The 57,194-nt window shown below is 62.5% G+C and carries 51 protein-coding genes and 1 pseudogene (1 of these 52 only partly in view); 36 read left to right on the top strand and 16 right to left on the bottom strand.

Translation table 11 applies throughout. The features are described 5' to 3' along the window. Both ACFWO3_RS18900 and ACFWO3_RS18895 read right to left on the bottom strand, forming a co-directional pair. Positions 1 to 2,422, bottom strand: partial view of an ATP-binding cassette domain-containing protein gene (locus ACFWO3_RS18900; RefSeq protein WP_378580558.1) — the 5' portion only. 410 nt of this gene lie to the left of the window's left edge; 2,422 of the gene's 2,832 nt are visible here — the first part of the coding sequence; its start codon is at positions 2,420 to 2,422; its stop codon lies beyond the left edge, outside the window. A 38-nt stretch (positions 2,423 to 2,460) separates the two neighbouring features. Next, entirely contained in the window at positions 2,461 to 3,702 is a 1,242-nt protein-coding gene (locus ACFWO3_RS18895) for an ABC transporter substrate-binding protein (protein ID WP_378580556.1), read from the bottom strand. A gap of 323 nt (positions 3,703 to 4,025) precedes the next feature. Between ACFWO3_RS18895 and ACFWO3_RS18890 the strand changes: the two genes are divergently transcribed. The 4 genes from ACFWO3_RS18890 to ACFWO3_RS18875 all read left to right on the top strand — a co-directional run bounded on the left by ACFWO3_RS18890 (position 4,026) and on the right by ACFWO3_RS18875 (position 7,966). Continuing rightward, positions 4,026 to 4,334: a hypothetical protein gene (locus ACFWO3_RS18890; protein WP_378580554.1), complete on the top strand. Its 309-nt coding sequence runs from the start codon at positions 4,026 to 4,028 to the stop codon at positions 4,332 to 4,334. 37 nt (positions 4,335 to 4,371) lie between these two features. After that, the gene (locus ACFWO3_RS18885; RefSeq protein WP_378580552.1) at positions 4,372 to 5,883 is read left to right on the top strand and encodes a class I adenylate-forming enzyme family protein; all 1,512 of its coding nucleotides are present in this window, start codon (positions 4,372 to 4,374) and stop codon (positions 5,881 to 5,883) included. A 16-nt stretch (positions 5,884 to 5,899) separates the two neighbouring features. Then, a complete protein-coding gene (locus ACFWO3_RS18880; RefSeq protein ID WP_378580550.1) occupies positions 5,900 to 7,009 on the top strand; it encodes a CaiB/BaiF CoA transferase family protein in 1,110 nt (369 codons plus the stop codon). A 105-nt stretch (positions 7,010 to 7,114) separates the two neighbouring features. After that, positions 7,115 to 7,966 (top strand): mycofactocin-coupled SDR family oxidoreductase, encoded by an 852-nt coding sequence (locus ACFWO3_RS18875; protein ID WP_378580578.1) that lies wholly within the window; start codon positions 7,115 to 7,117, stop codon positions 7,964 to 7,966. A 13-nt stretch (positions 7,967 to 7,979) separates the two neighbouring features. On the opposite strand, the gene ACFWO3_RS18870 is transcribed toward ACFWO3_RS18875, so the two are convergent. Further along, positions 7,980 to 8,774 carry a FadR/GntR family transcriptional regulator gene (locus ACFWO3_RS18870; RefSeq protein ID WP_378580576.1) on the bottom strand — a complete coding sequence of 265 codons (795 nt, stop codon included), beginning with the start codon at positions 8,772 to 8,774 and terminating at the stop codon, positions 7,980 to 7,982. A gap of 259 nt (positions 8,775 to 9,033) precedes the next feature. Between ACFWO3_RS18870 and ACFWO3_RS18865 the strand changes: the two genes are divergently transcribed. Genes ACFWO3_RS18865 through ACFWO3_RS18850 form a run of 4 tightly spaced genes read left to right on the top strand, consistent with a single transcriptional unit; the run spans position 9,034 to position 13,994 of the window. Beyond that, positions 9,034 to 10,032 carry an NAD(P)H-dependent flavin oxidoreductase gene (locus ACFWO3_RS18865; RefSeq protein ID WP_378580548.1) on the top strand — a complete coding sequence of 333 codons (999 nt, stop codon included), beginning with the start codon at positions 9,034 to 9,036 and terminating at the stop codon, positions 10,030 to 10,032. Between the two features lie 7 nt (positions 10,033 to 10,039). Beyond that, positions 10,040 to 10,846, top strand: coding sequence for an enoyl-CoA hydratase-related protein (locus ACFWO3_RS18860; protein WP_378580546.1), 807 nt, complete (start codon positions 10,040 to 10,042; stop codon positions 10,844 to 10,846). A gap of 34 nt (positions 10,847 to 10,880) precedes the next feature. Further along, positions 10,881 to 13,214, top strand: coding sequence for an acyl-CoA dehydrogenase family protein (locus ACFWO3_RS18855; protein WP_378580544.1), 2,334 nt, complete (start codon positions 10,881 to 10,883; stop codon positions 13,212 to 13,214). Beyond that, positions 13,215 to 13,994, top strand: a complete 780-nt coding sequence (locus ACFWO3_RS18850) for an SDR family NAD(P)-dependent oxidoreductase (protein WP_378580542.1) — start codon at positions 13,215 to 13,217, stop codon at positions 13,992 to 13,994. A 9-nt stretch (positions 13,995 to 14,003) separates the two neighbouring features. Here ACFWO3_RS18850 and ACFWO3_RS18845 read toward each other — a convergent pair whose 3' ends face one another. The 5 genes and pseudogenes from ACFWO3_RS18845 to fdxA all read right to left on the bottom strand — a co-directional run bounded on the left by ACFWO3_RS18845 (position 14,004) and on the right by fdxA (position 17,308). Continuing rightward, positions 14,004 to 14,525, bottom strand: a complete 522-nt coding sequence (locus ACFWO3_RS18845; protein WP_378580540.1) for a DoxX family protein — start codon at positions 14,523 to 14,525, stop codon at positions 14,004 to 14,006. A 74-nt stretch (positions 14,526 to 14,599) separates the two neighbouring features. Beyond that, positions 14,600 to 15,919: an FAD-dependent oxidoreductase gene (locus ACFWO3_RS18840; protein WP_378580537.1), complete on the bottom strand. Its 1,320-nt coding sequence runs from the start codon at positions 15,917 to 15,919 to the stop codon at positions 14,600 to 14,602. Positions 15,920 to 15,958: 39 nt separating this feature from the next. Further along, positions 15,959 to 16,147 (bottom strand): ferredoxin, encoded by a 189-nt coding sequence (locus ACFWO3_RS18835; protein WP_378580535.1) that lies wholly within the window; start codon positions 16,145 to 16,147, stop codon positions 15,959 to 15,961. A gap of 40 nt (positions 16,148 to 16,187) precedes the next feature. Then, a pseudogene (locus ACFWO3_RS18830) lies at positions 16,188 to 17,030 on the bottom strand (NAD(P)-dependent oxidoreductase); the annotation flags it as partial. Continuing rightward, complete coding sequence (gene fdxA, locus ACFWO3_RS18825) at positions 17,018 to 17,308, bottom strand: ferredoxin (protein ID WP_378580533.1); 291 nt, start codon at positions 17,306 to 17,308, stop codon at positions 17,018 to 17,020. The pseudogene ACFWO3_RS18830 and the gene fdxA, both read right to left, overlap by 13 nt. A 166-nt stretch (positions 17,309 to 17,474) precedes the next feature. Here fdxA and ACFWO3_RS18820 point away from each other — a divergent pair, with 166 nt between their 5' ends. The 10 genes from ACFWO3_RS18820 to ACFWO3_RS18775 all read left to right on the top strand — a co-directional run bounded on the left by ACFWO3_RS18820 (position 17,475) and on the right by ACFWO3_RS18775 (position 29,207). Next, on the top strand, positions 17,475 to 18,296 hold the full coding sequence (locus tag ACFWO3_RS18820) for a FadR/GntR family transcriptional regulator (protein WP_378580531.1): 822 nt from the start codon (positions 17,475 to 17,477) through the stop codon (positions 18,294 to 18,296). Between the two features lie 158 nt (positions 18,297 to 18,454). Further along, positions 18,455 to 19,639, top strand: coding sequence for an amidohydrolase family protein (locus tag ACFWO3_RS18815; RefSeq protein ID WP_378580529.1), 1,185 nt, complete (start codon positions 18,455 to 18,457; stop codon positions 19,637 to 19,639). A gap of 42 nt (positions 19,640 to 19,681) precedes the next feature. Continuing rightward, positions 19,682 to 19,930 carry a hypothetical protein gene (locus tag ACFWO3_RS18810; RefSeq protein ID WP_378580527.1) on the top strand — a complete coding sequence of 83 codons (249 nt, stop codon included), beginning with the start codon at positions 19,682 to 19,684 and terminating at the stop codon, positions 19,928 to 19,930. An 18-nt stretch (positions 19,931 to 19,948) separates the two neighbouring features. Then, positions 19,949 to 21,649, top strand: a complete 1,701-nt coding sequence (locus ACFWO3_RS18805) for an OB-fold domain-containing protein (protein WP_378580525.1) — start codon at positions 19,949 to 19,951, stop codon at positions 21,647 to 21,649. Positions 21,650 to 21,677: 28 nt separating this feature from the next. Continuing rightward, entirely contained in the window at positions 21,678 to 22,910 is a 1,233-nt protein-coding gene (locus ACFWO3_RS18800) for a CaiB/BaiF CoA transferase family protein (RefSeq protein ID WP_378580523.1), read from the top strand. A gap of 129 nt (positions 22,911 to 23,039) precedes the next feature. Continuing rightward, entirely contained in the window at positions 23,040 to 24,332 is a 1,293-nt protein-coding gene (locus ACFWO3_RS18795; RefSeq protein WP_378580521.1) for a MaoC family dehydratase N-terminal domain-containing protein, read from the top strand. Between the two features lie 42 nt (positions 24,333 to 24,374). Continuing rightward, a complete protein-coding gene (locus tag ACFWO3_RS18790; RefSeq protein WP_378580519.1) occupies positions 24,375 to 25,175 on the top strand; it encodes an enoyl-CoA hydratase/isomerase family protein in 801 nt (266 codons plus the stop codon). A gap of 51 nt (positions 25,176 to 25,226) precedes the next feature. Further along, on the top strand, positions 25,227 to 26,414 hold the full coding sequence (locus tag ACFWO3_RS18785) for an acyl-CoA dehydrogenase family protein (protein ID WP_378580514.1): 1,188 nt from the start codon (positions 25,227 to 25,229) through the stop codon (positions 26,412 to 26,414). A 91-nt stretch (positions 26,415 to 26,505) separates the two neighbouring features. Beyond that, entirely contained in the window at positions 26,506 to 28,020 is a 1,515-nt protein-coding gene (locus tag ACFWO3_RS18780) for a class I adenylate-forming enzyme family protein (protein WP_378580512.1), read from the top strand. Between the two features lie 35 nt (positions 28,021 to 28,055). Next, the gene (locus tag ACFWO3_RS18775) at positions 28,056 to 29,207 is read left to right on the top strand and encodes a thiolase family protein (protein WP_378580510.1); all 1,152 of its coding nucleotides are present in this window, start codon (positions 28,056 to 28,058) and stop codon (positions 29,205 to 29,207) included. A gap of 19 nt (positions 29,208 to 29,226) precedes the next feature. Here the strand turns inward: ACFWO3_RS18775 and ACFWO3_RS18770 are convergent, their stop codons facing one another. Further along, entirely contained in the window at positions 29,227 to 30,279 is a 1,053-nt protein-coding gene (locus ACFWO3_RS18770; protein ID WP_378580508.1) for an acyl-CoA dehydrogenase family protein, read from the bottom strand. Positions 30,280 to 30,396: 117 nt separating this feature from the next. Here ACFWO3_RS18770 and ACFWO3_RS18765 point away from each other — a divergent pair, with 117 nt between their 5' ends. Genes ACFWO3_RS18765 through ACFWO3_RS18750 form a run of 4 tightly spaced genes read left to right on the top strand, consistent with a single transcriptional unit; the run spans position 30,397 to position 34,322 of the window. Next, complete coding sequence (locus tag ACFWO3_RS18765) at positions 30,397 to 31,548, top strand: thiolase family protein (RefSeq protein WP_378580506.1); 1,152 nt, start codon at positions 30,397 to 30,399, stop codon at positions 31,546 to 31,548. 45 nt (positions 31,549 to 31,593) lie between these two features. Then, complete coding sequence (locus ACFWO3_RS18760; protein ID WP_378580504.1) at positions 31,594 to 32,754, top strand: acyl-CoA dehydrogenase family protein; 1,161 nt, start codon at positions 31,594 to 31,596, stop codon at positions 32,752 to 32,754. A 27-nt stretch (positions 32,755 to 32,781) separates the two neighbouring features. Continuing rightward, the gene (locus tag ACFWO3_RS18755) at positions 32,782 to 33,549 is read left to right on the top strand and encodes an SDR family oxidoreductase (protein WP_378580502.1); all 768 of its coding nucleotides are present in this window, start codon (positions 32,782 to 32,784) and stop codon (positions 33,547 to 33,549) included. Further along, entirely contained in the window at positions 33,546 to 34,322 is a 777-nt protein-coding gene (locus ACFWO3_RS18750; protein WP_378580500.1) for a crotonase/enoyl-CoA hydratase family protein, read from the top strand. Before ACFWO3_RS18755 ends, ACFWO3_RS18750 begins: the two co-directional genes overlap by 4 nt. Positions 34,323 to 34,389: 67 nt before the next feature. On the opposite strand, the gene ACFWO3_RS18745 is transcribed toward ACFWO3_RS18750, so the two are convergent. From ACFWO3_RS18745 to ACFWO3_RS18735, 3 genes are all read right to left on the bottom strand, one after another. Then, a complete protein-coding gene (locus ACFWO3_RS18745) occupies positions 34,390 to 34,920 on the bottom strand; it encodes a flavin reductase family protein (protein ID WP_378580498.1) in 531 nt (176 codons plus the stop codon). A gap of 29 nt (positions 34,921 to 34,949) precedes the next feature. Next, the gene (locus ACFWO3_RS18740; protein ID WP_378580496.1) at positions 34,950 to 36,134 is read right to left on the bottom strand and encodes a hydroxylase; all 1,185 of its coding nucleotides are present in this window, start codon (positions 36,132 to 36,134) and stop codon (positions 34,950 to 34,952) included. 154 nt (positions 36,135 to 36,288) lie between these two features. Next, a complete protein-coding gene (locus tag ACFWO3_RS18735; protein ID WP_378580494.1) occupies positions 36,289 to 37,164 on the bottom strand; it encodes an alpha/beta fold hydrolase in 876 nt (291 codons plus the stop codon). Positions 37,165 to 37,501: 337 nt separating this feature from the next. Here ACFWO3_RS18735 and ACFWO3_RS18730 point away from each other — a divergent pair, with 337 nt between their 5' ends. The 5 genes from ACFWO3_RS18730 (at position 37,502) to ACFWO3_RS18710 (ending at position 42,057) form a co-directional block, all read left to right on the top strand. Further along, positions 37,502 to 38,110, top strand: coding sequence for a cytochrome c oxidase subunit 3 (locus ACFWO3_RS18730; protein WP_378580492.1), 609 nt, complete (start codon positions 37,502 to 37,504; stop codon positions 38,108 to 38,110). A gap of 3 nt (positions 38,111 to 38,113) precedes the next feature. After that, complete coding sequence (locus ACFWO3_RS18725) at positions 38,114 to 38,383, top strand: cytochrome C oxidase subunit IV family protein (RefSeq protein WP_378580490.1); 270 nt, start codon at positions 38,114 to 38,116, stop codon at positions 38,381 to 38,383. Positions 38,384 to 38,446: 63 nt separating this feature from the next. Further along, positions 38,447 to 40,045 (top strand): FAD-binding protein, encoded by a 1,599-nt coding sequence (locus ACFWO3_RS18720; RefSeq protein WP_378580488.1) that lies wholly within the window; start codon positions 38,447 to 38,449, stop codon positions 40,043 to 40,045. Positions 40,046 to 40,240: 195 nt separating this feature from the next. Continuing rightward, positions 40,241 to 40,975 carry a hypothetical protein gene (locus tag ACFWO3_RS18715; RefSeq protein ID WP_378580486.1) on the top strand — a complete coding sequence of 245 codons (735 nt, stop codon included), beginning with the start codon at positions 40,241 to 40,243 and terminating at the stop codon, positions 40,973 to 40,975. 32 nt (positions 40,976 to 41,007) lie between these two features. Next, positions 41,008 to 42,057, top strand: a complete 1,050-nt coding sequence (locus tag ACFWO3_RS18710; protein ID WP_378580484.1) for an enoyl-CoA hydratase/isomerase family protein — start codon at positions 41,008 to 41,010, stop codon at positions 42,055 to 42,057. Here ACFWO3_RS18710 and ACFWO3_RS18705 read toward each other — a convergent pair. Continuing rightward, entirely contained in the window at positions 42,033 to 43,439 is a 1,407-nt protein-coding gene (locus ACFWO3_RS18705) for an amidohydrolase family protein (RefSeq protein WP_378580482.1), read from the bottom strand. The genes ACFWO3_RS18710 and ACFWO3_RS18705 overlap by 25 nt on opposite strands. Then, positions 43,436 to 44,656 (bottom strand): CoA transferase, encoded by a 1,221-nt coding sequence (locus tag ACFWO3_RS18700; RefSeq protein ID WP_378580480.1) that lies wholly within the window; start codon positions 44,654 to 44,656, stop codon positions 43,436 to 43,438. The genes ACFWO3_RS18705 and ACFWO3_RS18700 overlap by 4 nt, the downstream gene beginning before the upstream one ends. A 333-nt stretch (positions 44,657 to 44,989) precedes the next feature. Between ACFWO3_RS18700 and ACFWO3_RS18695 the strand changes: the two genes are divergently transcribed. From ACFWO3_RS18695 to ACFWO3_RS18660, 8 genes are all read left to right on the top strand, one after another. Next, entirely contained in the window at positions 44,990 to 45,811 is an 822-nt protein-coding gene (locus tag ACFWO3_RS18695; protein WP_378580478.1) for an MlaE family ABC transporter permease, read from the top strand. 114 nt (positions 45,812 to 45,925) lie between these two features. Then, positions 45,926 to 46,702, top strand: a complete 777-nt coding sequence (locus ACFWO3_RS18690) for an ABC transporter permease (RefSeq protein WP_378580476.1) — start codon at positions 45,926 to 45,928, stop codon at positions 46,700 to 46,702. Between the two features lie 9 nt (positions 46,703 to 46,711). Then, entirely contained in the window at positions 46,712 to 47,872 is a 1,161-nt protein-coding gene (locus tag ACFWO3_RS18685; protein ID WP_378580474.1) for an MCE family protein, read from the top strand. Continuing rightward, a complete protein-coding gene (locus ACFWO3_RS18680) occupies positions 47,869 to 48,891 on the top strand; it encodes an MCE family protein (RefSeq protein ID WP_378580472.1) in 1,023 nt (340 codons plus the stop codon). The genes ACFWO3_RS18685 and ACFWO3_RS18680 overlap by 4 nt, the downstream gene beginning before the upstream one ends. Then, entirely contained in the window at positions 48,892 to 49,926 is a 1,035-nt protein-coding gene (locus ACFWO3_RS18675; RefSeq protein ID WP_378580470.1) for an MCE family protein, read from the top strand. After that, positions 49,923 to 51,161, top strand: coding sequence for an MCE family protein (locus tag ACFWO3_RS18670; protein WP_378580468.1), 1,239 nt, complete (start codon positions 49,923 to 49,925; stop codon positions 51,159 to 51,161). The genes ACFWO3_RS18675 and ACFWO3_RS18670 overlap by 4 nt, the downstream gene beginning before the upstream one ends. Continuing rightward, complete coding sequence (locus ACFWO3_RS18665; protein ID WP_378580466.1) at positions 51,158 to 52,291, top strand: MCE family protein; 1,134 nt, start codon at positions 51,158 to 51,160, stop codon at positions 52,289 to 52,291. The genes ACFWO3_RS18670 and ACFWO3_RS18665 overlap by 4 nt, the downstream gene beginning before the upstream one ends. Beyond that, on the top strand, positions 52,288 to 53,706 hold the full coding sequence (locus tag ACFWO3_RS18660) for an MlaD family protein (RefSeq protein ID WP_378580464.1): 1,419 nt from the start codon (positions 52,288 to 52,290) through the stop codon (positions 53,704 to 53,706). The genes ACFWO3_RS18665 and ACFWO3_RS18660 overlap by 4 nt, the downstream gene beginning before the upstream one ends. Positions 53,707 to 53,782: 76 nt before the next feature. Here ACFWO3_RS18660 and ACFWO3_RS18655 read toward each other — a convergent pair whose 3' ends face one another. Then, the gene (locus ACFWO3_RS18655) at positions 53,783 to 54,382 is read right to left on the bottom strand and encodes a hypothetical protein (RefSeq protein WP_378580463.1); all 600 of its coding nucleotides are present in this window, start codon (positions 54,380 to 54,382) and stop codon (positions 53,783 to 53,785) included. Then, positions 54,379 to 55,263 (bottom strand): hypothetical protein, encoded by an 885-nt coding sequence (locus ACFWO3_RS18650; protein ID WP_378580461.1) that lies wholly within the window; start codon positions 55,261 to 55,263, stop codon positions 54,379 to 54,381. The genes ACFWO3_RS18655 and ACFWO3_RS18650 overlap by 4 nt, the downstream gene beginning before the upstream one ends. Before the next feature lie 326 nt (positions 55,264 to 55,589). On the opposite strand from ACFWO3_RS18650, the gene ACFWO3_RS18645 reads away from it, so the two are divergent. Then, entirely contained in the window at positions 55,590 to 57,047 is a 1,458-nt protein-coding gene (locus ACFWO3_RS18645) for an aldehyde dehydrogenase family protein (protein ID WP_378580459.1), read from the top strand. The last annotated feature ends 147 nt before the right edge of the window (positions 57,048 to 57,194 follow it).

Genomic DNA, 57,194 nt, shown 5'->3' with positions numbered 1-57,194 from the left:
CGACCACTGTACTGAGGTGGAGGATGTCGAAGAGCTCGCCGAGTCCCTCGTCGCCCAGTGGAGAGTCGTCCGAGCTGCGAGTCAGCGCAGCGGTGGTTCCCACGGATACGTTCTCCTCGACCGACAGGTCGTCGTAGAGTTCGATGCCTTGGAAGGTCCGCCCGAGTCCGTTCCGCGCCCGCCTGTACGGTCGCTGACCGTCGAGGCACTCGCCCGCGACCGAAACGCTGCCGCTGGCATCGGCGAATCCGCTGATGGCGTCGATGAACGTGGTCTTACCTGCGCCGTTCGGGCCTATGAGTCCGACGATCTCGCCGTGACGGACATCGAACGACACGTTTTCCAGTGCGACGACTCCGCCGTATCGGACCCCGATACCCGTCGTGGCGAGCACTACATCACCGAAGGGACGCGCTTCGTTGCGGTCGGGACTCACATCACCCACCGAGACGGAGAGTTCGGGAACGGCGCCGTTGCGGTGCGCGCCCACGAGCCTGTCGCGGAGCCATGCAACCTGCTTGTGGATCTCGGAGACGATGCCTTCCGGGTTGGCGATGATGGTGACGACCAACAGAAGTCCGGTGAATACGGCGTAGTAGTCACCGACGTGTGCGACGCGATCGAGCAGGATGAACAGAATGCCACCGGCGCCCATGGCGCCGGCAAGTATCCCGCCGGAGACGCACGTGATACCGGCGAGGTAGACGACCGCGAACATTGCGATCCCACCGATCGCGGAGAACGATTCGGGAACGGCCAGAGTTTGTGCGTAGGCCATGAGGGATCCACCGAGTCCCGCAATGAAGGCGCCGATCGCGAATGCGATGAGTTTGGTGCGTGAGACGTCGATACCCGAAGCCGCGGCAGAGCGTTCGTTTGCTCGTACGGCGAGCATCGAGGCACCGAGTCGACTGGTTCGCAAGGCGGCCACGGCCAAGCCGACGATGACGAGTACGAGCAGGCACAGGATGCCGAACGATATTCTGGGATAGGAATTTCCGGAACCGATACCGAGGTCTACTCCCAGAAGGGACGGGACCTCTACCTTGGCGCCGTCGATGCCTCCGTTGAGATTGTTGTTACGGAACCAGAACGTTTCGAGGAAGACCGCCAAACTCAAGGTCACGACAGCCACCGGCAAGCCGCGGATCCTGAGTGCCGGGAGACCCACGACGACGCCGACCACGGTCGCACACAGGGCGGCAAGCAGCGGTGCAATCGGGAATGGAACGCCCCAATCGGTGGTCAATCGGCTGAGCATGAAGGCGCCGACTCCGGCAAGAGTCAACTGGGCCAGCGAGATCTGGCCGGCGAACCCCGTGACGACCACTTGGGACAGAGCGATGATGGCAAGCGTGAAACTCACGATGATCGCACCGCGATAGCTGCCGTCGGTGAGAAGCAGGAAACCCAGTGCTATCCCGACGCCTATCAGTGTGGGGGCCAGGATGCGCTTCGGTCTGGGCGCGGAACCCAGCGTGTTCTGAATGATGGCGCCCCGCGACGGGAGCGGTTTACCGCGGAACACGAGGAAAATCAGAATCAGCACCAGCGGAATGAGTTCGGCCATGCCTGCCTGGGGCATCCAGCTGACGGTGGACTGGAGATGCGTCATTTCCGACTGTAGGACACCTATTCCCAAGCCCGCCGCCACGGCGGGCCCGATGGCGTTGAAATTGCCGACGAGTGCGGCCGCCAGTGCCGGGACGATGAACAGTGTGTACGAGATGGGAATGAGGGGGACGATCGGTGCGATGAGGATACCGGCAAGGCCGGCGATGGCCGTCGAGAGCGCCCAGTTTGCGTACGCGATGCGTTCGGGGGAGAGGCCCGTGACAATGGCACCCTTCTCCGATTCGGCTGCCGCGCGGGTGGCGAGTCCGAAGCGGGTCAGACGGAATGCAAGTATCAACAGGACCGTGAGTGCGACGACGATAGCAGCGAACCACAGCCGGTCGGACGGGACACGGAGGCTGCCGATCGTGATGACGTCGTTGGGCAGGATTGCATCCACCGACACGGGCGTGGTGCCCACCCTTGCGGCGAGCAAGGCCTGCACAGCCAACATGAGTGCAACGGAGGCGACGGCTTTGGCAGTCGCCGGCGCGGTCCTGAGCAGCTTGAATACCGAGAAGTACATCAGGATGCCCATCCCCGCGGCGATGGCGAGTGAGATCCCCATGGCGGGAACAAGTCCCAGTGGTCCGCCGAGGTCCACTGTTTTCGGCAGGCCAGGGATCGGGATGAGTAGCTCGCCGTCACGGAGGTAGGCATAGGTGTACGCGACGTACAACGCGACTGCACCGGTCGCGAAGTTCACGACCCCCGAGCTTCGGTAGGTCATCACGAGCGCCAGCGCCAACGCTGCGTACACCGCTCCGTTGCCGAGTCCCAGGAGCACGAACTGAATATCTTGCATCATCGCAACATCTTTCGGTGGAAGTGATTTCGGCGGATCTGCTAGTTGACGACCCGCGGATCCGTCATCTGCCCGTCTTCGATGGTCAAGATGATCGAGCCCTTGTTGCAGATGGATGTCAGCGGTGGTAGCGCGGACTGGTTGCAGGTGAACGCCAGACCTTCGGCTGCGGGTGTGGGAACGTCGACAGCCGAGGCAATTGCCGAAATGATCGCGGCGGGCGAGGTATCGGTTCCTTCGACCGACTCGGTGGCTCGGAAGAGTCCGAGCATTCCCTGGTACGCGACGGGTGTCTGACCGCCGGTCTCGGTGTTCGGCGCATACTTCTGCATGACGCTCTGGAAGAGGTTGGCTTCCGGATTGTCGGTGGTCGTGTCGGTTGCGGCGAATACCTGCGCACCTTCCATGGCCGAGCCGACTGCATCGATTACCGACTGGGCGGTGCACGAAGCGTTGGTGAACTTCTCTGCGGTGGCGCCCAAAGTGCCGAGTGCCTTGAAAATCGACGTGCACGCCGTCTCTTCGCCGACCACGACGACGCCTTCGGGGTTCGACGCGAGACCTGCGCTGACCTGGGGAGTCGCATCAGGCGTGCCCATCGGGATGGGGACCACCTCGAGATCGACACCTGCGGCGGCGAATGCGGGAACTCCCAGCTGCTCCAGCCCCGACACGGCAGCGGGTACGTTGATCGTGAAGGCGGTGACCTTCTTCATCTCCTGGTCGCTCGCTGTCGCCGCCATAGCACTCAGACTGGCTGGAAATCCGCCGGTCCAGAGGAACGAGTTCTCCGTGGTCAGCTCTGCCATCGACTGACCGGACGCGGCGACGTACGGAATACCGGCTCCGGTGATGATCGGGACCATGACATCCCCCATACCGGTAGTGGTGATGACAGCCGCCGAGACCCCACTTTCGACCATCTGGTTTGCGCAGTCGCGCGCAGACGCTGGTTCCTCACCCTGCTTGCACTCCACCAATTCCACAGGTCGACCGCCGATTCCACCGAGGTTGTCGTTCGCGTAGCGAACGACGGCTTCGGCTGCCTCCCGGTTCTGCGGCTGCGAAACTGCCTGCCCGCCCTCGTTGTTGATGAGGCCGATCTTGACCGGCTCACCGCTGGCGGACACGCCGGGATACGAACCTTCGGGAGCTGTGACACTCTCGGACGCGGGGTCAGCGGCATCGCTGTCGCTGCTACACGCGGACAGGGCGGTCATGGCAACGACGGCAACCGATGCCGCTGCGGCCCTGGTAGCAGATTGCCTACTGAACGGTCTCATGATTGTCCTTTTCGGTTGTTGACCCACGCTGTGGTGGTGCTTCGGACCGACACGGAAAGCTGCGTGAGGGCGTGTGCCTTCGACGACCTGTACCGGGAGGCCCTCTCGGGTGCTTCTTCGTGTCGTCGCCGTTCGAAGCCGACGCTATGAGGTGGCCACACGCAGTCGATCGTTGGAAAACGGTGTACCGGTGAGCGGGACAACTCGCGGCGGCAGTGTCCCGCTCACCGGGTTGACGCCGATCGATCAACCTTTCTCGTGCATACACTGCCTGCGACTCATGGCACGAACGCCGACGACACCTCGACATAGTTGGGAAAACGATGCATCTCAAATCCGGTCAGTCCCTGGCTAGTTCCGTGGACACCACCACGGTGGTCGTGGTACGTGCACCTGCAGAGGAGGTCACCTTGACATGTGGTGGGGCCGAGATGGTCTCGGGCAAAGTGGCGACCGGGGACGGCTCGACGATCGATGCGTCCCACCTCGGAGATTCCCTGCTCGGCAAGAGATATGTCGACGAGGAGATCGGTCTGGAGATCCTGTGCACCAAGCCGGGTGTGGGGCGACTGGATGCGAACGGCAAGCCGCTACCGATCAAGTCCGCCAAGCCGCTGCCGTCATCCGACTGACTGTCAGAACGAGCCGAGATCGAGAGATGAGTGTCGGATGAATATCACCATGTTGCTGGATATGGCGGCCGATGGGTTCGGCGACCGTGTCGTCGTCGGTGATTCGCAGAGCGGCTTGACGCCTGGTCGGCTTCGGGAACTTGCCGCCTCCGGGGCCCGGGAGATCGAGGAGGCGGGGGCGGACGCGCTCGTGTATCTCGCTGTCAATGGCCCAGCCTTTCCTGTGGCGATGTTTGCTGCGGCGTACGCAGGGGTCCCGCTCGTTCCGGTCAACTATCGCCTGGGGCGAGAGCAGATGGATGCTCTTCTCACGAATCATCCGAAAGCGCTGGGTATTGCCGGCCCCGAGCAGTCGGATGCACTTCGGCGGGCGGGGATACCGGTCGTCGCACCGGATGAGTGGATCACCCGACTGGGGGCCGCGGCCGATTCCGTGGACGAACCTGGTCTCGCCGACAACCACGATTCCGATGCTCCTGCAGTGATCATCTACACCTCGGGAACCACATCAGCTCCGAAGGGAGTTCTGCTCCGGCACGAGAACCTGTCGGCCTACGTTCTCGGATCCGTGGAGTTCGCCGCTGCGGACGAGGACGAAGCTGCGCTTGTGAGCGTGCCGCCCTATCACATCGCGGCAGTCGCCAACGTCGTCACCAACCTGTATGCCGGTAGGAGAACTGTTGTGTTGGAACAGTTCTCGGCTGAACAGTGGTTGACGGCAGCGCGGAACGAGCAGATCACGAGCGCGCTCGTCGTTCCCACGATGCTTTCTCGAATCGTCGGTGTGGACGGTGACAAGTCGCTGCCCAGGCTCCGAAGTCTCGCCTACGGAGGTGCTCCCATGCCGGCGCGCGTGATCGAGAGTGCCCTGCGCACATGGCCAGATGTCGATTTCGTCAACGCATACGGGTTGACCGAGACCAGTTCGACGATCGCGGTACTCGGTCCGGAAGAACATCGGTCGGCACTGGAGAGTAGTGACGAGGCCGTTCGTGCTCGCCTCGGTTCGGTAGGCACACTCATACCCGGCGTGGAATGCGAGATCCGAAACGATGACGACGAGGTCGTCGGGCCCGGTGTGGTCGGGAAGATCTGTGTTCGTGGAGATCAGGTTTCCGCGGAGTACGCCGGTGTGGGACGAATGGTGGACGAACGTGGGTTCTTCGACACTCGGGACAGAGGGTACCTCGACGACGACGGATTCTTGTTCGTCGGCGGCCGTGCCGACGACACCATCATCCGTGGCGCCGAGAACATCGCTCCCGCCGAGATCGAGGACGTCGTGCTCGGGCACCCGGACGTGTTGGACGTGGCTGTCGTCGGCGTCCCGGATCCCGAGTGGGGGCAACGTATCGAGGCGGTAGTCGTACTGCGGCCCGGTGTGAGCCTCGCTGTGGACGACCTGAGGTCGTTCGTGCGGTCGGCGCTTCGGAGCAGCAAGACACCCGAACGCATCGTGTACTGGGATGAGATTCCGCGCAGCGAAACCGGCAAGCTCGTGCGCCGTCACGTCGTCGAGCGCCTGAGTACGCAGTCGACATCGGTCTGAGAGATCGGCGTCCGTGATGACGGCTGAAGGTGGACATGTGACGACAGGAGGCCCGCTGAACAATGTGCGGGTGATCGAACTGGCTGGAATCGGGCCGGGTCCGCATGCTGCGATGGTGTTGGGTGATCTGGGTGCCGATGTGGTTCGGGTGCAGCGGCCTGGCACCCTGCCCACGGAAGCGCAGGTATCCGATCAGTTGCTGCGCAATCGAACGGTGGTCGAAGCGGATCTGAAAAACCCCGCCGACAGGAAGACCGTCATGGACCTCATCGCCAAGGCCGATGTGCTCATCGAGGGCTTCCGTCCAGGTGTGGCAGAGCGACTCGGTGTGGGTCCCGAGGATGTGGAGTCCGTGAACCGCACACTCGTGTACGGACGCATCACGGGATGGGGACAGGACGGCCCGCTCGCTCGGGTCGCCGGCCACGACATCAACTACATCTCGCAGACCGGCCTGTTGCACGCCGTGGGCCGTGCCGACGAGGTCCCGACACCGCCGCTGAATCTGCTCGGGGACTTCGGTGGAGGATCGATGTTTCTCGTCGCGGGCATTCTGGCCGCGTTGATCGAGCGTGAGCACACGGGTTTGGGACAGACTGTCGATGCAGCCATGGTCGACGGAGTGTCGGTGCTCGGCCAGATGATGTGGTCGTGGCGGGGGTCGGGCCGATGGGACGACCGTCGTGGGGTCAACAAGCTGGACACTGGCGCACCGTTCTACGAGGTATACGAGACTGCCGACGGGCGCTATTTCGCGGTCGGAGCAATCGAACCGCAGTTCTACGCGCTGCTTCTCGAAGGACTGGGCCTCTCCGCCGAGGAACTGCCCGACCAACTCGACCAGTCCAGATGGCCGGAGGTCAAGGACAGATTGGCCAAGGCCTTCCGCTCCAGAACTCGCGACGAGTGGGCCGCGGTGTTCGGGGGCACGGATGCCTGTGCCACACCTGTTCTCGATTGGAACGAAGCCGTCGAGAACGATCATCTGGCTGCGCGGGGAACTCTCGTCGAATCCGATGGGGTCGTACAAGCGGCTGTAGCACCGCGATTTTCGCGATCGGCAACCGACGTCCCACGTCCACCAGTCCGGACGGCAACGGATCCGAGGCGATTGTGGCCCGACTGACTGTTCACTGCACGGTTGACGCGAAAGCGGCTCGTCACCGCCGTCTCGGTACCCGGGACGATCACTGGACCGAGGTTTCCACGCCGTGGAAGTGACCTAGGAGGCATCGTGCTGCACGACATTCCCGAATCTCCCCTTCCTGACGCTCCGAACGGACGGCGGTACGAAGGCAAAGTCGTCTTCGTGACCGGTGCGGCGCGTGGACAAGGCCGCGCAGAGGCCGTCCGTTTCGCGGCAGAGGGAGCAGACGTGATCGCGCTGGACATCTGCGCAGATCTTCCCACGACCGGATACCCGGGCCCGACGGTGGAAGATCTCGACGAGACTGCGCGTCGAGTCGAAGCGATGGGCCGCAAGATCGTCACCAGCGTGACGGATGCCAAGGATTTCGACGCCTTGAAAGCCGCGCTCGAGAAGGGAGTGCACGAGCTGGGACGACTCGACGTGGTCGTTGCGAACGCCGGAATGACCACGGCCGCGTTGACGTGGGAAATCGATCTCGAGCACTGGCACGCCACGATCGACAACAATCTTCACGCCGCCTTCTACACAGCGAAGGCTGCTGTGCCGATCATGATCGACCAGGGAACTGGCGGCGCCATCGTCTTCACCAGTTCCGTTGCCGGATTGAGGGGTCTGCCGTTCCTGGCCGACTACGTAGCTGCCAAGCACGGCGTGACCGGTCTGGCCAAGACACTCGCCAACGAGCTCGCCGAACACCGTATTCGTGTCAACTCGGTTCACCCGCACGGAGTTCGGACCGGACTCACGATGCCTGAACTACACGAGGCGTTGGAGTCCCGCCAAGATCTGGGTGTGCTCTACATGGGTAGCCTCCCGGATCGGATGAGCGAATCGGAGGATGTCGCTGCAGCCGTCGCATGGATCGCGTCGAACGAGGCGCGTCACGTCACCGGCATACAACTGCCAGTGGATCTCGGTCGGACGAACCGCTAGCCGTCGCTTCCGATCAGTCGAGTATGTCGCGCACCTTCACATCCAGGTGGCCGTCGAGCATCGAACGAGCGACCACCATGTGCTTTTTCCAATGCGCGATCGCTCCGTCGCTGTCGCGCGCCCTGAGCAACTTGATCAGGCGACGCTGAGACCGTACGAACAGTTTGTAGTTGGCCTGCGCGGCCTCGATATCGGTGCGGCTGGATTCGCGGGTGACGGAGGTGGTGTGGCGCTCGAAGATCTCGTGCAACATGCCGGCCATCAGCGCAAGCGTGGCGTTTCCCGAGAGCTGGACCATCCTCAAGTGGAAACGCGCAGCTGCGCTACCGAACTCATCGGACGCCAGTGCAGCGGGGATCTCCTCGTCGACGAACTGCTCGAGCTCGTCGAACGCGGCCTCGGTGCCTTCGGCGGCAAGAATTCCGGCCGCCGCAGGCTCCAGTGATTCCCGTGCGACGAGCACATCCGCCACGGTAGCGCCGGAAAGTTCGAGGAGAAGAGACGCAGGTCGTGCCACCACCTCAGGTCCGGGCACGCACACGCGGGCGCCAGTCCTCGAGCCGCGGCGCACTTCGACGAGGCGTTCTGCTTCCAGAATCCTCACGGCCTCGCGGAGCGTCGGGCGGCTGACCGAGAAGTGTTCCATCAATTCTGCTTCGTGAGGCAGGTGGTCACCGTCGACCAACTTCCCGTCCACGATCATTCGCCGCAACTTCGCTGCGACCAGTTCTGCGGTCTTGGGCGTGCGAACCGGCCGCCCAGCGGCGTTCAGCAGGTTGACTCCCGGAGCATCCGACGCGTCGGGCAATGGTCCAACCACCTTTCCTCCAAGGCAACTTCGAATACCTAGTAAAGCATCCGTGCTGCACTCGGCATCACGGGCCGAGGCGCACGCCCGCTTCGTGTCCGAATCGAGTTGGTTTCGACTGGTCGTCAAGTGTCTTGCCAACCATTACATAGTGAACTATGTTATCTAGGTAATTCGAGTCAATATCAGTGAAACGGCTTGGACGCATTCCCGTCGTACAACGGCCGCCGCGGACCGGTCACGGCCCAGAGGAGCAATCATGCTGAGAACGCGGTTCACGGAGACGTTCGGAGTGGAACACCCGATAGTCCAAGGTGGAATGATGTTCGTCGGTCGCGCGGAACTTGCGGCGGCGGTGTCCAACGCGGGTGGGCTCGGCATCATCACCGCACTCACTCAGCCCACGCCGGAGGACCTCGCCGCCGAGATCGCGCGGTGCCGAGCGCTGACGGACAGGCCGTTCGCGGTGAATCTGACTCTGACGCTGTCGATCGACCCTCCACCGTTCGAGGAGATTCGGCAGGTGATCATCGACTCCGGAGTGAAGATCGTCGAGACTGCCGGGTCGGACCCCACGGTGCATGTCGAGCACTTCAAGGAGAACGGCATCAAGGTGATCCACAAGTGCACGAGTGTGTCGCACGCGCTGAAGGCCGAGAGGATCGGCGTGGACGCGGTGAGCATCGACGGTTTCGAGTGTGCGGGCCACCCCGGCGAGGACGATGTGCCAGGACTCGTCCTGATCCCGGCAGCGGCGGACGCTCTGAACATCCCGTTCGTGGCTTCCGGCGGGTTCGCGGATGGCCGCGGACTGGCTGCCGCGCTGGCTCTGGGGGCCGACGGCATAAACATGGGGACGCGCTTCATGTGCACCGTGGAGAGTCCGATTCACGAGAACATCAAGAGGCTGATCGTGGACTCGACCGAACGCGATACACGACTCATCATGCGACAACTGAGAAACTCCATGCGTGTCGCGAAGAACACCGTCAGTGACGAAGTCATCGAAATCCTGAGCAGAGGAGGAAGATTCAGAGATATCAAGGAGCTTGTCGCCGGAGCGCGCGGACGTACCGTATTCACGAACGGCGATCCGGAACTAGGGATATGGACGGTCGGTCTCGTTCAGGGATTGATTCGTGACATCCCGACTGCAGGTGCTCTGGTGCACCGGATCTCGTCCGATGCCGAGCAGTGGCTGACGGACGCGGCGCGCACCGTCGTGGTTGCTCCGCTTGCTGCAGCTGGGCGGGAATGAGATGGCCATGGACGGCAGAACCACCCCTGAGAGCGCTGCGGACGAGACCGAGGTTTCCGAAGAGGCTTCGGTGCTGGTCACGAGGGACGGACATGTTGCGACGTTGACCTTGAATCGTCCCGATCGTAGAAATGCGATCAATCGTGCAATGCGCAAGGCGCTCAAGAGCGAACTGTGGCGCGCGGATGCAGACGACGACGTCCGTGTAGTCGTGATCACCGGGGCCGGTACGGCGTTCTCTTCGGGAGTGGATCTTCCGGAAGCGCTCGAGGGGCCACCTCCACGGACGGAGGGCACCTCACCGACACAGGTGATGCGTGCGATATCGAAGCCGATCATCGCGTCCGTCAACGGTCCCTGCTACACGGGTGGATTCGAGCTTGCCGTGAACTGTTCGTTCATCCTCGCCTCGGACCGAGCGGAATTCGTGGACACTCACGCACAGATAGGTTTGCTCAACGGGTGGGGTGGAAGCGCGCTGCTCCCGCGCGCCGTGGGGCTTCCCGCTGCGATCCAGATCATCCTGAGTGGCCAAGCGGTGGATGCCGCAACTGCCGAACGAATCGGGTTGGCAAACGAAGTGGTTCCACACGAGCAGCTTTCGACTCGAACGATGGATGTTGCGCAAGCGATTGCGGGTGGCCACCCCCGCGCCGTGCAACGAATGCTGCGCTTGCTGAAGGACGGAGCAGGTGCGCCTGTGGCACACGCGCTGGGCTTGGAAGCCGAGGCAGGCGCAACCTTTCGCCGTGACAATGCCGATGTGAGTGCGCGATTCGGTCGCCAACGGGAAGCACAGAGCGAACGACGATGACGACCGTGGAGAGAGGCATTCGGTGGATCCCACGATGTCGGTGAGTACCGAGGCACACGAGACCGACTGGCGTGAGCGGCTGGCGCGCAAGCTGGAAGAATTCTCGGATCGTCCGCGAGCGACGACGTCGCGTGGGCGGTTCGAAGCAGCGGTCGGGTGGCAGGCCGAACTCGTCGACGCGGGTCTGGCGGCTCCTGGCTGGCCCAGAAATGTCGGCGGAATGGAACTCGGCCTGGAGGACCAACTCGACTACTACCGGATGACCACGGCGGCCGGCGCGCCGCGACATCCGTGCGCAATGTCCTTCATCGTCGCTCCGACGCTGATCGTGCACGGCACGGCGGAGCAGAAGGCTCGCTACCTGCCCCCGCTCCTGCGCGCGGAGGAGTTCTGGTGCCAGGGATTCTCGGAACCGGGGGCCGGAAGTGATCTTGCCTCCCTGTCGACGAGGGCCGTGCGCGAGGGCGAAAGGTACCGAGTAACAGGACAGAAGATCTGGACAACGATGGCGGAACGGGCGGACTGGATGTTCGCGCTGGTTCGTACCGGTCCCCCCGGCCGCGGAACCGAAGGAATCACCTACCTGTTGATCTCGATGAAATCACCGGGTATCGACGTACGACCACTCCGTGACGCTGCAGGTGGGCGTCACTTCGCCGAGGTCTTCTTCGATGACGTCTCGGTCCCGGTGAGAAATCGAGTGGGAGAGGAAGGTCAGGGTTGGTCGATCATGCGAACGTCGCTCGGTCACGAGCGAGCAACAGCCTTCCTCGCCGACGAGTTCCGATACCGGGGGACCGTCGACAAGGTTCTTCGGCTTGCGATCGATCGAGGATACTCGGCCGACCCGTTGGTGAGACAGGAGCTCGCAGTTCTCGAAACGGATGTGCGGGCCATAGCCACCAACAGTGCGCGGGCGCTCGACGCAGTTCTGCGCAAGGAAGACCCGGGTGCTCTTGCGTCGATCAACAGGCTCGTCAAGTCCGAATTCGAGCAGAGACTCCACGGATTGGCACTTCGGTTGACCGGTACCGGCGCAGTTCTGGGGACGCGGTCCGAGGGTGCGGTCGAAGAAGGTAGATGGAGCTACGGGTACCTCATGTCGAGGGCAGCGACCATCGGCGCAGGCACAGCGGAAATCCAGAGAAATACCATTGCAGAGTCGATCCTCGGACTGCCCTCTCATCGTGGTGAAGGGAGTCGGGCTCCCTCCGTGACACCAGGTCGTCCGCTCGTTGCGCAGGAAAAGGACGAGGCGGTGTTGCGCGACGTACTGGCATCGATGATCGCGGGATGCGTGGACACCGAATCCGTTCTGGCCTGCGAAGGTAAACCTGCTGCGATGGATGTCCCGTTGTGGCATCGGTTGGTCGAGTTCGGTCTGCCGGGGCTTGCGGCTCCGGAAGCACTCGGCGGCGGCGGCTCGTCTGTCCGGTTGTTGCTCGCAGCCGTCGAGGAAGCGGCTTACCACCTCGCTCCTGTTCCCCTTGTTCCGAGCGTGATTGCGCTCGAGATCCTGTTGGCTGCGGGTGCCGACGACGCCGCCGGCAGGGTCGTCGCCGGGTGCCCGGCAGCGTTCGTGGTGCCGACGGACGATGGCGGGTGGATCGTCGACGGGGGACTTCCGACGATTCACGGCTCACTCCTCACCGGGGCGGTGGAAAGGGTGGCGGGCGCACCCGTGGCCGAGATCTTCGTAGTACTCGCAGTCGATTCGGATACCGGCGAACTGGTGCTGGCTACGGCCGAACCACCCGACGTCTCGAGGACGGATCAAGAATCGTTCGACCTCACGTCCACCGTCGGCACGGTGTCGTTCGCCGGTGCACAGTGCTCTGTCGTCCTGCGTGGAGAGCCTGTCGACGTCGTGATTCGCCGCGCACGGACTCGGGCGCAGACGGTGGTTGCTGCGGACTCGGTCGGTGTCGCCAATCGTGCACTCGCCCTGGCAGTGGAATGGGCCGGTGAACGGGAGCAGTTCGGCCGGCTCGTCGGATCGTTTCAGGCGGTATCGCACCGATGTGCGGACATTCTGGTGGCAGCAGAGGGAGCCCGCAATCAGGTGCTGTCGAGTGTGGATCTGGCCGAGGAAGATTCGGAGAGCGCGATCGCCTCGGACCTGGCGGCGGCCGCTGCGTCGACTGCTGCTGTCACAGCGGCCGAAGCGTGCATTCAGGTGCACGGCGGTATCGGATTCACCTGGGAGCATCCCGCCCACTTGCTGTTGCGCCGAGCCGTTGCCAATCAGTCGCGCCTCGGCAGACCCGAAGTACTACGAGATCGCGCAGCAGCGACTCTGCTGGATCGGGTCCCTCGACCACGTCATGTCGCGAGTGGAATCGGAACCGATGAACGAAGGAGGACGTGAATGGACATCAACGGTAGCGTCGCGTTGGTCGTAGGCGGCGGAGGGGGATTCGGCGGAGCCACAGCTCGAAGGCTTTCCGAGGCGGGCGCCACTGTCGTGGTGCTGGACCTGGACGAGGACAAGGGGGCGAAGTCGGCCGCGGAGATCGGCAACGGCGCAATCTACGTCAGAACCGACGTCACATCCGAGGAAAGCATTCTGGAGGCCATCGACCGAGCCGAGGACCTCGGACCTGTTCGAATCGCAGTGGTGGCGCACGGCGGTGGCGGGGGCGACGGACGTGTTGTGCACCGTGACGGCGCTCCGCACAGCTATGACAAGTTCAAAAGGGTCGTCGATGTCTTTCTGTGCGCGACTTTCAACGTCACCAGGTTGGCAGCGGCTGCTATTGCCAGAACCGAACCACTCGACAGTGGGGAGCGCGGTGTCATCATCAACACGGCATCGATCGCTGCCTTCGACGGCAGTATCGGTCAATCGGCCTACGCCGCAGCCAAAGCGGGGATCGTCGGAATGACGTTGCCTGCTGCTCGTGACCTCGGACCGCTGGGGATTCGCGTGATGACCATCGCTCCGGGTGTGTTCCTCACGGGAGCGTACGGCGACGTCGCGCCGGAGGATCTTCATGCGCAGTGGGGTCCGACCGTACCGTTTCCCTCCCGGATGGGCGATCCTGACGAGTACGCGATCCTTGCGCAGCAGATCTGCGAGAATCCTTATCTGAACGGCGAAGTGATTCGACTGGATGGTGCCATGCGTTTCACCCGAAAAGGCAACTGAAGGATCGGGTCATCGGGGTACGGGCCGGTGAAAAAGTGCGAGTTGTGCTGCTGCTGCGCCGAGTCCGACGACAAGGACACTGGATGCCGCACGGTCGCCGTTCAGTTTGCTGTCCCACCCGAGAAGTCGGTCGACACTGATTCTGCCCGGTCCGAGTGCGGCAAGCGCGGTCGCGGCGGCCGCCAGATTCGCGACGTACTCCCACCCCTCCGAAGTAATGAAGAATCCGTTCGGAAGGTGTACCGACCGCCCGGCAACTGCCATCGTCGCCACGACAGCCGACGCCGCGGCCGGAGTTGCGAAACCGGCGACAAGTGCTGCACCCGCCGCTGATTCGACAACCGCGCTCGCACGTGCCTGGAGGTGAGGCCTGCGAAACCCGATCGACTCGAACCACTTCGCCGTACCGTCCAAGCTCCGTCCGTGCTTGACACCGTGGGCGATCATCGTGCCGCCTATCAGCGAGCGAAGAAGAAGTGGTGCCAGAACGTCACGCGCGACCCGATCCTTGCGAAACATCGACGGTGCCATCGAAGGTACGTCCTTTCTTGTCGATCGATTCCACTACGTTGTGCGTGGGCGGTGCGGCCGCGCCGCAGAGCGTGTCACACAGCATCGACGGTATGTCGTCCGGCGGCGACGAGTTCCGCCCACTCTCGGATCTTCACTCGAGCGCGACCTTCCTCGGCGCCGAGTGCATCTTCTCTGGCTGCGATGGCATCCCACGCAGCATTGTCCAGGAACTCGATCCCACGTTCTGCCAGGAGATCTCGAAACGGTCTGCTCGGTTCGGACGGAGCCGACAGGCTTTGTCGGTCCTCCAGCAGTGCGGTAGCCGTGTCTTCGGCATCGGATCTGTTGGTTCCCAGAATGCCCGTCGGTCCGCGTTTCACCCAACCGACTGCATACTCGCCGGGCCGTGGCACGCCATCACGCACGACACGGTGCGCATGGTGCGGGATCGTGTGGGTGTGCGCGTCGAACGGAACGCCGGCAATCGGGCGGGAGCGATAACCGACAGCGCGGAGCACCATGTCGACGGCGACCTCCTCGCCTCCGTCGTCGCCCTCCACACGCACAGCACGCACGGCGTCGACGCCGAGCACGGCGGTCGGTCGAGCAGAGAAGTGAAAATGCACTCGTCTCGGGGCGTGACCGGCAGGTCTCTCCGACCACCCTCTGAGAACGGCCAGGTTGCGTTTGGCTACCGTCGTCAAACCCTCTGTGCCGTCGCAAGGAAGCTGGGACGGATCGACGAGGACATCCACCCCGGCAAGCTCACCGAGTTCACGCAGTTCCTTGGTGGTGAACTTGGTGAACTCGGCACCGCGTCTGATGAGTACGTGCACGTCTGTCACCGTGCTGGACGCGAAGCATCCCATTGTGTCCGAGCCGATATCCGTGTGTCTCAGGTCGTCGACGCTCTTGACGAGAAGGCGCGTCACATCCAGTGCAACGTTGCCCGCGCCGATGACAGCGACGGAACGTGTCGTGGAGAGATCGAAACGGGGGGCCTCCGGATGTCCGTTGTACCACTTGACGAATTCCGTTGCGGAGGTGCTTCCGGGCAGGTGTTCGCCGTCGACTCCGAGTGTCTTGTCCGTGTCGGCACCCGTTGCGTACACGACGGAATCGTAGTGTTCACGCAGCTCGGCGACGTCGATGTCGCGGCCGATCTCGACGTTGCAGAAGAGTCGGACGTTCGGGCGGTCGAGCGTAGCTTGAAGAGACGCGGCGGCGAGCTTGATGTTCGGGTGGTCCGGGGCCACGCCGTACCGGAGCAACCCGAACGGAACGGGGAGTCTTTCCAGAATGTCCACCTGTACGTCCGCGTCGGAGGAGAAGGTCAGTGCATCGGCCGTGTACAAGCCGGCGGGTCCGCCACCGACCACTGCAACCCGGAGTGGGCGATCGGTAGCGGTCATAACGGCTTGGTCGTCACTGCAGTAGCTTCCGTTCCGTGTTCAGTGCAACGTGATGGCGCGTTCAGGGCACGATGCCGCAGCTTCGTGTGCCTTGTCTTCGTCGGCCGAATCGATGTCGACTTCGGAGTTGAGCGCGTACCCGCTGTCGTCGATGTCGAACAGGTCGGGGTCGACCTGGTAGCAGCGAGCGTGACCCGAGCACAGGTTCAGATCGATTCGTGCCTTCATTGTCGACCTACTTTCTGCGGTGCGAGGAAAGGTGGGATCGCTAGGGAGCAGAGAAAATGTCGTCGCGCTCGACCAGACGCATCGGGCCGAGCTGCGCGGCGGTCAAGATCGGGGTGATATCGGCGCCGAGCTCGGCTGCCACTCGGCGAGCCGAGTCGAGATCTTTGACGAGGTACCTCGGCAGAGTCTCGCTGTACGCAGCAGCCCCTCTTTCCGAAGCCGCTATGTACTGTGCCGCAGTGCTGCCGCCGCTGCTGACCGCGAGCACCTCGAGCAGTGTCTCTTCGGATATTCCCAATGTCTGTGCCGTCTCGATTGCAGACAGCGTGAGCTGTGTGCAGACGGCGAACAAGGCGTTGTTCAGGAGCTTGGCGGATAGCGCGGTACCCAGTCCGCCCGTTCGAATGATGTTGAGCGAGTAGGCACTCACGATCGACGATGCAGTCTCGACCGCCGGCTCGTCACCTGCGAGCATCACCGTCAACCGGCCCGAGCGCACGGCGGCCGGTGTGCCGCTGAACGGCGCTTCGACAACCGACACTCCGGTGTCGCGGGCGATTGCAGCCAGGTCGAGGAGAGAAGAGGGGCTCCCCGTGGTGTGCGAGACGAACAGTGAACCCGGGCGCATCTTCTCGATGATCGGTGGGCACACTTCGAGGACTTGTGCATCGGAGAAGAGGCACGACACGACGACATCGCATACGCCGAGAGCGTCCGGTGTGTCGACCATCTCGGCACCGGCTGCGTGTAGACGATCGATCACGTCCTGTCGGCGCGCGAATACCGTGGTGGGCAGACCGCTGGACAGGAGGCGCTCGACCATCGGCTCACCGATGTTGCCGGTGCCGACGAACCCCACTCGTAGGGTGCTCATGCGTCGGGCACCGGTAGTTTGCCGTACTTGCGTGCACCGCCGAGTTTGCCCAGCGTCAGAAAGACGGCGTTCTGTCGCTCGGCCGTGTGCGCCTGATCATCGGGGAGTTCGGCTTCGTGATACACGGCCTCGTGTGGGCAGGCCGGTTCGCATGCGCCGCAATCTATGCACTCCGACGGGTTCACGAACAGTTGGTGCTCGCCCTCGTAGATGCAGTCCATCGGACATTCTCGGACGCAGGCGCGATCCATCAGGTCGATACAGGCCTCGGTGATCACGTATGTCATTGCGGCACCTCCTCTCTTTGCCTCGCGCTCTTGCCGAGTCGTGCCGTGCGTGGCCGGCTCGCTCGACAAGATGGAGTGAACTATCTAACTAGTAATACCTTGTTGTACTCATCACTGTAAAGTGGGAGTCGTGGGAAGCCCGCCCTCCGGCAGTAGAGTCAGGTCGATGGAGATCGAGCAGCGCGTGACGTGGCGAACCGATGGCGGCTCCGGGGACGAGCGAGTGCGAGTTCCGAAGGTCTCCGAGCGGATCGCGGACAGGCTGCGCAGTCAGATCGTTCGCGGCGAAATCGCACCAGGTCAGATGCTTCCCTCGGAAAAGGTGCTGATGGCGCGGCTGGGTGTGTCACGTCCTACGTTGCGCGAGGCGTTTCGCATTCTCGAGAGTGACGGGCTGATCACCGTCGTCACGGGTGTGCGCGGTGGCCCACGCGCACAGTTTCCGAATCTGAGCGTCGCCTCGCGGCACATCGGCTTGTATCTACAGATTCAGGGGACGACCTTGGAGGACGTTCTCGCAGCCCGAACCGAATTCGAATCCGCGTGTGTTCGGATGTTGGTCGCGCGAGGTACGGACGAGGGTGTTGCCGCTCTGCAGCGGTGCGTCGACGCGCATCGCGCGAGGTTGGCCGAGGGCGTCGACAGTCCGTCTGCGTTTGCTCGATGGGTCGAACTCACGGCCGAGTTTCACGATCTCATTTCGCTGCACTGCGGCAACAAGACGCTCAACGCGCAGGTCAGCGCACTGAGAGATGTTCTCGATGTGCATCGGAAAATGGGGATCGAGCAAAGGGTCGACGACGCAGGTGCGTCGCAGCGTACGGCATATGTTCCTTCGATCATCGACGACTACCAGGTGCTGGTCGACCTCGTCGTGCGGGGCGACGTCGCGAAGGCGGAGGAGCACTGGCGGCGACACCTCGAGTACGCAACCGAGATCTTCTTCCGGAACAGGGACAGGACGGCAACCATCAGTCTCTTCGACTGACGCGCGCATCACGCAGATCGATCCCCACGGACTCCGAGTCCGTGGGGATTTTTTTCCGACTGCCGAGTGGGTGACGTGGCTTACGCAACCTGCTAGCGTCAAGATAGTTAAACAAGTAACCCCTTTTGAGTGCACGGGGGCATCGCCCAGGAGGATCCATGCCACTGCAGAGTCACATGCACCTCATCTCGACCGATGATCACCTGATCGAGCATCCGCATCTGTGGACCGAACGACTTCCGCGGAAGTTCGTCGAGGCCGGGCCTCGAATCATCGAGAAGGAAATGCCCAAGTCCATTCATGCCGGCGACGGGGCGCGTAAGGACGGTGAAACCAAACTTGCCGAGGTCTGGGAGTACGAGGGGCGCATCTATCCGTATATCGGGTTGAATGCCGTCGCAGGTAAGAAGCCGGAAGAGTACGGAGCCGAACCGACTCGGTACGAGGACATGATTCCCGGCTGCTACGAACCCAAGGCGCGAGTTGCCGACATGGACATCGACGGCGTGCAGGCAACTCTGTCCTTCCCGTCGTTTCCCCGCTTCGCCGGAACCGTCTTTCTCGAAGGAGAGGACAAAGAGCTTGCGTTGCTGTCGGTTCAGGCGTGGAACGACTACGTGCTCGACGAGTGGTGTCCCACTGCACCGGATCGATTGATTCCGCTCGTGATTCTTCCCCTATGGTCGGTCGAAGCCGCAGTGAAGGAGGTCTTCCGCACCGCCGCCAAGGGTGCCCGGGCGGTCTCGTTCCCCGAGAACCCTTCCCCGCTGGGGCTTCCGTCGTTCCACACCGATCACTGGGATCCGGTGTTCTCGGCTGTGGTCGAGGCCGGTCTCCCTCTGTGTGTGCATTTCGGCACGTCCGGCAAGGCTCCGATCACGGCACCGGAGGCGCCCATGGCGGTGATGACTTCGCTGTTCGGTTGCAACTCCATGTACGCAACGGCGGACCTCCTGTTCTCACCGGTCTTTCACAATCATCCGAAGCTCAAGTTCATGCTGTCGGAAGGGGGGATCGGTTGGGTGCCCTACATGCTCGAACGTATGGATGCGGTGTGGGCGAAGCACCGCTACTACCAGAACATCAACCAGACCGTCCGACCTTCGGAGTTGTTCGCCGACCACATTTTCGGGTGTTTCATCGAGGACGATTTCGGACTGGCGAACCGCCATCTGGTCGGAATCGACAACATCACGTGGGAGGGCGACTACCCGCACTCGGACTCGAACTGGCCGAACAGCCGCAAACTCGCGCACGATTCGATGATCGACGTTCCGGACGAAGACGTGCACAAGATTGTCGAACTCAATGCTCGCAGATTGCTGAACTTCCCGCGGGCCTGAGGCATTTTCATTCATCACAGCGACAGGTAGGGATGTCATCTCATGGACGAACTCGTCGAACAATTTCCCGTTGCCGACTGGGTCGATCAGGATCTGCTCACCCGCGACCTGGCGGGATCATTGCTGTCCGAAGAGATCGAAGCAGAACGCGGACGACTGGACCGGCTGAGGCGTGGCGAAGGCGGTGACGACATCGTGATGAGCAAGGAGGACATGGAGCGCCGCTTGGCCGCGATGATCGCCGTACGTGACAGCGTCGGGCACAACACATCCGGTCGAATCACCTACTAGCACCCGTCTCGGTATTCGATGACACTCACTCGTTCGTCTGGAGGGCACGTGACGGAAGTCCTGGACACCGGCAGGCCGATCCCGCAGATGTCTCTGGGGCGTGCACAGTACTGGGCTTCCGGCGCGGACGGCGTTCTGCGCATCGCGCAGTGCCGTAGCTGTTCGCGGTTGATGCACACACAGAACGTTCTGTGTCCGCAGTGCCGCGGGCGTGACATCGGATACGAACCGGTGTCGGGCCGTGGCACGATCGTCGGGTTCACGGTCGATCACCAACAATGGTTGCCGAAGTTGGCGCCACCGTATGTGATTGCGATCGTCGCTCTTGCCGAGGATTCGCGAATCAGGTTGACGACCAACATAGTCGGATGCGAACCTAGTGACCTGTCGGTGGGAACTCCGGTCTCGGTGTTGTTCGAACAGATCTCGGACGACGTCTGGTTGCCGCTGTTCGAGCCGGTCGCAGACGCCTCGGGATCGTTGGATCCGGTCCCGGAGCCGGAGGACCATCGATCGGCCCTCCGCCCACGCGTCGCTGTGGACAAGTTCGAGGAAAAGGTGGCCATAACCGGAGTCGGCCAGTCGAGAATCGGTCGTCGACTGATGGTCGAGCCGCTGTCTCTGACTGTCGACGCCTGTCTTGCTGCAGTCGAGGATGCCGGGTTGACCTTGGCCGACATCGACGGGCTGTCGACATACCCGGGCAGTAATGGGACGGGAGGACTGTCCGAAGGCGGAATCATGGCCGTCGAACAGGCGTTGCGAGTACGACCGACGTGGGTCAACGGCGGCAACGAACTTCCAGGGCAGAACGGCTCCATCATTGCCGCGATGATGGCCGTGGCCTCGGGTCTGTGCAGACACGTGCTCTGCTTTCGAACGGTCTGGGAATCGACACATGCGGAGCTGGTGCGAACCGGCCGGCTCGAGGTCCCGCCCGTGCGGCCGACCGGAATGTTCGAGCATCGTGCGCCGTTCGGCGCAATGTCTCCCGCGAACTGGATTGCCTGCCAGGCATCGCACTACTTTCACCGCTACGGCGGTGACCGCACCACACTGGGGGCCATCGCCGTCAACACGCGATCGAACGCGTCCGCAAATCCCGAGGCCGTGTACCGAGATCCGATCACGATGGACGACTACCTCTCCGCGCGAATGGTTTCCACGCCGTTCGGGCTGTACGACTGTGACGTACCGGTGGACGGAGCTGTTGCGGTCGTCGTGTCGGCGGCGGATGCGGCAGACGGTGGCCCCAATCCGCCGGTGTTGGTGGAGGCGGTGGGGACTCAGATCATGGAGGATCTGTCATGGGATCAAGGAACCCTCACACACACGCCACAGTCATTGGGCCCGGCCGCGCACCTCTGGAACAGAACCGATCTGAGGCCGGACGACGTCGATGTTGCGTTGCTCTACGACGGCTTCACGTTCAACGCGCTGTCGTGGCTCGAGGGGCTCGGTTTCTGTGGACCGGGTGAGGCAGCGCAATTCATCGACGACGGCCGCGGAATCGCAGTCGACGGTCGGTTGCCGTTGAACCCGCACGGGGGGCAGCTCTCGGCCGGGCGCACCCATGGGTACGGCTTCTTTCGCGAGGCCGTGCTGCAGCTTCGGCAGCAGGCCCCCGGCAGGCAGGTCCGGAACCCGAAGGTCGCGGTGGTGAGCTCGGGTGGTGGCGTTCCTTCCGGCGCGATTCTTCTGCGCGCCAACACGTACTGAGTATCCATTTCACGCACTAGGAGTTTCCATGGATCGTCCGCTGGAAGGCTTCCGCATCCTGGAGGTCGCCCAATTCACCTATGTTCCCGCCGCTGGTGCTGTTCTGGCGGATTGGGGTGCCGACATCGTGAAAGTGGAGCATGCGGAGAAGGGCGATCCGCAGCGCGGCCTCGTACGTGTACTCGGGCACACGGCAGGGAGAGAAGGTTCGTCCTTCTCTCCCATCATGGAAGGACCGAATCGCAGCAAGCGCAGCATTGGTCTCGACCTGTCCAATCCCGCTGGGCGCCCGGTGCTGGAAGAGTTGATTCGTCGCAGTGACGTATTCCTGACCAACTACCTGCCGGCTGTGCGCACCAAACTGGCCATCACTGTCGACGACGTTCGCGCGATCAACCCGAACATCGTCTATGTCACCGGCAGCGGATTCGGGAACGAGGGACCGGATTCGGAAAGGGGTGCGTACGACGCCACGGGGTTCTGGGCGCGCGGTGGTAGTGCCGACGGCGTGATGGGTGAGGGTGCGGATTCGATGGCGTTCATGCCCGCCGGCGCATACGGCGACAATATCGGAGGTATGACGATCGCCGGTGGCATCGCCGCGGCACTTCTCGGACGCGAGCGGTCGGGGAAACCTTCGGAGGTCGATGTCTCCCTGCTGGGCGTCGGAGCCTGGGCCACACAGTTCACGGTCAACCTTGCGCTGAGTTCGGGAGGCCCACTCCCGAAGGTGAAGCGGAAGAAGACGGCGGCGGCGGGCAACCCCCTCACCGGCTCGTATCGCACCTCCGACGGAAGGTGGTTGCAGTTCTCGATGTTGCAACCGGTGCGCTTCTGGAACGAGTTCGTCACCGCGATCGGCCTGGAACGCCTCGTCGACGACCCGCGCTACGCGACGATGGAAGGGATCTTCGCCGACGCCGACCAGCTCGGCGAACTGTTCGCCGATGCCATCGCCGCGCGAACCTATGACGAGTGGATCGCAGATCTTGCCGGATTGAGTGGGCCCTGGGCGCCGGTTCAGAACAGCTGGGACGTCGGTAATGACACGGCCTTGATCGAGAACGGCCGGATCGTCGACATCGTCGACGCGGACGGCGTGAACCAGAAGCTGGTCGCCAATCCGGTGAAGTTCGACGGCCGGCCTGTGCGGATGAAGAGAGCTCCACAGTTCGCGGAACACACCGATGACATTCTTCGTGAGTTGGGACTCGACGACGACCAGCTCATCGAACTCAAGGTCTCCGGGGCGGTCACCTGATGACCGCTCACCGGAACAGCTCTCGCCGGGTGTGCCTGCAGGGGCGATACTTTCTCGGATTCACCCATTCTCGGGTATCGAAGGCGCCATCACGCGGCGTCGCTCGGGCATCGATCACGGAGGTTTGACTTGAGCACCAAGACGGCGACCGCGACGGACAAGACTCCGGAGGAAGAGGCGACATTCAGCTTCCGGGAATCGGACATCCAGCGTGCGCGGGACTTGGTCGGGGTCTATCACGCCGTGACTCAGCGTGACCAGTTCTCGCGTGCGACGCCGGACGTGATGCGTGCCTTCGCGCGCAGCTACGGTGACGACAATCCCTTGTTCGTCGACGAGGAGTACGGATTCGATACGCGCTGGGGTGGGCAGATCGCACCACCCATGATCAACATCGCCGTGACGAAGGACCTTCTGGCCGATCCTGTTCCGAAAGATCAACGACGCCCCCCGTTTCGCGGTATCCACGTGTTCGTGTCGGGTTCGACGACTGAGTGGTATCGGCCGGTCTACGACGGAGACACGGTGTACTCGTTTCAGGGATTTGCCGATGTGGAGCTGAAGGAGTCGGAGTTCGCGGGTCGGTCGTTGCTCGTCACGAGGATGCACGTTCAGTTCAACCAACGCGCCGAGATCGTTCAAACCCAGCGCGTGCTCACCATTCACACCGAGCGTCACGAGTCGAAGAAGCGCAAGAAGTACGACACGATCGAGCCTGCCTCGTACACGCCCGACGAGATAGCAGAGATCGATGCGATATACGAAGCCGAGGCTCGCCGGGGCGCCGAACCTCGGTACTGGGAGGATGTCGAAGTCGGCGAGTCTCTGGGGTTGATGGCCAAGGGGCCGTTGACGACAACCGACATGATCGTATTTCATTCCGGTGGTTACGGTTTCGCCCCGTACACCCCGTGCACGGGGCGCCTCGCCTATCGCAACCGGCAACGCATCGGCGCGTTCTATGTGCCCAACGATCAAGGAGTGCCGGATGTGGCACAACGCATCCACTGGGACGCCGAGTACGCGAGATCCATCGGACTGCCGACGTCGTACGACTACGGAATGCTTCGGGACTGCTGGCTGACCCACTTTCTCACGGATTGGATCGGCGACGACGGTTGGATCGAGACGATGTCCAGTCAGATGCGAAAGTTCAACTACCTGGGTGATACCCACCGCTTCACGGGTGAGGTTGTCGGCAAGCGCCGGGAGGGTGACCGCTATCTGGTCGATCTGGAGTTCCGCGGAACCAGCCAGCGTGGTGAGGTGACATGCCCCGCCACAGCGGCGGTGTCGCTGCCGAGTCGTGACACAGACCTGGCGGGATTGCGCACACCGCCGTCCGAACTGAGTGCCATCGCCGCACGGATGCTGCAGCGGCACGGCCAACTGCGTGCCGAGCGGCGCCGTGGCAAGGCGTGACCATCCAACATTGGTGAGGCCGCAGCGATCGAAGGAGTCGACGTGAACTCGATCAACGTCACCGAATTGAAGAGCTTGACCACCGTGATCGCAGAGTTGTCGGACCACGTTCTGACGATCACCTTGGACAGACCCGAGCGGATGAATTCCTTCACCGATGCCATGCGGACCGAGTTCCGTGCTCTGTGGCGGTTTGCGGATCTGACGGACGACGTACACGTGGTCGTTCTTCGTGCGAGCGGCGATCGGGCATTCAGTACGGGGATGGATGTCAAGGAAGGCACCTACCTCGCCGACAACCCGTTCAGCAGACGCGACCCCGGCGTGGATCTGTCTCCCAAGCAGAACGGGTGCTGGAAACCGCTGATCTGCGCGGTACACGGCCTTGCCGCCGGCGGCGCTCTGTACTGGCTGAACGAGGCGGACCTGATCATCGCGAGTGATGACGCGCAGTTCTTCGATCCGCACGTGTCCTATGGACTCGTAGCTGCGCTCGAACCCATCGGACTCGCACACCGGATTCCGATCGGCGAAGTGCTTCGGATGGCGCTTCTCGGTCTGGACGAGCGCATGTCGGTCGAGCGAGCACACCAGATCGGTTTCGTGAGCGAAATCGTTCCCCGCGAACGGTTGTGGGAGCGCGCAGCGACCTTGGCGGCGAGGATTGCGGCAAAACCACCGGCTGCGATCCAGGGGACCGTACGAGCCATCTGGGAGTCCAGAGATGTCGGCCGCACACACGCTCTGGCCACGGCGCTCCCGTACACGATGGTGGGGAACCCGATCGGCAAAGCGCAGATCGACAGGTCCCAGGTGCCGACCCGGTCCTACGAGGTTCGCTGACCTACACGCGGCAAGCAGAGTGTTCGGACCTACGACGAAAAAGGGTGCGAGATGGATTATGGGATGACTCCCGAACTCGAAGAGTTCCGCCGTGAGGTCAGGGAGTTCGTTGCGATGAATGCACCCGACATCGCTCCCAGGGCCGGTGTCAGATGCGCCGAGACTGCCGAGGAATTGGCCTCGCTGAAGGAATGGACAGGCAAGCTGTACGCGGCGGGATATCTCGGCGGCGACTGGCCCGTCGAGTATGGGGGGCAGGGCGGTGAACATGCCGTCGAGCGGAGTGTGGTGGTGGGTGAAGAAATTGCACGGGCCCGTGCGTCCGTTCTTCCCGGTGCGGCCAACTTGATCGCGCATGCACTGTTCGATTTCGGCACCGAGGAGCAGCGAACGAAGTTCCTGCCGGGTATCAGGTCGGGGTCGGAGGTGTGGTGTCAGTTGTTCAGCGAACCTGGATCGGGCAGTGACCTCGCGTCGCTGCGCACCAGGGCGGTTCGGAGCGAGAACGGTGGATTCGTCGTCAACGGTCAGAAGGTATGGACCACCAACGGACAATGGTCCGACTACGGGTACATGCTCGCCCGCACCGATGTCGATGCGCCCAAGCACAAGGGAATCAGCGCGTTCATCGTCGATATGAAGCTGCCGGGAGTCGACGTCCGTCCATTGCGGGAAATCACAGGAACCTCCGACTTCAACGAGGTGTTCTTCGACGACGTGGTCTTGGAGCCGGATGCGTTGGTCGGCGAGCTGAACAACGGGTGGTATGTGGCGAATTCCAGTCTGTCGCACGAAAGATCGGGCGTTGCGGCCAATGCGGTGCGGTTGCGTCAGGGCGTCGGCGCTTTGAAGGATCTGGCCGGGCGGCTCGAGCAGAACGGGCATCCTGCTGTCGAGGACGGGTACGTACAGGACCGGCTCGGCCGGCTGGATGCCTCCGTCGCGGCATTGTCGGCGATGGTCTACGCCAACGTCAGCCGTGTGTCGCGTAAGTCGGAGAGAGCGTTCGACGCGCCGATGGCGAAGTTGTTGTTCAGTGAGATCGGTGTAGAAATGCAACGGTTCGCGCTCGAATTGTGCGGCGAAGCAGGAATTCTCGTCGAAGGTGATGCGGGTGCGCTCGATGGCGGTAGGTGGCAGGACGAGTTCATGTATGCCCGCGCGTTCACCATAGCCGGTGGTAGTTCGGAGGTCATGCGCAATCTCATCGCAGAGCGGGGCCTCGGCATGCCGCGTTGACCAAGTTAACTATGTAATCTATCTTGAGGTAAGGAGTTCGGGCAGCGACCGGCTGCGCAAGGGTGGTCGTCGTCCGAGGAGAGGCCGATTCATGACGAGTATCAGGGACGCGTTGGCCTCGCTGTGGTCGGCCTCCGACGATGCGAAGATGATCCAGCAGGACAAGCAGTGGTATTCCTGGGGTCGGGTTCGGCAGCTCGCCGAGCTGATCGACTGCTCTCTCACTGCAATCGGATCCGCGCAGGGATCGCGAATCGGTGTCGTGGTGTCCAACAGGGTGGAAACGGTCGCTGCGATCATTGCGATTCTCGGCAAGGGGCGCACGCTCGTCACGCTGAATCCTATGCAACCCCCCTCTCGGCTTGCCGACGACATCGTGAGTGCGAAGCCTTCCGTGGTTGTCGCTTCGCAAAGTTATTGGGACACAAGCGAGTTCTCGACGGCAATCGACGGAGCCGATATTGCCGGACTTGCCGTGGACGGGGTCGATGTCACGTGCGTGACAAGGCGTTCCAGCGTGGAGTCCGTCGAAGCGGCGGCGGACGGCGAACCTGTAGCGGTCGAGATGTTCACTTCGGGGACGACGGGCAAACCCAAGCGGATTCCGCTCTCCTGGCGGCAGCTCGAGTCGGCGATGGACGCGGTGCACGAACACACGGGTGCCGGCCGGAAGGGCCGTGAGCCTTTGACCGGCAAAGCTGCCTTGGTCACGCTTGCGATCGCGCACATCGGCGGTATGTGGAGTGTCCTCCAGTCTCTGACGGAAGCGCGACCTTTTGTGTTGCTTCCCCGGTTCACCGTCGACGGGTGGGTCGACGCGGTCCACGAACATCGACTGGCGATCGCAAGTTTGCCACCAGCTGCAATGAGGGCAGTCCTCGCGGCGGATGTGCCGAAGGAAAGGCTCGAGAGCTTGCGTGCGGTGACGGCGGGGACGACGTTCGTCAGCCCCGACCTCGCGGACGAGTTCACCGACAAGTACGACATTCCCGTCATGATCGTGTACGGCGCTACCGAGTTCGGGGGTGCCGTCGCGGGGTGGACTCGACCACTCGTCGAAAGGTGGTGGAAAGAGAAGCGGGGAAGTGTGGGTAAACCGTTTCCCGGCGTGGACATGCGCACAGTGAGCCCCGACGGTGTGGTCCTACCGGTGGGGGAGACCGGTCGCCTCGAGGTATCGGCAGATCAGGTGGGTTCGGGCGAGGACAGGTGGGTTCGGACGAGTGATCTGGCACATCTCGACGACGACGGATTCCTGTACATCGACGGCCGAGCGGACGACGCAATCCTGCGTGGTGGCTTCAAGGTCCAACCTGAGACGGTGTGTAGCGCGTTGCGCGCGCATCCAGCTGTGCACGATGCGACGGTCTACGGCAAGGATGACGAACGCCTCGGACAGGTCCCGATAGCCGTCGTCGAACTGGTGCCCTCTGCCGAGGTTCCTGCAGAAAATGAACTCCGCGAGTTCGTTCGGGGCCGACTGACCGCTTACGAGGTGCCTGTCGCGATCCACACAGTCGATGCATTGCCACGGGGGGCCTCCCTCAAGGTGGACCGTCGGCGGGTGCTGGAGTTGGTCGCCGCGCTCGAGTCGGCGCGCGTGTAGCGCCCGAGACACGAACGAACGTCGAAGGAGTAGGAATGTCCGCAGTCGTGGTCGGAGCTGTTCGCAGTCCCGTCGGGAAGAGAAACGGCGGCCTCGCAGGCGTCCATCCAGCCGATCTGTCGGCGGTGGTGCTCAATGCGCTCGTCGATCGCAGCGGCATCGACCCGGCGATCGTCGAAGACGTCATCTGGGGGTGTGTGCAACAGCTCGGTGATCAGGCCAACGACATCGCTCGCAACGCCGTACTCGCGGCGGGATGGCCGGAATCCGTGCCGGGTGTCACGGTCGATCGCCAGTGCGGATCGTCCCAACAGGCATTGAACTTCGCGGTTGCCAGTGTGGAGGCCGGTCACTACGACGTCGTGGTCGCAGGTGGGGTGGAATCCATGTCCAGAGTTGCCATGGGGTCTGCCGCCAAGGTCGGCGGTAGTCCCTACAGTCCCGGATTCTCGGCGCGCTACGAAACTGCTCCCAATCAGGGTGTCGGTGCCGAGATGATCGCGGAGCGTTGGGGACTCGACCGAACCGAACTCGACACATTCTCGGCTCGATCCCACGACAGGGCGGCCACCGCCCAGGACTCGGGATGGTTCGACGAGCAGATCGTTCCGATTCCCACTCCGGACGGCACCGTGGTCGGCAAGGACGAGGGAATACGCCGCGGCACCACCGTGGAGAAGCTCGCCACCTTGAAGCCGGTCTTCAGGGAGGACGGAGTGATTCATGCGGGCAATGCCTCGCAGATATCCGATGGCAGTGCTGCTCTGCTGATCATGAGCGAGGACGCTGCTCGAAAGTATGGATTGTCACCGATCGCCGCGATCCACACCGCAGTCGTCGCTGCGGCAGATCCGGTCGTCATGCTGTCGGCGCCGATCCCCGCGACAGAGAAGGTCTTGCTCAGATCGGGTCTCACGGTCGACGACATCGGAGTGTTCGAGGTGAACGAAGCCTTCGCGTCGGTTCCCTTGGCGTGGCAGAAGGAGTTCGGTGTCGATTCGAACAAGTTGAATCCGAACGGTGGTGCCATCGCTCTGGGGCACCCGCTCGGCGGGTCCGGGGCGAGAATCCTGACAGACATGATCGCCCACATGCGGAGAAACGACCTTCGGTACGGGTTGCAGACGATGTGCGAAGGCGGCGGTCAAGCCAATGCCACCATCCTCGAGCTGATGGGCGCGAACTGAAGCGGAGAACCCCGCAGAATCAGGTTCGAACGAGCCTGCGTCGGTGGTACGAGACGGTCCCGTCGAGGAGCTCGTCGACCTTGATCCGCCTGAGAAGCAAGTGCAGGTCGTGGTCCCACGTGAACCCGATTCCACCGTGAACCTGAAGTGCCGTCTGAGCGATTGTGCTGGTGCCCTCACCCGCGTAGGCGGCGGCTGCCGATACAGCGGCCGTACGGTCGGACGTCTTGTCGTCGAGGGCGACTGCAGCAGCCCACAGCACCGCCCGAGCGGATTCGACCGACAATGTCATGTTTGCGCAGTGGTGCTTTACGGCTTGGAAGCCGGCGATGGGCTGTCCGAACTGATGTCGACTCTTGGCGTACTCGACGGTTTCCTCGGTCAGGCGGCTTGCAGCACCCAAAGCATCGAAGGCGCGGAGCGTCGCAAGCTGGTCGTGTACGAAATCGGCGGTTCCGGTAGGCAGGGTGTACCAACCACCGGCGTCGAGAGCGAGGTCGACGTCGACCACGGACCACGACCGAGTCAAGTCGAGAGACTCCAGAGGGCGCACTGTGACGGCTGCGACGGATACGACAGCGGCAATTTCGGTGCTGTCGCTGCACTGAGCGATGACGAGGACGTGGCCGACGTCGGAGCCCCCGGTAACCGGCGCAGATGTTCCGTGCAGGCGAACCGTGTCTCCATCGAGGGATGCAGCGAGCGCGGGGTTGTCGACGGAAGCCACGACGGGCAGAACCGGCTCGGTTCCGTCGGCTGCACCGCCGCACAGGGGATCTTCGAGTCGCGCGAGATATTGTGCTGCCACGCATAATTCGGCAATCGGCAAAGCGCTGCCTGCTCGACCGTGTTCCTCCACGACCACGGCGAGATCGACATGAGTGCCACCCAGGTCTTCGGTCAGCAGCCCCGCGAGCCCGGAGTCGACGAGATGTCGAAGGTCCTCCGGGCGAATCCGTGCATGACCGTCGTCGATGGTGAGTCGCCGCGAGGCGATCGGGCTGTTCTTGGCGAGCCAGGCACGCTCGGCGGCCGCGAGGGCGTTCTGCTCGTCGCTCAACGCGAAGTCCATCCCACCCTCCTCAGAAGTGTTTGACGTAGTTAACCATGTAATCTATCTTTTCACTAGCGGCAGTGGGTACTTGCCGATTCTTCCACGCAGATCCGGCTATATCGATCGGAGCCATACATGCAGGTCCGGGAAGCAGTGATCGTAGAAGCCGTGCGCACACCGATCGGTAAGCGGAACGGTTCACTGAGTGGAATACATCCAGTCGATCTGTCAGCAATCGTGCTCGGAGAGCTGGTGCGCCGCACCGGGATAGATGTCGAGATGATCGACGATGTCATGTGGGGCTGTGTGACCCAGCTGGGTGATCAATCGAGCAACATCGGAAGATTCGCGACACTCGCCGCAGGATGGCCGGAGTCGGTGCCAGCCGTGACCATCAACCGAGCATGTGGTTCGAGTCAACAGGCCATCGAATCCGTCGCCCACGCAGTCATGGCCGGCGCCTACGACATCGCAGTGGCGGGTGGCGTCGAATCGATGTCACGTGTGCCGATCGGTGCCACCCGTGCATCCGGCTTTCCCTACGGCCAGACAGTTCTCGATCGTTACGGAGTGGAGGGACTCGATCAAGGAACCGGCGCCGAACTCATCGCCAGGAAGTGGGGGCTGACTCGGGCGATGCTGGACGAGTACGCGTCGCGCTCACACCAGCTCACCGCGGAGGCGATCGACAACGGTGCATTCGACTCGCAGTTGGTGGCAGTCGATACCGTCGACGGGAAACTCGACATCGACGAAGGAGTCCGGCGTGGAACGACGCCGGAAGTCCTCGCCAAGCTGAAGCCGTCGTTTCGTGACGACGGGGTCGTTCACGCAGGGAATGCCTCTCAGATCTCCGACGGCGCGGCCGGAGTGTTGATCACGACGCCGGAGATTGCGCGTCGGTGGGGGCTGACGCCGATCGTCCGCATAGCGGCCGGAGCTGTGGTCGGCGACGACCCGGTTCTGATGTTGACCGCCCCCATACCCGCGACACAGAAGGTTCTGAGGCGGGCCGGTCTGAGTATCGACGCCATCGGCGCTGTCGAGATCAACGAAGCGTTCGCGCCCGTCCCCCTCGCGTGGCAGATCGAATTGGGTATCGACCCGGGGCTGGTCAATCCGTGCGGGGGTGCGATCTCGGTGGGGCACCCGTTGGGAGCGTCCGGTGCCGTTCTCACCACCCGACTGATCCACCACATGCGCGAGAAGAACGTGCGCTACGGATTGCAAACCATTTGTGAAGGTGGCGGTACCGCCAACGCAACCATCTACGAGTTGGTCGATTGACTCTCGCCGACCGACCCGCGACCGACTGGATCTGGGAGATACACAGTGCCACAGCCTTTCTACGATGACGATCACGATGCGTTCCGAGAGTCGGTTCGCCATTTCGTGCGCCGAGAGGTCGAACCGAATCTCGATCGATGGGAGGAGGAGCGCAGCACGGGGAGGGAAGTGTGGAAGGCTGCGGGCGCCCAGGGCATTCTCGGAGTGCTCGTACCGGAAGAGTTCGGGGGCGGCGGTGCCGGTGACTACCGTTTTCGCTGTGTCGTGCAGGAGGAGCTGGCACGGGTCGGAGCCGCAGCACTGGCGTCCGGCTTCTCCATCAACGAAGACATCGTCGCGTCGTACTTGATCGAACTGGGAACCGTGGAGCAGAAGCAGCGTTGGCTGCCCGGCATGGCGGAGGGCTCGACGGTCGCGTCGATCGCGCTGTCCGAGCCGGGCGCCGGCAGCGACCTCCGCGGAATGAAGACCACTGCGGTGCGAGATGGCGACGAATGGGTGATCGACGGTGCCAAGACGTTCATCACCAGCGGCTTCTCCTCGGATGTCATTCTCGTGGCGGCTCGCACCGGGGAAAAGGAGGGAAGACCGCAGCTCTCTCTGATTCTCGTGCCGACCGACACGCCGGGGTTCTCCCGTGGACAGAAGCTTCGCAAGCTCGGTCTGCACGCCCAGGACACAGCAGAGATCGCGTTCTCGGATGCACGCGTTCCCGTGTCCAACCTCGTGGGTGAAGAAGGCCGCGGGTTCCATCACTTGACCGCTCAGTTGCCACTCGAACGCCTGTCGATCGCGTGGCGGGCACTCGTGGCCGCCGAGTCCGCGTTGGAGTGGACGCTGAAATATACGAGCGAGAGACGAGCCTTCGGGCAACGGTTGATCGACTTCCAGAACACTCGCTTCAAGCTTGCCGAGATGACCACCGAGGTCAGCATCACCCGAAGCTTCCTCGAGCAGAGCATCCTGTCCTACAACGAGGGAGGATTCGACGCCACGTTGGGCGCCAAGGCCAAATGGTGGACCACCGAACTGCAGAAGCGTGTCACCGACGGGTGCCTGCAGATGTTCGGTGGCTACGGGTACATGGACGAGTATCCGATCTCTCGAGCATATGCGGACGCGCGAGTTCAGACGATCGTCGGCGGGACCACGGAAATCATGAAAGAGATCATCGGCCGGGATCTGGCGAATCGCTTCCCGTCCTGACATTCCGAAGAAGGAGACAAGTCCTCGATGAAGCTTACCGACAATACTTTTCTCGTCACGGGTGGAGCATCCGGTCTGGGGGCAGCTACCGCTGCCGCGATCGTCCGCGAGGGAGGACGCGTCGTGATTGCCGACCTGCCGACCTCGAACGGAGCCGATACCGCGAAGGAACTCGGAGATGCGGCCGTGTTCGTCGGCGTGGACATCGCCGACGAGGAATCCTTCGTGGCTGCGCTGGATTCGGTGGAGTCCCACGGCGAGTTGCGTGGTGTGGTCCATTGTGCAGGTCGTGGCGGAGATCGCTTGCGGATCCTGGACAAGAGCGGCGAACCTGCTCCGTTGCAGAGCTTTCGCGATGTTCTGGAGGTGAATCTGATCGGCACGTACAACGTGCTACGGCTCGCGTCCTCGCGGATCGCCCGTAACGAACCCATCGACGGAGAACGCGGCGCGCTCGTCCTGACTGCATCGGCCGCCGCATTCGACGGACAGATCGGCCAGACGTCCTACACTGCGTCGAAGGCGGCTGTGCACGGCATCACGCTGGTTGCCGCACGCGATCTGGCCAGCGTGGGGATTCGTGTCAACACCATTGCACCCGGCGTATTCGACACCCCGATGCTCGCACGTCTGCGGGACGACATTCGTGAGAGTCTCGCTGCCGGCGTGCCGTTTCCGAAGCGGCTCGGTCGACCCGAGGACTATGCCGGGATGGCAGTGACCCTACTTACGAACTCGTATGTCAACGGCGAGACCGTTCGGCTCGACGGTGCAATCAGATTGGCTCCGAGATGACAGAACGCGTATCGAGTGAGGTCGTGGTCGAGGCCGACGCAGGAATTCTGACCATCACCATCGACAGACCCGAGCAGCGCAACGCGATGACGAAGTCTGCAGCACACGAGATTGCGTCCGCGTTGATCCGTCTCGACGATGACCCGGACCTCCGGGTCGGAATCATCACCGGAAGTGGAGGGGTCTTCTGCGCTGGAATGGATCTCAAGCGTTTCAAGCTGGGTGAGCGGCCGGTCGTGGACGGGAGGGGTTTCGGCGGACTCGTCCAGTCTCCACCAGAGAAGCCACTCATCGCTGCGGTGGAGGGGTGGGCGCTCGGCGGTGGATTCGAGCTGGTACTGGCCTCGGACCTCGTCGTCGCGGGGGAGAGTGCCAAGTTCGGACTCCCCGAGGTCACACGAGGTTTGGCCGCTCGAGCCGGCGGAATCTTCCGGGCACCGCGCGCCCTTCCGCGCTCGGTTGCACTGGAACTGTTGTTGACCGGACAACCCATGACTGCCGAGGCGGCTCATCGCCACGGCTTGCTCAACCGTGTGGTCCAGGACGGCAAAGCTCTCGACGGGGCCCGCGAAATCGCCTCCGCCATCGCCGCGAATGCACCGATGGCGGTGCGCGCAACAAAGGCGTTCGCGCTGGTGTCGAGAACCATGACCGATGCCGAATCATTCGAGGCACAAGGCGAATACACGGACCCGGTGTTCTCGTCCGAGGATGCGATCGAAGGATCCACTGCGTTCGTCGAGCGAAGGAAACCCCAGTGGACGGGCCGATGAGCGGCACTGCTCGGGAGAACCGCAGGCCGGTGAAACCCCTACCGGCCTGCGGTTGCTCGATCTCGATTCACCAGTTGCGATGACTGTCGAGAAGTATCTGAGAGCTCGAAAAATAGTCGCCGTACCCGCCTCGGAAGAACAGCAACGGCGTTTTCGCCGACGCGACTCGCAGCTCTCGGATTCGACCGACCACCATGTCGTGGTCGCCGAGTTCGAAGACCTTCTCGATGATGCAGTCGATCCATGCCACGGTTCCTTCGAGAATGGGATTGCCCAGATCGGACTGCTTCCAGTCGACCCCCTCGAAACGGTTCGCGCCGCGCAGTGCCATCCTTCGACACAATGCTTCCTGGTCGGCAGCCAACGCATTCGCGTTGAACCGACCGGCCTCGACGATCTTGGGCAGGGTCGTCGAGGTCCGATCGGCAAGGAACGACACCAGTGGTGGATCGAGTGACACAGAAGTGAAGGACCCTACGACCATCCCCACCGGTCGGTCTGCCGGGTCGAGTGACGTGACCACGACGACACTCGTCGGAAAGTTTCCGAGTACGTCGCGTACGTATCGTCCGTCCATCTGTTCCACAGCTGTACTCACCTGCAATCCGGACTCGTTTCGGAGTGAACTCAGAGCATCACGAGCATTCCGGCCGGCGTCTCCAGGTCCATCATGTGAAGCGCATTGGAATGGTAGGGAACTCCGTCGCCGTGGATCATGTGTTGTAGGCCCACGTGAGCGTCACGCCAGTAGCGCTGCATGGGACTGCTCTTGCGGATTGCGCCACCACCGGACCGGGCAAAGATCGCATCGACTGCCTGAACGGCTCGCCACGCACATCGAACCTGGTTTCTGCGCTGGTTCGATTTCTCCTCGGTGGTCGGTTCGCCACCGGACTCGATGATGTCGTACAGCCGAGTGATTCCGTCGATCAGTTGAGCACGCGAGGCGGCGATCTCTGCCGCCGCCTCACCCGCTGCGTACAGCGCGTAGGGATCATCGCGGATCTGTACGCCGGTCACTGCGACTCGGTCCTTCTGGATGGCGAGATGAGTCGAGAGTGCGCCCTCGCAGATACCGATGACGGCCGAGGTCAGTCCCAAGGGGAACATCACACCGAACGAGAGTTTGTAGAGCGTGTCGTGGCGACCGACCCGAGCAGCGGCGACTCCGCCGGCGATATCCGACTGCAGAATGGTTCGATATGACGGGATTGTTGCCTTGTCGACGACGACGTCCTTGCTTCCCGTGCCGGAGAGACCGACGACATCCCAGGAATCCTCGACTATTTCGTAGTCGGAGCGGGGAAGAACGACGTGCATGACCTCCGGTGGCATGACCGGTTCGCCGGAACCGTTACCCTTCAGCGCGCCGAGGAAGTCCCATTGGCAGTGGTCGGACCCCGACGAGAAGGGCCAGCGTCCGCTGAGGACGTACGAGTCGTTCCCGTCCGGATCGGCAACTCCGTTCGGCATGTACGGTGACGCCACCCAGACATCGGGGTCTTTTCCCCAGATCTCCTCCTGCAGCTTGCGGTCCATCTGCGCCAGCTCCCAGGGGTGGACTCCCACGACTCCGGATACCCACCCTGCTGCGGGGTCGTACTTGGCCAAGCCCATTACTGCTTCCGCGAAGTCCCGCGGATGTGCCTGGTACCCGCCGAAGTCGCTGGGCTGCAGGAGCCTCATGACACCGATCTGGCGCATGAGTCGCGCCGTCTTGTCGCTCAACTTTCCGAGAGACTCGTTCTCCTCGGCAAGTCCAGCCAGTTCGGATCCGAGTTCTTCCACACGCTTGACTACTTCGTGCACCATGCGAGTTACCTCTGCTTCTTGGGATGTACCAGATTCTCTTCCGGGGGATGCGGGAGGGGCATATCGATTGTGAACCTCGTATTCGCTTGCCGCCCTAGCATCTCGATGAGTGGGACCTCGACTCCGACAGCCGGTGTGTAATGGTCGGTTCATCTCAACCGGTCGGGGTGGTTGTCTCTCGGGTCAGGAATTCCTGTACGACGCGCTCGAAGTCCGCTCTCCTCTCTATCTGGATCCAATGACCACAGTGTGCGAACGTGTGAAGCTCCACTTCGGGCATCCACCTCGTGGCGAAATGTGCCTGGTCGTAGGGGAGCATTCGATCGTCCCTGCCCCACAGGAGCAAGGTGTGAGTGGTGATGGTCGACGCCACCGTCCACAGAGGGGTGTACTTGGCTCGTTTTCCGGGGTCGAACAGAGAGCCGAAGATGGCCTTGGTTCTGTCGATGACCCCGTCGGCAAGAGCATTGTCCATCCGTTCGTCGATCAGCTCGTCCGTGATGAGGCTCTTGTCGAAAACCATCGTCTTGATCCAGCCGATCATTCGCTCGCGGGTGGGGTCCTCGAGGAACTCGAACAAGCGGAGGAATCCCTCGCTCGGTTCCGACTGGAAGATTCCGACCGACAAGCCGCCCGACCCCATCAATGCCATTCTCCGAACACGATGGGGATGTAGTGCCGCGAGCTCGGCAGCGACCGCCCCGCCCATCGAATTTCCCACGAAGTACGCGGATTCGATGCCGAGGTGATCCATGAAATCGGCAATCTTTCTGGCTGTCGTGATCGTGTACACCTCGTCGAGAACGGGCAGATCGCTTCCGCCGAAGCCAGGAAGGTCGGGCATGATCACACGAAATGTCTTCGCGAAGAACGGCAAGTTGTGCTGGAAGTTCGACCACGCGCTGACGCCGGGGCCCGATCCGTGCAGCATGATCAGCGGTTCACCCTCGCCCGCCTCGTGATATGCGAGCGACAGCCCGTCTACCTCGGCAGTCTTCCGCGTGGTGTCGAAGGAGATTGCACCGGTCATGTTTCTCGAGCCTCTCTCGCGGTTGCACGGGTGTCGGGTGTGGCGTCGTTCCTGGGATTACAACCGCCACGCACCGGATGTGTGATGCGCTTCCCGCCCAGTGGGACAGGACTCGGCGAGCTGAATCGTGATGAAACAGAGTTGGTTTCGATCCTCTGCGCACTACCAGCGGGTATTGCGGCGCCACCGTCGGAGTACATGCGGTCGTGTCGATTTCGGTGGAGTCTCGGTGAGCGGGATTCGATTGCTGCGAACCGAACGCACTTCGCAACACTGGCTGTTCCGGCACGGTGCGACACGAGCCGGCCGAACCGAGTCCGGACGGAGGGCGCCTCACGTGACGAGCAAGACCGATGCGTCCCTCGACGGCGGGACCGACACAGACACGAGAGGTCACATCCCCGGCGAGCCCGGCTTGTGGGTGTTCCTACTCGGCGACATGGTCGTATTCGCCTTCTTCTTCGTCGCGTTTCTGATGGAACGAGCAAAGGAACCGTCGGAGTTCACGGCTTCGCGTGAGGCGATCGGGCTGTCCATCGGACTGACGAACACGATGATTCTGCTCGTCAGTTCCCTCGTTGTCGTGATGGCATTGAACGCCGTACGAACGGGTCGGCACACGCTCGCCTCGAAGCTGTACTTCGCAGCAATGGCTTGCGGAGTCGTGTTCTGCGGACTCAAGATCACCGAGTACGTCCACATGATCGACAGTGGACATTCCCCTGCTGCCGACACCTACTACATGTGGTTCTTCATTCTGACGGGCACACATCTCTTCCATGTGGTCATCGGTCTGGTCGTCTTGTGGGTCCTCTTCTCGCAGTCGCGGGTGTCGTCCGACCGTTCCGGTACTCGGCGTCTGCTGTTCGAGGGTGGGTCGTGCTACTGGCACCTCGTGGATCTGCTGTGGATGGTCCTGTTCCCGGTCGTCTATCTGGCGGTGTGAAACATGGTGTCGAGAGAGCTCCTTCCGGTACGCGTCATCGTGACGTGGACGGTTCTCGTCCTTGCCGCTGTCGTGGGTCCGCTGCTGACCCTCGATTCACACGGCGGCACCCTCGCAGCGGTCGTCGTCCTTGCGATCGCAACCGTCAAGGTTCGACTCGTCGGCCTGGATTTCATGGAACTGCGTCACGCACCGTGGGAGCTACGTACCACCTTCGAGTGCTATTGCGTTGCCATGTGGATGGTTCTGTCGGGCCTCTTCGTTTTCGCGTGATTCTCGGACAACTCACCCATGGCTTCGCGATACGCGGGGCAATCAATACAGGAGGAAGTCATCATGACCACTGACACGGACACGTTCGATGTAATCGTCGTTGGTACGGGAGGAGGGCTTGTCGGTGCCTATGTCGCCGCGTCGAGGGGTCTACGAACCCTTGTCATCGAGAAGACGGACAAGGTCGGCGGCACGCTGGCGTACTCGGGTGCCGGCCTCTGGTATCCGGGCAGCGCGCCGTGCGTGCGTGCCGGGTTCGGGGACGGTCTCGAAGATGCACGGAAGTACCTTCGCGCCTTGGTGGACGACCCGTCCCGCGAGCCGTTGCAGGATGCGTATCTGAAGGCCGGCCCCGAGCTGATCGACGAGTTGGAGACGAACCCCTGGTTCGAGCAATTCTTCCATCAGCCGGTCCCCGAGTACTTCGCCTCTGTTCCCGGATCGTCCCCTGCGGGAAACACGATCTTCCCTGCTCCGCTTCCTGTGGCGGATCTGGGAGAGCACGCGGATATTGTGCGCAGATCGATTCCGGAAGAGCGATGGGGTGAGGCGGAAGGCCCCGTGCTGTCCGGAGGGCGCGCACTGGCCGGACGTACGTTGAAAGCTCTTCTCGATACCGGCAACGCAACGCTGCTCCTCGAGACCCCCCTGCGGAGCCTGGTCGTCGAGGACGGTCGAGTCGTCGGCGTCCTTGCCGAGCGCGACGGCCAGGAGGTCACCTACCGCGCCGAACGAGGTGTGCTTCTTGCCGCGGGCGGTTTCGAGCACAACGCCGAGTTGCGCGCAGAGCACGGCAAGGTGCCTCTCACGGGCGAATGGTCGAACGGTGTACACAGCAACACCGGTGATGCCTTGAAGGCAGGTATCGCGGTCGGCGCCGCAACAGGTCTGTTGGACGAGGCATGGTTCGTCCCCGGACTCGTTCAGCCGGACGGAAAGCCCGTCTTCCAGAGCGGGATCCGTGCCGGGATCTGGGTCAACGGAGCCGGTGAGAGATTCACCAACGAGACGCAGCCGTACGATCAATCGGGTCACGCGATCTACAACGCAGAGGCAACATCGGGTGTATCGCACATGCCGGTTCGGTGGATTCTCGACCAGAAGCAGATCGATCGCGACGGCTTCGGTGGCGACCCTGCACAGCCCATTTCACCCGAGTGGTTCGAGTCCGGAGCGCTCGTGAAGGCGAACAGCCTGGAAGAACTCGCGGAGAAGATCGGTGTTCCCTTCGAGAACTTGGGTAGGACCGTCGACCAATTCAACATCTTCTCGAAGACCGGTGTCGACGAAAGCTTCCGTCGCGGAGAGACTCCCTGGGACCAGATGTTCCATCACATCGTCGGATTCGCGGCCCATCCGGTGCAGAACTACCTGGTTCCATTGCCGCAGGACATTCCGAACCCGCTGTTGGGTGCGATCGACACACCTCCCTTCTATGCCGCAACCATCCGGCTGTCCGATATCGGCACCAAGGGTGGATTGAAGACCGACGAGCACGCACGCGTACTGGCGGAGGATGGAAAGGTGATCGAGGGCTTGTATGCAACAGGCAACACCATGGCCGCGATGTCGGGTGGCGTCTACCCCGGTGCGGGAACTCCGATCGGCTCGTCTCTGGCCTTTTCCTACCTTGCCGTCCGGGACATGGCGGACGGTCGGTAGCCGGAGCTGCATGTCGTCTACAGCACCGAACGACGTCTCGAAAACACGGAATTGCCTGTTCCGAAGTCATTTTCGTGCTTTGGGGCATCCCGCTGATCGGAATCACGGTGCGCCGGGAGATGTCCTGTGATCACACTGATTGTCTTGCGATTGACGTAGCCGCACCCGTTGTCGTCACCGATCGAAGGAGTCTCGATGAACAAGAATGTTCTCTACCAGTTTCAGAGATGGTCGGCGCTGTCCGGCTTCTTGGTGATGATAGTGATCGGCGTGTGTTGGTTCGGTTTCGCCAGACTTCAGCCGCCCTTCTCTCCGTCCGAATCGGCCGAATGGGTCAAGGAGTTCCTGATCGACAACCGATCCGGGATCCTGTGGTCGTCCGTTGTCATCTCCTTCGTCATTCCGTTGGAGTACCTGTTCGTGACCACCACGAGTTGGCAGATGCGAAGAATCGAGCGCGGATGGGGCCCGCTCTCGATCATCCAGCTACTCACCGGCGTCGTTGCCCCGATCGGGTTCATGTACCCACTGTTCGTGATCTCGGTTGCGGCATACCGACCCGAAGAGCGGTCACCGGAGATCTTGCAGGTGCTCACCGACATGTACTTCTTTTTCTACGTCGGTTTCGCGCTCATATTCGTGCTGCAGGTTCTCGTGATCGGTTTCGCCGTTCTCCTCGACAAGCGTAGGACGCCCGTCTTCCCGCGGTGGTTCGCCTACTTGAACTTCTTCCTCGGCGTCGTCCTGACACCGGGGGTGTTCATCTTCGTCGTCAAGGACGGACCATTGGCCTGGAGCGGACTGTTCGCGTTCTGGCTTCCGTGCTTCGCGTACCTCGCGTGGAAGGTTGCGACTCCGCTTCTCCTTCTCAAAGCTGCGAGGAGCGAGTTCGAAGAGTCGGACGACGTGGCCGAGCCGATCCCGGCGTAGTGCCCCGCTCTGCAGTTGCGAGAAGCACGGGTATGACCGACTCGGTAACTCTGGAGGGCTTGTCGGCCGGGGCCCTCGATCCGGTTACGCCCGGCGACGTGCTCACCTTTGTGGAACTGCCGGAGGTGGGTGGAGTCGACCGTGACGTATGGGCGAGCGCGGTGCACCATGCGCGTCGGTCTCGTCGAATCCTGGTCGGGGTCGGACCCACCGATACGGCGTGCCCCGAGCTTCTCGGCGCGTTGTCGCTGACTCTTCATACGGAGGGGCCCGACGACCGACACGCGGTACGAGTCGAATCTCTGGGACCAGCCGTCGACAGAATGGTGGAATCGTTACACGGAAGTCCGCTGGCTTGCTTCACCTGTGTCGAGATTCTGCGCACGAGCCACGAACTCGACGTACGCTCGGCCCTCGTCGTGGAGTCGCTCGGTTACTCGACTCTGCAGGCAGGTCCGGAGTATCTCCGTTGGCTGGCGAATGCGAGTTACCCCTCGAAATCGGACATCGGTCCGTTCGTGAAAGTCGAACGTGACCGTGACACCCTCGTCGTGGAGCTCGATCGCGAGAACTGCAGGAATGCGATCGATGCGCGCATGCGAGATGCGCTGATCGAGGCCCTCGATGTTGCAGTCCTCGACGAGGCGCTGACCGAGGTCGTCATCACGGGGCGTGGGGAGTCTTTCAGCAGTGGGGGCGATCTGACCGAGTTCGGGACGACTCCGGACCCATCGACTGCACACCTGGTCAGAACCCAATACCGTCCCGGTGAGCAGATCCACCGATTGGCCGAGCGTCTCGGAGACAGATGCAAGGTCCATGTTCACGGAGCAGTAGTCGGTGGTGGATTGGAATTGGCGGCGTTCGCGGGGCGTGTCGTGGCCGACCCCTCGGCGCGTTTCCGTCTCCCCGAAATATCCATGGGGCTGATTCCCGGGGCGGGGGGAACGGTGAGTGTCACCAGACGGATCGGCCGGTGGCGTGCGGCGTGGATGATGCTCACGGGAGAAGTCGTCGATGCGACAACAGCACTGCGATGGGGGCTCGTGGACAGTATTCAGACACGGTTGCCTGCGATATAGGTTGCTCGGACAGTGGTTGTGGACGGTTGGGCGACGACCTCGGATACAGGTCCGTTCAGCACGACGAGATCGGCGGTGGCCCCCACGGCGATACGTGCCGGACTCCCGCCGGGATCGTCGGACGGACTCGAATAGGCGTCCAGTGCACGTGCAGCCGAGATGCATTCCCTCGGAACGACCGTCGTACCCGATCGTGCCCGCCGATCGGCTGCGGCCGATATCACGGTCCAGGGGTCGAGCGGGCCGTACGGAGCGTCGCTCGAGAGCGCCAACGGGACGCCCTCGTCGACGAATGAGCTGCAGCGGTACAACCCGGGCAGATCCCTCGGTTCCACATCACGGAGATAGTCGTCACCGCGGTCGGCGATGAATCCCGGTTGCGAGACGACTCGGAGGCCGAGTTCTCTGATCTGTGCGATACATTCACGCGGAACGAGCGATGCGTGCTCGACACGATCACCGTCGATGCACCCAACCGTCTCGAAAGCGAACAGCAACAGCACCAGTGACTCGAGGCTGGCGCAATGCACCGCCACCGGTCGGTTCAGGCTGTGGGCGTATCGGATGACATCGATCAGTGCATCCGGTCGAGCCGGGGCCGAGTCCTCCATGACGATCTTGTACGGACCTCGAGTGAGTCGACCGTCGGTCGCGCCATTCGGCTCGAAAGCGTCGTCGAGAGGCAGTCCGAGTAGGCGTACACGTTGGGGTAACGCCCCCGACTCCATCGCGTCACGGATAGCAGCGACCGATCCGGCGGCGAGGTCGGGCGACGCGTCGGTCACGGACGTGATGCCCATTGCCGCCAGCGCGCGGCCGATGGAGCTCAAGTCGGGCGGGTCGTCCTTGGGGAGTCGGTCGCGCAGCCATGTGTCTGCTCGCCAGATTCGGCCGGTAGGTGTGCCGTCGAGGTCACGTTCGATACCTGGATGTACCGCGCCGTCGAGCGCCGAAGCCTCGACGCCGAGGCTGTTCATGATCCACAATGCTCCACTTCGGTGTTGGATCCGAACGGGACGTATCGCGTGAAGGCGATCGAGCCCCTTGCGGTCGAGGTCGCCGGCGACTGTCTCGCTGTACCGAACACCTCGAACCCAGCCGCCGGAATCGGCGACGGCAGATACCAATGAAGAGGCCATATCGGCCGGCGTACGCACGGCCGGCGGCCCACAGTCGACGGAACGATCGGCAGCGGCCAGTGCGTGCAGGTGCAGGTGGTGGTCGGTGAGTCCGGGTATCGTCGCGCTGCCGTCGGCGTCGAGTATCGAAGCGGTACCGGCTTCGAGGTGAGGGCCTATCGCGGTGATCGCGCCGTGCTCGATCCGAATGTCGAGTCCGGACACGCCATCGACCTCGGTGTTGCGAATGACCGTGTGGTTCATGGGACTGCGATACCCAGGCTCGCCAGCGTTCCGACCGTGTTCTCGCCGGTCGTAGGCGCCGGTGTGTGGAGGGGGCGCCGACGTGGGGCCACAGGCAGGTGAGTGCCGAACGCCGACTCGGACGGATTGTTCGTGGCAAGGTCCTGGCTCGACAGGGTGGACGCGATCACGTCGGACATCGATATGTCGCACAGGCGGCCACGGCCGGGCGGACTCGAGAGGACCACGGTGGCAGCCGTGAGCCCCGCGAGAGGATCTGCGATCGCGTCGCCCACGAACACTGGGCACCCGTCGTTGTCGAGGGCGACCAAACCCGCGGATCCGGCCACATCGTCGCCGAAACCGATGCGGTCCGACTCCCGGCCCCGCGCAGTGATCGACACCCAGACGCACCCCGCGTCGACGAACCTCTCGGCATCGAGGCCGAATCGGGCGAGCGCACGCGGACGCGAAGCCTCGATGACGATGTCTGCTCTCGTCACGAGTTCGCTCAGTGCTTTCCGCCCTTCCGGTGTCGACGGGTCCAGACACACGGATTCGTGTCCACCGTGAAGCAGGTCGTAGAAATCAGGGTTTCCGCGTCGGGCTCCGTCCGGACGTTGTGGCGTCTCGACTTTGATCACCCGTGCACCACCGAGACCGAGCAGGTGTGCGCACAACGGTCCCGCCCACAACGCACTGAAGTCGACCACCAGGGCTCCTGCGATGGGCCGGCTTCCACCCGGACAGAGGTTCACCGCCTTGCGAGTGGTCGGGATCTCCGTGGGAACGACGCCGCCCGCGATACCCAGGAGCTCGATCCGCGATTCGATCTCCTCGACATCTCGACCAGCCAGCCAGTCCTCGACCGCCGGCCAGGGATCGGTCGTCGACAGGTCCTGCTCGACCAGGGCGCCGAGCAGCGCAACGTCGTCCGCACGTGCGCAGGAAATCGCGGCCCAGCCGGTCAGTGTCGGCAGAAGCCGCGTATGCCCGCCGACGGAAACCCGGCCGTTGCGAGTCCGTCCTGTGAAAGCTGCACGCTCTCCGAGCAAGGCCGCGCCGTCGACAGAAATCCTGGCCCGAGTGTCCATGGTCGCGGCCGCCAGGAAGGTCGACATGGTTCGTGCCGCGGACGCTCCGACACCCGGCGGCATGATCGGTGAGCCGTCGGCCCTACCGGTCAACGACAAGATCCCGCTCTCGGCCCAGTCGCGAGCCGAATCATGCTCCCTCACAATGCCGACACTAGCTCGTACGGTGCCATGGAAGACGGAAGTTTCGGCCACCGACATCGGCGCATGACGCACGGGACGTACGACGCGTAGGCGCGTCGTGGCTCGCACTGCCACGATCGTCGGTCCCACTCAGTGGTTTGTCTCAGCGAGGTGGGTCGCCGCCGGACGTACTCTGCGATTCGATCGCGGAATTCGATTTCGACAGCAAGGGGTATCGACAGTGCGTGCATTTGTTGCCACCTACCAGGCGCGCGATCACTCGTGCAGGTGGCGAGCCGCGGCCGTGGTCCGGGTCGATGCTTCTCGGGCGCAGTACAGCCGGGCGATGTGTGAATGCGTGCGGCCGTGAGTCCGTCGGGGACCCGGAAACCCCGCGCTGCCGGCCGTGGTGCCGCGCGGTTCTCAGCGGTTCCGCTCACGGCTGTCGGTGGGCTGTTCGAAATGGGGGCCGATGCCTTCAAGTTCGCTTTCCGCCGCCCGTTTCAGACCCGTGAGTTCATCGAACAGTCGTGGTTCGTCGCACGCGTCTCGTTGATGGCGACGATTCTCGTCGCCATCCCGTTCACCGTCCTGGTCAGCTTCACGATCAATATTCTGCTGCGCGAACTCGGCGCAGCAGACCTCAGCGGCGCCGGCGCTGCCTTCGGATCGGTAACCCAGGTCGGTCCCATGGTGACTGTGTTGATCGTTGCAGGCGCGGGTGCCACCGCCATGTGCGCGGATCTCGGCTCTCGCACGATCCGCGAGGAGATCCAGGCCATGGAGGTACTCGGAATCAATCCGATTCAACGGTTGGTCACGCCTCGAGTGCTTGCTTCCGGCTTGGTGGCCTTGTTGCTGAACAGCCTGGTCTGCTTCATCGGTATCGCGGGTGGATATGTCTTCTCCGTGTTCGTGCAAGGCGTCAATCCGGGCGCATTCGCTGCGGGAATAACGTTGTTGACCGGCACGACCGAGGTTCTTCTGTCCTCGTTGAAGGCTCTCCTGTTCGGATTGATCGCCGGGATCGTTGCCTGCTATCGCGGGCTGATCGTGTCCGGAGGGGCCAAATCTGTTGGTAACGCGGTGAACGAGACAGTGGTGTATGCCTTCATGGCGTTGTTCGTAGTGAATGTCGTGATCACCGCCATCGGTGTGCAGTTGACGGCGAGGTAGGCGGCGATGGTGTTCATTCCTGTACCGAAAAGCTCCCCGCAATCGATCGTCCCCAGCCGCCGCCATCCGAGATTGTTCAGGGAACTGCGACGACCGGTGAACACACTTGGTCGAATGGGCGACCACGCGATCTTCTATGTGCGCGCGCTTCGTAGCGTTCCGCACTCGGTGCTTCGCTACAGACGAGAGACGCTTCGCCTGGTGGCCGAGACGTCCATGGGTTCGGGAAACCTCGCACTCATCGGAGGTACGGTCGTCATCGTCGGATTCCTCACTCTCGCAACGGGTAGCACTCTTGCGGTGCAGGGATACAGCACCCTGGGTGACATCGGTATCGAAGCACTCACCGGTTTCCTCTCGGCGTTCATCAACGTGCGTATCGCGGCTCCTGTCGTCGTCGGCATCGGGTTGGCGGCGACTTTCGGAGCCGGCGCCACGGCCCAGATCGGTGCCATGCGGATCGGCGAGGAGATCGACGCCCTCGAGTCTCTGGGGATCAATCCCGTCGCCTATGTCGTCAGTACCAGAATTGCAGCGGGAATGATCGTGATTGCGCCCCTGTACGCGATTGCGTTGATCGCGTCCTTCGTCGCGTGTCGATTCACGACTGTCTTTCTGCTCGGACAATCGTCCGGCCTGTATGCGCACTACTTCAACACTTTCCTCAACCCGATCGATTTGATCTGGTCGTTCGTTCAGGCATTCGTGATGGCGCTGCTGATTCTCTTGATTCACACGTATTTCGGCTTCTTTGCAAGTGGTGGGCCTGCGGGCGTCGGGGTCGCAGTCGGCGACGCGGTTCGGACCTCACTCATCGCAGTGGTGACGGTGACCTTGTTGGTGTCCCTCGCGATCTACGGATCCAACGGCAACTTCAACTTCTCCGGGTGAACCGTGAAAATGTCTCAGAACGTGGTGCGGCCACTTGCCGGAATCGCAATGCTGGTGGTCGTTGCTGCACTGTGTGCGACGGCAGTCGTGATCTTCTCCGGCGGGGCAGAGCGGGCGACAGCCGTGACCGTGGTCGTGCCACGTGCAGGTTTGGTGATGGACGTCGACGCGAAAGTGAAGATGCGGGGCGTGACGGTCGGCAGAGTGTCGGACGTCAACTACAACAGGCCCGACACTGCCGAACTGACGCTCGCGATGGATCCGGGCCAGCTGGAGAAGATCCCGACCAATGTGCGAGTCGAACTTGCGGCGCCGACGGTGTTCGGAGCCAAGAGCGTTCTGTTCGAGGCGCCCCGGAACCCAGCACCGACGCGATTACAGCCTGACCAGGTGCTGACCTCCGAAGATGTCGAAATCGAAGTCAACACCGTCTTCGGTGAACTGACGAGGGTGCTCTCGTCGATCCGGCCGACAGAACTCAATGCGGCGCTCACCGCAATTTCGAGCGGACTGAGTGGTAGGGGAGACCAGCTCGGCCGAACGCTCGAAGACTTCAATTCTTTTCTACGGGAGACGAACCCAGCGTTGCCGGAGCTCGACGAGCTGATACGCGAAACGCCGGAAGTGTTGGAAGTGTATGCAGACAGTACCGACTCGCTGCTGGGCACGGTCGACAATGCGAGCGAGATCAGCGAGACCTTGGTGGCCGAACAAGACGGGCTCGATGCCTTCTTGACCAGTGTCATCGGTCTCTCGGACGTCGGCACGGCTGTGCTGGACGAGAACCGGGGTCCGTTGGCAACCGCGCTGGACCTGCTGGTGCCCACGACCGCGTTGACCGACGAGTACAACGAAGCGCTGACTTGTACGCTGAACGGATTCGCCGACTTGGCCGTGTCGCCGCCCGCCGATGTACCCGGCCTCGGTCTGTCCGCGAACTTTCTCTGGGGAATCGAGCCGTACGACTCCCGTGACAACCTTCCGAAGGTCGCCGCGACCGGCGGCCCCCAGTGCTCGGTGCTGCCTGTCGGTTTTCAGGAACGGCCACCGTACGTAGTCGCCGATACGGGCGCGAATCCCCACGCACCCGATCGTCCGGGTCTGGAGTTGAACGTATCGAGCTTGCAGCAGGCACTCTTCGGACCCATCCCGGATGGTGCGCCGCGATGAGGGCCAAGGTCGATTCGACGACGCTGAAGTTCGTGGCGTTCAGCACGGTGATGATCGTGGTGGCTGCCTTTCTGCTGTTGGTCTTCAGCGACTATCGGTCCGGCGACACTGTGCGATACCGCGCGATCTTCGACGATGCCTCCAGTCTGCGTTCGGGCGACACCGTCCGGATAGCGGGAGTCAGGGTCGGCACCGTCGGTGACGTCGACCTCGACTCCGACAATCAGGTCCACGTTGCATTCGATGTGGACCGCGACGTCGGACTTCCCGACGATACGGGTGCAGCGGTGCGCTATCTCAACCTCGTTGGCGACCGATACCTGGAACTGACGGAAGGTATCGGTGCCTCCACATTGCAGGAGAACTCGGTCATTCCCGCTTCGCGGACCAGTCCGGCGCTCGACTTGGACGTGTTGCTCGGGGGACTGAAGCCCGTGATCGCAGGATTGCAGCCCGACGAGGTGAACGCGCTGAGTTCTGCGATTCTCGATGTGATGCAGGGGCAGCGCGGAACGGTCGACGCCCTCTTCGAGAGCAGCGGCTCGTTGTTCTCCACTCTCGGAGACAATGTCGAGGTCATCGATCAGTTGATCGACCAGCTGACAAAGGTCATGGAAACCTTGAACTCCAATCGTGATCGACTGGGCGAGACCATCGACCGATTGGGAACGGTCATCGACGAACTCAGCCGTCAGCGAGATCCGATCGGTGACGCCATCGTTGCTCTCGACAACGGAACGGCGTCCGTCGCGGACTTGCTCACCCAGGCTCGACCGAACTTGTCGGGGACTATCGATCAATTGGCAGCACTGGCACCCAATCTCGACCACGACAAGCAGAAGTTGGACGACTCTTTGCAACGTGCGCCGGACAACTTCAAAAAACTTGTGCGGACGGGTGTCTACGGCAATTTCATCCAGTACTACGTGTGTGCGGTGACGGTCCGAGTCTCGGACCCCTCGGGACAGGTCGTGGTCCTTCCGTGGGTCGAGCAGACGAACGGGAGGTGTTCCGACTAGATGTTCAAGTATCGCGGAGAACGCCTGATCAGGGTCGGCTGCCTGGGCCTGACGTTCATCGTGCTTCTCGTGTTGGTCGGGCTGAACATGACCAAGATCATCACCTCGTACACGTCCATGTCGTATCGAGCGGAATTCACCGATGCGGCAGGACTCTCGTCCGGGTCCTCCGTACTGGTGTCGGGGTTCCGTGTCGGTTCCGTCTCCGACGTCGAACTCGTGGACGGTGTCGCCAGAGTGACCTTCAGCGTCGATGACGGCACCACCCTCGGTGAGACGACATCGGTACAGATCAGGACCGGGTCACTGCTGGGACAAAGGATAGTGACAGTCGACCCGTCCGGTCCGGGAGCGTTGCGCCCCGGTGACGTCATCCCGCGTAGTCGCACCACGTCGCCCTATTCGCTGAACGAAGCAGTCGACGACCTGACCGACAACGCGTCGGGAATCGACACGGATTCGCTGAACAAGTCACTGGACGTACTGTCCACCACGCTCACCGACGTGGCACCCGACCTCGGCCCGACCTTCGATGGACTTGCCGAGATCTCGCGGGGTCTGAACGCGCGGGACGGAACATTGAAGGATCTGCTCGCGGCGACCGAAGACGTGACATCGCTGATTGCCTCCAGAGCAGACCGTGTCAATACCCTCATACTCAACTCGAACGACTTGCTGGACACCTTGGTTCAGCGCCGCCAAGCCATCTCCTCACTCCTTGCGAACACCGCTGCGGTCGCGCGACAACTCGAACTGTTGGTTGCCGACAACGAAGAACAGTTGGCTCCCACCCTGGCGTCGTTGAACTCTGTTCTGGAGATGCTGGAGAGGAATCGTGACAACATTTCGCAAGCCATTCCCGGGATGGCCAAGGCGGCGCAGACGCAGGGAGAAGCCGTCTCCGCCGGTCCCTTTTATCAGGCGTACGTCGCGAACTTGATCCCAGGTCCGTTGATTCAACCGTTCATCGATCAAGCTTTCGGACTCGAGCCGCCGGCCAAGTTCCCGATACCGGGGGAGAGCGCGGGATCATGAAGCCTTCGAAGAAATCCCTTGCCGCCGTCGTCGTGATCGCCGTACTGCTCGCCGGTCTGGCGGTGGTGTACCGGCAGTGGACGAGACCCGTCACGCTCGACGCGATATTCGCCAACACCACCGGCATCTACGAAGGTGACGACGTGCGGGTCGCGGGGGTGAAGGTCGGGCGTATCTCTTCCATCGTCCCGCAGGGGCAGACGGTGCGGATGTCCATGGAGGTCGACCGTGGAACGAGTATTCCGTCGGACGCGTCCGCGATCGTCGTGGCGCAGAACCTCGTCGCGGACCGATTCGTGCAGCTCACCCCGGCGCATACCGGGGAAGGGCCTGTCATGGACGACGGTGCGACGATTCCGAGGGAACGAACTGCGGTTCCGGTGGAGTGGGACGAGGTCAAGGAGCAGCTGACCAGACTCGCGACCGATCTGGGACCGCAGGCCGGTTCGGACAGTTCGGTGGGGCGTTTCGTCGACTCGAGTGCGACTGCGTTGGAGGGAAACGGTGAGACTTTGGGCAGAGCTCTGCGCGAGCTTTCCGACATCGGACGCGTGCTGGCAGACAATACGGGCAACGTCACCGACACGATTCGCAACCTCTCGACGTTCGTCGACGCCGTCAAGAGCAGCGGGACTCAGATCGTTCAGTTCGAGAACCGACTTGCGACAATGTCCGAAGTGCTGAACGGCAGTCGATCCGATCTCGATGCAGCACTGACGAACCTGAGTGTGGCAGTCGGGGACGTTCAGCGATTCGTGGCGTCGAATCGGGAAGGATTGTCGGAGCAGGTGACTCGACTCTCGGCTGTGACCCAGAACTTGGTCGACAGCAAGGGGGATCTCGAGCAGCTCCTCCATGTATTCCCTTCGAGCATGGCCAACTTCTACAACATCTACAATCCCGACGTCGGCACGGAGGCCGGGGTATTCACCGTGAACAACTTCTCGAATCCCGTGCAGTTCATCTGCTCGTCCGTCGCCAGCATCGAGAATCTGACGGCCGAGGAAGGTGCCCGGAGGTGCGCCGAGTATCTCGGTCCCATAGCACCGATGCTGACGTTCAACTATCTTCCTGTGCCGCTGAACCCGGTACTCGGGCCCACCCCGACTGACGAGAACTTGATCTACACCGAGCCGGAACTGAGGCCGACGGCACCCGCGAACCCCACGCCGACTCGGCAAACACACTCGCTGGAAGACTTGCTGGCCCCACTTGTCGGTGGTGGTACACCGTGATCACGTCATCGCAGAGCAGCCTCGGACGCGCGTTCGTGGCGTGCAGTGCCGTTCTCCTCGTTGCGGGCTGTGGGTGGCGCGGTGTGGAGGCTCTTCCGCTTCCAGGAGCCGTAGGCACATCGGACGACGACTTCATGCTCACCGCCGAGATCGCGAATGTCGGAACCTTGACCGAGAACTCGCCGGTGCAGATCGGTGACGTGGTGGTCGGAAGTGTCGGCGCGTTGCGAGTGAAAGCATGGCACGCCGAGGTCGAGATAAGGGTCGCGGAGGGCACGGTCGTACCAGGGAATGCTGTTGCGACCGTGGGTCAGACAAGCCTGTTGGGATCGATGCACCTCGCGCTGGACCCGCCTCCCGGAGAGGCAGCGGAAGGCCGGATGCCTGCGGGTTCGACGATTCCACTCGAACGGTCCTCTTCGTATCCCTCCACCGAGGAGACCCTGTCGACCGTCTCCACGGTGGTCAACGGCGGCGGCTTGGGTCAGTTGGGTGGAATCATCGAGTCCCTCAACGACACTCTGGGCGGCAGAGAAGACGAGGTGCGAGACCTCCTGAGCAACCTCACGAACTTCGTAGGCACCCTCGATCGTCAACGGGCAGACGTGGTGAATCTCCTGAACGAGGCCCACCGATTGAGTACAGGATTCGCGGAACAGGACGCAGTGATCGACAATGCGCTCGCCAAGATTCCGGAAGGTTTGGCCGTCCTGGACGCGGAGACCCCACAGATCGTCCACGCACTCGATCGCCTGAGGGTCTTCAGTGACACCACGACGGGTGTCGTCGACGAGGTACAAGCCGACCTACTCACGAACTTGCGCCACCTGGAACCGACGTTGCGGTCTCTCGCCGCGGTCGGTCCGGAGATCGACTCGGCCCTTGCGTATGCACCGGTCTTCCCGTACGGCCAGTCGGTGATCGACAGAGCAGTGCGGGGTGACTACATGAATCTGCACGCCACGGTCGATCTGACTGTTCCGCGGCTTCGCCGAGAGTTGTTGCTGGGAACGGCGCTCGGCGATCCGAATGCCGTCGTTCCTTTCGCTCCCGGCGATCCGGGCTACGAACGGCAACCGCGACACCCACTGTTCGGTCCACTCGACACCACACCGCAGGGGGGCCCATGATTCTGTCGAAACTCGCGCGCGTTCAGCTTGCGCTCTTCACCGTGATGGCGGTCGTGGCCACATGGGTGATGCTGTTCTCGTACATGCAAGTTCAGACTCAGCTGAACATCGGAAGAATCTCCGTGACCCTGAGTACCTCGGGCGCCGGTGGACTCTACGAGTTCGCGAACGTCACGTATCGCGGTGTCGTTGTCGGAAAGGTCACCGATGTGTCGTTGACGGACGACGGCGTCCAGGCAACTTTGTCGATCGACGACGACCAGCGAATACCGGCCGACCTGCAGGCGAGCATTCGGAGTATGTCGGCGATGGGAGAGCAGTACGTCGAACTACGTCCGCGCACGGACGCAGCCCCTTACCTGGGTGACGGATCGGTGATCGACTCGCGTGACGTGGACCTGCCTGCGCCGGTGGCGCCCATGCTGGAGAAGTTGAACGCTCTGGTGACCAGCATCCCCAAGGATCAACTGTTCTCGCTCGTGGACGAACTCAACCGCAGTCTCGGTGGCAACGGTGACGATCTGCAATCTCTGCTCGACTCGTCGTCGACTCTCGCCACTGGGCTGCGCGACGTCGGTACCGATTCGAGGACAATGCTGGAGGGCGCGAAGCCTCTTGTCGATTCTCAGGTCGAGACGGTGGATGCCATTCGGATGTGGACTCGGAACCTGGAGGGGTTCACCGATCAGGTGGTGACGAACACCCCGGAGATCAAGACCTTGCTTGCCTCCGGCCCCGACTTCGCCGACGAGGTCACAGCGCTGCTCGACTCGGTGAAGCTGACGCTGCCGGTCTTGCTTGCAAACGTCACCACGGTTGGTCAGCTCGCGGTCACTTACAACCCGGGCCTCGAACAGGTCTTGGTTCTCTTGCCGCCGGCCATCTCGATGATCCAGGCTGTGCAACCGAACCGCAACGGGACTCAGTGGGGCCTGGGCGACTTCCGAATCAGTGGTGTCTCGGATCCGCCTGCGTGCACGGTGGGCTTCTTGCCACCGGATCAGTGGCGCCCGCCCGAGGACACGAGCATGATCGACACGCCGAACGACCTCTATTGCAAGCTGCCGCAGGACAGCCCGATCGGCGTGCGCGGTGTTCGCAATACGCCGTGTATGAACCAACCGGGAAAGCGCGCACCTACCGCGGCCATGTGCAACAGCGAAGAGGAGTTCGCACCGTTGTCCAACGACCAGCCTGTGGTCGGGCCGTACCCACGGGATCCGAATCTGGAGCAGCAGGGCATTACACCGTCGTCGGGTAGTGGAGACGAGTCGGTGGGACAACCGACGATAGGAGCGGCCCAGTACAACCCCCAGGACGGGGGCTACGTTGGCGCGGACGGAACCCACTACAGGCAAGCCGAACTCACAACTACAGGCAGAGCGACTTCATGGGAGGCAATGCTTCCGCGTTGACGTGTCCGCCTCCGGCTTCCGTGCTGAGCTGTTCGCCTCCGCGCGATTCCACGTGCGAACGGCTCGAGATCGGTGGTCAGACCGGGTCGAACGACGAGATCAGCCAGCGCCCGTCCACGCGATCGAGGGTGATACGCACGGTGCTGGAACTGAGCTCGGGTTCCGGTTTCGGCGTGCTCGTAGTCGTCTGGTTCACGAATGCGAGGACCTCGGCAGTGTCGTCCTCGTGCTTCGAGACTGCGGATCGCACTACCTGAGCAGTGGTATCGACGCCGTTGTCGGTAGCTGCGGGCTTCACCACCTTGGTGGTGAACTCCTCGTAGTACGTGAGGAACTCGCCGGTGAGGTGGGTCTTGGCCTTCGTGAAGTCTGCCTCGAGTTCGGTAGGCGAGTACGAGAGGATAGCTACAGCGCCGTCGTTGGCCGAGGTCACGATCTCCTGGTTGGCCTCGTCGGACGAGGCCTTGTCGTTCCGGTACACCGTCGCGTATGCGGTTCCGGCTGCAACGAGTGCGACGGTCATGGTCGTAGCCAGCACGATCGGTGCGAACTTGGGGTTCGAGAGCACCCGGCGGCGTGTGGGGCGGTCCTCGATCGAACTTTCGGCCTGCGACCCTTCGCTGCCGGCGCTCGAGGGTTGGGATTCGGATTCACTCACGGTATCTGTCCCTGTCATGGTACGAAGTCCACCTTCGAAATCTTCAGTTCTCCGTCGATGTCGTCGACCGTCACTCGCAGTCGCCAGATGCGCGGTTCCTGCTCGGCCCCGGCCGCGTTGGTCACCTCCGAGGTGGCGGATACCAAGACCTCGGCTGTACCGTCGCCCAGCGACTCGATTGCAGACCCGGTGACATTTCCCTTCGTCGTGACCTCGGACTGTTCGATCACAGACGTGAAATCCTCGGAGCGACCGATGAAGTCTTCGTAGAACTCGCCCGTAGACCGAGCGAGGAGCCGCTGCACGTCGTTCTCGGCATTGCGATAGTCCAGGGTCGTGAGCGCCTCGACACCCTGCCTGGCTGCCACGACGAACGCGTTTGCACGGCTCGCATCGGCCTGCACTCTCGTGTGGTTCAGGCCGATGAGGCCGGCGACGACCAGAGCGCCGATCGTGACGAGTGACATCGCAGTCAATGCCAGGCCCCGCTTGGTCGGTTGTCGAAGCTTCGCGCCGCGCCTTGCCGGACCACGCAGGAGCCGTCGCGCCCTGGCGAGGCGGATCTTCGGTCGGCGGGAGGACTTGTCGTCGGGCGTCGAGGTCTCGATTTTCGATACGACTTCAGTGGGCGACGAGGAGTCGCTGGATGGTGGCGGCTCGATTCCCGTCGACGAGCCGTCGGACTCCGGGACGTCGGACGACTCGTTGGAGGACGGATACCCGCGCAGCCGGAGAAGGCGGGCGCGTGCCCGAGCTGCTTCGGCTTCGGCACGCGCGGCCGTCGCTTCGGCGTCGGCGGCAGCGAAGTCGGCTTCGGCGCGCTTCAACTCGGCCGAGTCTTCCGTGACCGGTTCTTTGCCGACGTTGCCATCGGACTTGGTGGTGAGACGTGTATTCATGCCTGTCCTGAAACTCGTGCAATGGTTGAGTTGGCAATGCTGCGACGCCTGAGAACGGGCGTCGAGCAATGGCTCGCAGAGTGTCGTGCGGACGGTCTCGACTGGTGGAATCCAGGCTAACAGAGGGCGTCGCGGAATCAGCCGAATATCGAAAGCCAGTGAGGGCCCACCGAGCGAGTCCTCCTCGGCCGGACGGCGGTTGGCAAGCTCGGTCCTGCCCATCGAGACACACCCTCGTAGAGAGGCTGGTGCGTGCATACCGTCCGGTGGAGCGGCCCGACTGGTGGGCTTCGACATACAAATCGCGGAGCGGCGAAGGGAAGACTATGACGGTGCAGTCCGTACTGGACGAGGTCCGTGAGCGGCCGGGTAGCGGGGAAGTGATCCCTGTCATCGATCCCGCTACCGAAGAACAGATCACCGAATTCAAGGACGCCGGACCCGAGGCAGTCGACGAGGCGGTTGCAGCCGCAAAGGCGACGGCCGCATCGGGGGTGTGGTCGGGAATGCCCGACTACTCGCGCGCGAAAGTGCTGTGGCGCGTCGCCGACCTCATCGACGAGAACGCTGACGTGCTCTCCGAACTCGAGTCGTTGAATGCCGGGATACCACGGTCGCAGGCGAAGGTCATCACCGCGGTCGGCTCGGAGTGGTTTCGCTACTACGCCGGTTGGTGCACCAAAGTCGATGGAATCGCGAGGTCTGTGAACACTGGTGGACTGACCGGTATCGAGTCGCACATGCACGCGTACACACTGCGTGAACCGTACGACGTTGTCGGGTTGATCTTTCCGTGGAACGGACCCATCTTCAACTACTGTGCGAAGCTTGCGCCGGCTCTGGCCGCCGGCTGCAGCACCGTCGTCAAACCGGCCGAGGAAACACCGCTTTCGGCACTCGTGCTCGATCGTATTCTCTCCGAAGCGGGCGTGCCGGACGGTGTCGCCAACCTGGTGAACGGATTCGGACATACGGCCGGGGCTGCGATCACAGCTCATCCCGATGTCGACAAAGTGGCGTTCACCGGGTCGACGGAAGTCGGCCGAGAGATCGTGCACGCCTCTGCCTCGAGCAACCTCAACAAAGTCACGCTGGAGCTCGGCGGCAAGTCGCCGGTGTTGATCTTCGACGATGCGAATCTCGACTTGGCGATCGCAACGGCGGCGTTCGGCTGCTTCCTGCACTCCGGCCAGGTCTGCATGCTGGGTTCACGAATCTTTGTGCAGCGAAGCATTTACGAGCGGGTCGTCGACGGCATCGCAACCGTGGCGAACAACCTCCAGCTCGGCGGCCCCGACGAGGAAGGATCCATGATCGGACCGCTCATCAGCCAGAAGCAACTGACGAGGGTGATGGGCTATCTCGAGCAGGGGCGGGCCGAAGGAGTCGAACTGGTCACCGGTGGGCATCGTCTGGATCGCAAGGGATACTTCGTGCACCCGACCGTCGCCACCAAGATCGACCCGAGCACCAGTCGGTTGTTCAAGGAGGAGATCTTCGGGCCGATAGTTACAGTCCTGCCCTTCGACGACGAGGACGAAGCGATAACACTGGCGAACGACACGGAGTACGGCCTGGCCGGCACGATCTGGACCGAAAGTCTCGGACGTGCTCATCGTGTGGCCAAGCGGCTGAAAGCGGGAACCGTCGGCCTCAATTGCCAACTCCAGTTCGACCACTCGATGCCGTTCGGTGGTTTCAAGCAGTCGGGGTGGGGTTACGAGGCCGGCAAGGCGGGAATCGACACGTACCTGCAGTCGAAGACCGTATGGGCCCAGATGTAGGCAGGCTGGCACAACGGGTGCGGCGGACAGGACTACCTGTCCGCCGCACCCGTGTGTCGGGTCGAGGTGTGCAGGGGCGAGACTTGCAGGTCGAGACGTGGCTACTCACGACGAACGGCGACAAGCAGTACGCGGCTTCCCGATTCG

The sequence above is a fragment of the Rhodococcus sp. NPDC058521 genome, assembly GCF_042719695.1.
GTDB lineage: Bacteria > Actinomycetota > Actinomycetes > Mycobacteriales > Mycobacteriaceae > Rhodococcus_F.
Note: the sequence above shows the minus strand (reverse complement) of the source record. Positions and strands in the feature narration are given on the sequence as shown.

What these genes read in the sequence shown, in the direction of transcription:
- ACFWO3_RS18675 (WP_378580470.1), top strand. Translation starts at nt 48,892, where the DNA reads ATGTTCAAGTATCGCGGAGAACGCCTGATCAGGGTCGGCTGCCTGGGC.
- ACFWO3_RS18810 (WP_378580527.1), top strand. Translation starts at nt 19,682, where the DNA reads ATGGACGAACTCGTCGAACAATTTCCCGTTGCCGACTGGGTCGATCAG.
- ACFWO3_RS18690 (WP_378580476.1), top strand. Translation starts at nt 45,926, where the DNA reads ATGGGCGACCACGCGATCTTCTATGTGCGCGCGCTTCGTAGCGTTCCG.
- ACFWO3_RS18715 (WP_378580486.1), top strand. Translation starts at nt 40,241, where the DNA reads ATGAACAAGAATGTTCTCTACCAGTTTCAGAGATGGTCGGCGCTGTCC.
- fdxA (WP_378580533.1), bottom strand. Translation starts at nt 17,308, where the DNA reads ATGACATACGTGATCACCGAGGCCTGTATCGACCTGATGGATCGCGCC.
- ACFWO3_RS18650 (WP_378580461.1), bottom strand. Translation starts at nt 55,263, where the DNA reads ATGAATACACGTCTCACCACCAAGTCCGATGGCAACGTCGGCAAAGAA.
- ACFWO3_RS18755 (WP_378580502.1), top strand. Translation starts at nt 32,782, where the DNA reads ATGAAGCTTACCGACAATACTTTTCTCGTCACGGGTGGAGCATCCGGT.
- ACFWO3_RS18685 (WP_378580474.1), top strand. Translation starts at nt 46,712, where the DNA reads ATGTCTCAGAACGTGGTGCGGCCACTTGCCGGAATCGCAATGCTGGTG.
- ACFWO3_RS18895 (WP_378580556.1), bottom strand. Translation starts at nt 3,702, where the DNA reads ATGAGACCGTTCAGTAGGCAATCTGCTACCAGGGCCGCAGCGGCATCG.
- ACFWO3_RS18800 (WP_378580523.1), top strand. Translation starts at nt 21,678, where the DNA reads ATGGATCGTCCGCTGGAAGGCTTCCGCATCCTGGAGGTCGCCCAATTC.
- ACFWO3_RS18680 (WP_378580472.1), top strand. Translation starts at nt 47,869, where the DNA reads ATGAGGGCCAAGGTCGATTCGACGACGCTGAAGTTCGTGGCGTTCAGC.
- ACFWO3_RS18660 (WP_378580464.1), top strand. Translation starts at nt 52,288, where the DNA reads ATGATTCTGTCGAAACTCGCGCGCGTTCAGCTTGCGCTCTTCACCGTG.
- ACFWO3_RS18890 (WP_378580554.1), top strand. Translation starts at nt 4,026, where the DNA reads ATGCATCTCAAATCCGGTCAGTCCCTGGCTAGTTCCGTGGACACCACC.
- ACFWO3_RS18765 (WP_378580506.1), top strand. Translation starts at nt 30,397, where the DNA reads ATGCAGGTCCGGGAAGCAGTGATCGTAGAAGCCGTGCGCACACCGATC.
- ACFWO3_RS18655 (WP_378580463.1), bottom strand. Translation starts at nt 54,382, where the DNA reads ATGACAGGGACAGATACCGTGAGTGAATCCGAATCCCAACCCTCGAGC.
- ACFWO3_RS18850 (WP_378580542.1), top strand. Translation starts at nt 13,215, where the DNA reads ATGGACATCAACGGTAGCGTCGCGTTGGTCGTAGGCGGCGGAGGGGGA.
- ACFWO3_RS18735 (WP_378580494.1), bottom strand. Translation starts at nt 37,164, where the DNA reads ATGACCGGTGCAATCTCCTTCGACACCACGCGGAAGACTGCCGAGGTA.
- ACFWO3_RS18780 (WP_378580512.1), top strand. Translation starts at nt 26,506, where the DNA reads ATGACGAGTATCAGGGACGCGTTGGCCTCGCTGTGGTCGGCCTCCGAC.
- ACFWO3_RS18695 (WP_378580478.1), top strand. Translation starts at nt 44,990, where the DNA reads ATGCGTGCGGCCGTGAGTCCGTCGGGGACCCGGAAACCCCGCGCTGCC.
- ACFWO3_RS18710 (WP_378580484.1), top strand. Translation starts at nt 41,008, where the DNA reads ATGACCGACTCGGTAACTCTGGAGGGCTTGTCGGCCGGGGCCCTCGAT.
- ACFWO3_RS18705 (WP_378580482.1), bottom strand. Translation starts at nt 43,439, where the DNA reads ATGAACCACACGGTCATTCGCAACACCGAGGTCGATGGCGTGTCCGGA.
- ACFWO3_RS18855 (WP_378580544.1), top strand. Translation starts at nt 10,881, where the DNA reads ATGTCGGTGAGTACCGAGGCACACGAGACCGACTGGCGTGAGCGGCTG.
- ACFWO3_RS18815 (WP_378580529.1), top strand. Translation starts at nt 18,455, where the DNA reads ATGCCACTGCAGAGTCACATGCACCTCATCTCGACCGATGATCACCTG.
- ACFWO3_RS18835 (WP_378580535.1), bottom strand. Translation starts at nt 16,147, where the DNA reads ATGAAGGCACGAATCGATCTGAACCTGTGCTCGGGTCACGCTCGCTGC.
- ACFWO3_RS18725 (WP_378580490.1), top strand. Translation starts at nt 38,114, where the DNA reads ATGGTGTCGAGAGAGCTCCTTCCGGTACGCGTCATCGTGACGTGGACG.
- ACFWO3_RS18880 (WP_378580550.1), top strand. Translation starts at nt 5,900, where the DNA reads ATGACGGCTGAAGGTGGACATGTGACGACAGGAGGCCCGCTGAACAAT.
- ACFWO3_RS18840 (WP_378580537.1), bottom strand. Translation starts at nt 15,919, where the DNA reads ATGACCGCTACCGATCGCCCACTCCGGGTTGCAGTGGTCGGTGGCGGA.
- ACFWO3_RS18720 (WP_378580488.1), top strand. Translation starts at nt 38,447, where the DNA reads ATGACCACTGACACGGACACGTTCGATGTAATCGTCGTTGGTACGGGA.
- ACFWO3_RS18860 (WP_378580546.1), top strand. Translation starts at nt 10,040, where the DNA reads ATGGACGGCAGAACCACCCCTGAGAGCGCTGCGGACGAGACCGAGGTT.
- ACFWO3_RS18885 (WP_378580552.1), top strand. Translation starts at nt 4,372, where the DNA reads ATGAATATCACCATGTTGCTGGATATGGCGGCCGATGGGTTCGGCGAC.
- ACFWO3_RS18820 (WP_378580531.1), top strand. Translation starts at nt 17,475, where the DNA reads ATGGAGATCGAGCAGCGCGTGACGTGGCGAACCGATGGCGGCTCCGGG.
- ACFWO3_RS18770 (WP_378580508.1), bottom strand. Translation starts at nt 30,279, where the DNA reads ATGGACTTCGCGTTGAGCGACGAGCAGAACGCCCTCGCGGCCGCCGAG.
- ACFWO3_RS18805 (WP_378580525.1), top strand. Translation starts at nt 19,949, where the DNA reads ATGACACTCACTCGTTCGTCTGGAGGGCACGTGACGGAAGTCCTGGAC.
- ACFWO3_RS18750 (WP_378580500.1), top strand. Translation starts at nt 33,546, where the DNA reads ATGACAGAACGCGTATCGAGTGAGGTCGTGGTCGAGGCCGACGCAGGA.
- ACFWO3_RS18775 (WP_378580510.1), top strand. Translation starts at nt 28,056, where the DNA reads ATGTCCGCAGTCGTGGTCGGAGCTGTTCGCAGTCCCGTCGGGAAGAGA.
- ACFWO3_RS18740 (WP_378580496.1), bottom strand. Translation starts at nt 36,134, where the DNA reads ATGGTGCACGAAGTAGTCAAGCGTGTGGAAGAACTCGGATCCGAACTG.
- ACFWO3_RS18670 (WP_378580468.1), top strand. Translation starts at nt 49,923, where the DNA reads ATGAAGCCTTCGAAGAAATCCCTTGCCGCCGTCGTCGTGATCGCCGTA.
- ACFWO3_RS18845 (WP_378580540.1), bottom strand. Translation starts at nt 14,525, where the DNA reads ATGGCACCGTCGATGTTTCGCAAGGATCGGGTCGCGCGTGACGTTCTG.
- ACFWO3_RS18785 (WP_378580514.1), top strand. Translation starts at nt 25,227, where the DNA reads ATGGATTATGGGATGACTCCCGAACTCGAAGAGTTCCGCCGTGAGGTC.
- ACFWO3_RS18865 (WP_378580548.1), top strand. Translation starts at nt 9,034, where the DNA reads ATGCTGAGAACGCGGTTCACGGAGACGTTCGGAGTGGAACACCCGATA.
- ACFWO3_RS18645 (WP_378580459.1), top strand. Translation starts at nt 55,590, where the DNA reads ATGACGGTGCAGTCCGTACTGGACGAGGTCCGTGAGCGGCCGGGTAGC.